Here is a 55,635-nt window from a genome sequence, read left to right on the forward strand (position 1 = left end):
TCTCCGCCCCGCTGCCCCCGCCCCGCGCCCCGCAGCGCCCGGCCGCCGCCCCCGCCGGCGTGCCGACGGCCGCGCCGGTCGAGACCACCGCGCGGCTGCGGCCCGTGCGGGTGCCCGCGTACGGCACGGACGAGACGCCCGTCGAGACGACCACCCGGCTGCGGCCCATACGGGAGCGGCGGCGGGGGAGGGCCCTGGCCGTCGGCGCCTGTGTCGTGCTCGGGATCGGACTCATCGGCGGCGCCCTCGCCGGGGTGTGGCTCGCCGCCTCCGGCGACGGGAAGCCCGCCGAGCCGGCCGGGTACGCCGTCGCCAAGGAGCTCTGGCACAACGCGCCCGTCGACACCCTCTTCCCCCGCACCCTCACCGCCCCCCAGGCCGGCCCCGGCCCCTCCGCCCGCACCTGGACCCGGATCGTCGTCGCCCCCGACGCGCCCTGCGCCCCCGCCTCCGTCGCCCCCAGGCTGCTCGCCGCGCTGCGCCCCCTGGACTGCCGGCGCGTGCTGCGCGCCACGTACACCGACGCCACCGCCAGCAGCGTCCTCACCGTCGGCCTCGTCTTCACCCGGGCCGACGTCACCGCCCAGCGCGCCCTCGACGGCCGCAGGCTCGCCGCCCGCCTCGGCCAGGACGTGCCGCCCGCGCTGCCGGGCCCCGGCACCGTCGCCGCCGGCTTCGGCCCCGCCCAGCGCGCCGGCTGGTGGGTGACCGCCCCCGCCGACCTGCCCGTCGTCGTCACCGCCGTCTCCGGCTTCGCCGACGGCCGGGCCGTCGAGCGCGCGGTCCCCGCCGACCAGGCCATGAGGAAGGGCCGCACGGACGCCGTGGCCCAGTCCGGCCTCGGCCACGAGGCCCTCGGCATCGCCGAGCGGCTGGAGAAGCAGCTCCGCACCACCGCCCAGAACGCGGCGAAGGAAGAGGAACAGCGGTGACCCGGCCCCGTACCCGCGTCCGCGCGGCGGTCACCGCGCCCGCCGCCGTCCTGCTCGCCGCCGCCTGCGCCGTGCTGCCCGCCGCCGCGCCCGCGCACGCCGACGCCATCCGCGACCGCCAGTGGGGCCACGAGACCCTGCGCGTCGACGAGGCGTGGCGCACCACCAAGGGCGAGGGGATCACCGTCGCCGTCCTCGACACCGGCGTGGACGCCGACCACCCCGACCTCTCCGGCTCCGTCCTGCCCGGCAAGGACTTCATCGGCTTCGGCGCCGCCGAGGGCGACGCCACCTGGGCCCGGCACGGCACCGCCATGGCCGGCATCATCGCCGGTCACGGCCACGGCTGGGCCGACGACAGCGGTGTCCTCGGCATCGCCCCCGGCGCCCGGATCCTGCCCGTCCGGGTCATCCTCGAAGGCAAGGACAAGGCCCGCGACAAGGCCCGCAAGACCCGCGGCACCGCCCTCGCCCAGGGCATCCGCTGGGCCGCGGACCACGGCGCCGACGTCATCAACCTCTCCCTCGGCGACGACTCCGAGTCCGCCCACCCGGACCCCGGCGAGGACGCCGCCGTCCAGTACGCCCTCGGCAAGGGCGTCTCCGTCGTCGCCTCCGCCGGCAACGGCGGCGAGAAGGGCGACCACATCTCCTACCCGGCCGCCTATCCCGGCGTCATCGCCGTCACCGCCGTCGACCGGTACGGCACCCGCGCCTCCTTCTCCACCCGCCGCTGGTACGCCACCGTCAGCGCCCCCGGCGTCGACATCGTGATCGCCGACCCCGACCGCAGGTACTACGAGGGGTGGGGCACCAGCGCCGCCGCCGCGTTCGTCTCCGGCGCCGTCGCCCTGGTCCGCTCCGCCCACCCGGACCTGACCCCGGCCCAGGTCAAGAAGCTGCTCGTCGACACCGCCCGCGACCGCCCCGACGGCGGCCGCAGCGACGCCAAGGGGTACGGCACGGTGGACCCGGCCGCCGCCATCGAGGCCGGCGCGGCGCTGAAGGGCGGCGACCCGAAGAACGCCACCGCCGGCCACCGCGGCCAGTACTTCGGCCCCGGGCCGCTCCCGGCCGCCGAGGAGAGCACCGGCCCCGGCCTCCTCGCGCCCCTCGCCGGCGGTCTCGGCGCGCTCCTCCTGCTGGCCGCCGTCCTCCTCCACCGGGCCGGCCGCACCCGCTGACGGCCCGGCGGCCGGAGCCCGGGGACCGGCCGGTTAGGCTCGGGGGGTGGAGCTCAAGAACATCCCGGACCCCGGTTTCTCCGACGACGACGGCACCGCCGACCCGGCGCTCGCCGCGGCCCTCGCGGCCTGGGCGGAGGACCGGACCGCCCACGGGCCCGTCCTCGACGCGCTGCGCGGCGCCCGGCTCCTCGTCCCCGTCGTCGCCATGCTCGGCGAGGTGGAGACCGACCCGGAGACCGGGCTGAAGCGCGAGAAGACCAGCGACATGGCGGTGCCGACGCTGACCGCCGGCGACCGGCGCGGCCTGCCGGCCTTCACCTCGATCGCCTCGCTCGCCCTGTGGGACCCGGCCGCCCGGCCCGTCGCCGTCCCGCTCCGGCAGGCGCTCGCCGCCCTCGTCCACGAGAAGGCCGACACCCTCGTCCTCGACATGGCCGGCCCGGTGCCCTACCAGGTGAGCGGCTCCGCCCTGCTCGCCCTGGCCGAGGGCCGCACCAGCACCGACCCGCTGGACGACCCGGCGGTACGCGACGCGGTCCGCGCCGCGGTCGCCGCCGAGCCCGCCGTCCTCCGCGCCCACCTCGGCCCCGGCACCGCCGACGGCACCCTCGCCCTGGTCCTCGCCGACGACGCGGCCCCCGCCGAGGTCGCCCAGCGGGTGGCCCGGGCCCTGGCCGCCGACGAGACACTGAGGGCCCGCCTGGTGCGGGGCCTCGACCTGGCACTGCTGCCGGCCGCGGCCACCCCTCCGGGCGAGCCCTTCTACGTGAAGAACCAGTCCTAGCCGTACACGGGCCCGTGGCCGCGGTCTTCCGGGGGGGGGCGACGCCCGCACCCCCGCGGCCCTTCGGGCCGGCGCACGGTCCGGCCGGCTTCCTAGCCGTACACGGGCCCGTGGCCGCGGTCTTCCGGGGGGGGCGACCCCCGTACCCCCGCGGCCCTTCGGGCCGGCGCACGGTCCGGCCGGCTCCCTAGCCGTACACCGCGCCCGTGTACTTCTCGCCCGGGCCCTGGCCCGGCTCGTCCGGGACGATCGACGCCTCGCGGAAGGCGAGCTGGAGGGACTTCAGGCCGTCGCGCAGCGGGGCCGCGTGGAAGGACGAGATCTCCGTCGTGCTCGCGTCCAGCAGGCCCGCGAGCGCGTGGATCAGCTTGCGCGCCTCGTCGAGGTCCTTGTGCGCGTCGCCCTCCTCGGTGAGGCCGAGCTTGACCGCGGCGGCGCTCATCAGGTTGACGGCGACGGTCACGATCACCTCGACCGCCGGGACCTCGGCGATGTCGCGGGCCATGGCCTCGAAGTCGGGGTCGTCACCGGCCTGGTCGGGGGCGGTCGTGGACTCGTTCTGGGGGGTCTCGCTCATGCCCCACACGATAAGCGGGCCGACGGTTCGCGCCGACCGCCGGGTCCTGCTAACCTTGTGTAACGACCGGCCGGACACCTGTGTGCCCGGCCCACAAGTGGAGGCTCCGATCTCCCACCTGACCGCCCTCGCGGGCGGCGGGTCACCGGTCAGGTGGCGCCCATCGTTCCGTACGGACGATGGAGCCGCCCGATGTGCGCCCCGCGGTTGACCGCGACGGTGCTCCGGTTTCTTTGGAGCCCCGTTTGTGTCCCGTCCGGGGCATTTTTTGTGCACTCGCTCGGTTGGTCACATCGATTTGGATTGACGTGTCCGTCCGCCAAGGCGGTCGCGTGGTGCTACCGAGGAGGATCCATCAGCGCCGAGCCCCGCATCAACGAGCGGATTCGCGTTCCCGAGGTGCGTCTTGTCGGCCCCAGCGGCGAGCAGGTGGGCATCGTCCCCCTTGCCAAGGCCCTGGAGCTCGCGCAGGAGTACGACCTCGATCTTGTCGAGGTCGCGGCGAACGCCCGTCCGCCCGTGTGCAAGCTCATGGACTACGGGAAGTTCAAGTACGAGTCGGCCATGAAGGCCCGTGAGGCGCGCAAGAACCAGGCGCACACGGTCATCAAGGAGATGAAGCTCCGGCCGAAGATCGACCCGCACGACTACGACACCAAGAAGGGCCACGTCGTCCGCTTCCTGAAGCAGGGCGACAAGGTCAAGATCACGATCATGTTCCGTGGTCGTGAGCAGTCCCGGCCCGAGCTTGGTTACCGCCTCCTGCAGCGCCTCGCCGAGGACGTCCAGGAGCTGGGCTTCATCGAGTCCAACCCGAAGCAGGACGGCCGGAACATGATCATGGTTCTGGGTCCGCACAAGAAGAAGACCGAGGCCATGGCCGAGGCGCGTGAGGCCCAGGCCGCCCGCAAGGCGGAGCGCCAGGGCACCGCCCCCGCGGCCGACGCCGAGGAGGCTTCGGCCGACACGTCGGCCGAGAACGCCGAGGCGTGATCCGACGGGGCTGCCCCAGCGGCAGCCCCCGGGTCCCGCCCGGTACGACCACACGAAGAATTGACGTTCCCGGTTGTCCGGTGCCCGCACCGGGGGAGCGCCACTGACGAGGAGATAACGGCGCCATGCCGAAGAACAAGACGCACTCCGGTGCCAAGAAGCGCTTCAAGGTCACCGGCTCCGGCAAGATCATGCGGGAGCGCGCCGGCAAGCGCCACCTGCTCGAGCACAAGTCGTCCAAGCTGACGCGTCGCCTCACCGGCAACGCCGAGATGGCCCCGGGTGACGCCGCCAAGATCAAGAAGATGCTGGGCATCTGAGCTTGATCTCCCGCCCTCGGTCGTCGAGGGCATCCGGCCAAGACCGGGACCCATCCGTTTTCCGGGTCGTGTGAACACACCACGGCCCCGCTACAAGGAGTAAGAAGTGGCACGCGTCAAGCGGGCAGTCAACGCCCACAAGAAGCGCCGGGCGATCCTCGAGCAGGCCTCCGGCTACCGCGGTCAGCGTTCGCGCCTGTACCGCAAGGCCAAGGAGCAGGTCACCCACTCGCTGGTCTACAACTACAACGACCGGAAGAAGCGCAAGGGCGACTTCCGTCAGCTGTGGATCCAGCGCATCAACGCCGCTGCCCGCCAGAACGGCATGACGTACAACCGCCTCATCCAGGGTCTGAAGGCCGCCAACATCGAGGTGGACCGCAAGATCCTCGCCGAGCTGGCCGTCAACGACATCAACGCGTTCGCCGCGCTGGTCGAGGTCGCGCAGAAGGCCCTCCCGGCCGACGTCAACGCCCCGAAGGCCGCCGCCTGATCTTCCAGGCCGCAGTGCTTCCGACCGGACCCGCAGGCCCCGCGCCTGCGGGTCCGGCGCGTTGACCGCCCCTTTCCGCCGCACCCGACGAGACCCCGACGAGACAGAGAGCCCCAGGCACATGTCCACCCCCGAGCTGATCTCCCCGCGTTCCCCGCGCGTCGTCGCCGCCCGACGGCTCGCCAAGCGCAACTTCCGGGGCAAGGACCGCCTCTTCCTCGCCGAGGGACCCCAGGCCGTCCGCGAGGCCGTCGCGCACCGGGGCCCGGACGGCGCCCCCACCCTCGTCGAGCTCTTCACCACCGTCGAGGCCGCCGAGCGGTACGCGTCCATCGTCGACGCCGCCCGCGCCTCCGGCGCCCGCGTCCACCACGCCTCCGGCGCCGTCCTCGCCGAGGTCTCCCAGACCGTCACCCCGCAGGGCCTCGTCGGCGTCTGCCGCTTCCTCGACTCGCCGTTCGAGGAGATCCTCGCCGCGCGGCCCAAGCTCGTCGCCGTCCTCGCGCACGTCCGCGACCCCGGGAACGCCGGCACCGTGCTCCGCTGCGCCGACGCCGCCGGCGCCGACGCGGTGATCCTCACCGACGCCTCCGTCGACCTGTACAACCCGAAGTCGGTCCGCGCCTCCGTCGGCTCCCTCTTCCACCTCCCCGTCGCCGTCGGCGTCCCCGTCGAGCAGGCCGTCGCCGGGCTCCAGGGCGCGGGCGTCCGGATCCTCGCCGCCGACGGCGCCGGCCAGGACGACCTCGACGACGAGCTCGACGCCGGCACCATGGGCGGCCCCACCGCCTGGATCTTCGGCAACGAGGCGTGGGGGCTCCCCGAGGAGACCCGGGCCCTCGCCGACGCCGTCGTCCGCGTCCCCATCCACGGCAAGGCGGAGAGCCTCAATCTGGCCACCGCCGCCGCGGTCTGCCTGTACGCCTCCGCCCGCGCCCAGCGCCCCCGCCGCACCGTCTGACCACCCCGGCCGCCGTACTTCACCGCTGTGATTCGGCCACCCGGTGTGCTCTTCCGGCTCCCGTTGGTCACCCTCGCCCAGTAGAGTGACGCACTCGGGGCCCACTGCAGCACACGGAGGGGTGGGAGCAGGGGATGACGGCCGGCACGGAGAGTCCCGCGCGGACCGCGCAGCGACGAGCCGACGGGGCGCGCGCGCCCGAGCCGTGGCCCGGGATCGACCCGGACGACCTGCCCGACGGGCTCGTCGTCGCCGACGAGCGGGGCCGCGTGGTCTGCTTCAACGCCGCCGCCAGCCGCATCACCGCAGTCCCCGCCCCCGAGGCGCTCGGCCTCCCGCTCGACCAGGCGCTGCCCCTGGAGGACCTCAAGGGGCACCGCTGGTGGCCCCTCACCGACCCGTACGGCGGCCTCGCCACCCGGCGCGGCCAGCCCGAGCGGAACCTGCTGCTGCCCGGCGGCCGCGAGGTCCTCGTCTCCGCCCGGTACGTCCGCGAGCACCCCACCGGCCCCGTCCGCCGGGTCGTCGTCTCGCTGCGCGGCACCGAGGCCCGCCGCCGCTCCGAGCGCAGCCACGCCGAGCTCATCGCCACCGTCGCCCACGAGCTGCGCTCCCCGCTCACCTCCGTGAAGGGCTTCACCGCCACCCTGCTCAGCAAGTGGGAGCGGTTCACCGACGAGCAGAAGCGGCTGATGCTGGAGACCGTCGACGCCGACGCCGGCCGCATCAAACGGCTCATCGCCGAACTCCTCGACATCTCCCGGATCGACTCCGGCCGGCTGGAGGTCCGCCGCCAGCCCGTCGACATCGCCGCCGCCATCGGCCGGCACGTCCAGGTGCACACCACCGGCGGCCAGGCCCCCGACCGCTTCTTCGTCCGGACCCGGCCCGGACTGCCCGTGCTCTGGGCCGATCCCGACAAGATCGACCAGATCCTCGGCAACCTCCTGGAAAACGCGGTGCGCCACGGCGCCGGAACCGTCACCATCGAGGTGGCGCCCCGCACCGCGGGCACCGACGGCACCGGCGAGGAGGGGACGGAGGTCACCGTGAGCGACGAGGGCCCGGGCATCCCCGAGGAGTCCATGAACCGCGTCTTCACCCGCTTCTGGCGCGGCAGCAAGCGCGGCGGCACCGGACTCGGCCTCTACATCGTCAAGGGCCTCGTCGAGGCCCACGGCGGCTCCATCACCGTCGGACGCGGCCCGCGCGGCGGCGCCGAGTTCCGATTTATCCTGCCCGTCGGCGCCCCGGCTCATCTCGTCTGACGTCTCACCCACCGAGACCTGACGGGATCCACAGCCACCGGGGCCCCCACGGGCTCATCAGCGTGTCCCCACCCCGTTAGACTCGACCTTTGGCACGTTTGCGCCCTTGTCGTCTGTCGTCGAACCGGGGTCGCCCCAGCCAAGCCCAACGGAAGCACGGGAAGAGATGTCGGCACCCAATAAGTCGTACGACCCGGTCGAGGTCGAAGCCTTGAAACCGGAAGAGATCGAGCGCATGCGGGACGAGGCGGTCGCCGCCTTCGCCGCCGCCGGCGACCTCGACGCGCTCGCGCACGCCAAGACGGCGCACACCGGCGGCACCTCGCCGCTCGCCCTCGCCAACCGCGAGATCGGCGCGCTGCCCCCGCAGGCCAAGGCCGCGGCCGGCAAGCTCGTCGGCCAGGCCCGCGGCGTCGTCTCCAAGGCGCTCGCCGCCCGCCAGGCCGAGCTGGAGGCCGAGCGCGACGCGCGCGTCCTCGTCGAGGAGGCCGTCGACGTCACCCTGCCGTACGACCGGATCCCGGCCGGCGCCCGCCACCCCCTGACCACCCTGATGGAGCGCGTCGCCGACGTCTTCGTCTCGATGGGCTACGAGGTCGCCGAGGGCCCCGAGGTCGAGGCCGAGTGGTTCAACTTCGACGCCCTGAACTTCGTGCCGGACCACCCGGCCCGGCAGATGCAGGACACGTTCTTCGTGCAGGGCCCGGAGGGCACCACGGGCGACGAGTCCGGTGTCGTGCTCCGCACCCACACCTCGCCGGTCCAGGCCCGCACCCTCATCGACCGGGAGCCCCCGGTCTACGTGGTGTGCCCCGGCCGCGTCTACCGCACCGACGAGCTCGACGCCACGCACACCCCGGTCTTCCACCAGATCGAGCTGCTCGCCGTCGACGAGGGCCTCACCATGGCCGACCTCAAGGGCACCCTCGACCACATGGTCCAGGCGCTCTTCGGCGCGGACATGAAGACCCGGCTCCGTCCGAACTTCTTCCCGTTCACCGAGCCGTCCGCCGAGATGGACATGCTCTGCTACGTCTGCCGCGGCGAGTCCGTCGGCAACCCGGACCGACCCTGCCGCACCTGCGGCAGCGAGGGCTGGATCGAGCTCGGCGGCTGCGGCATGGTCAACCCGAAGGTGCTCGTCGCCTGCGGCGTGGACCCGGAGAAGTACAGCGGCTTCGCCTTCGGCTTCGGCATCGAGCGGATGCTGATGTTCCGGCACAACGTGGAAGACATGCGAGACATGGTCGAGGGTGACGTCCGGTTCACCCGGCCGTTCGGGATGGAGATCTGATGCGGGTCCCGCTTTCTTGGCTGCGGGAGTACGTCGACCTGCCGGCGACGGAGACCGGCCGCGACGTCCAGGCCAAGCTCATCACCGCCGGCCTCGAGGTCGAGACCGTCGAGCAGCTCGGCGCCGGCCTCACCGGCCCGCTGGTGGTCGGCAAGGTCCTCACCATCGAGGAGCTGACGGAGTTCAAGAAGCCCATCCGCTTCTGCACCGTCGACGTCGGCCAGGCCAACGGCACCGGCGAGCCCCAGGAGATCATCTGCGGCGCCCGGAACTTCGCCGTCGGCGACAAGGTCGTCGTGGCCCTGCCCGGCGCCGTCCTCCCCGGCGACTTCCGGATCGCCGAGCGCAAGACGTACGGCAGGGTCTCGCGCGGCATGATCTGCTCCAGCGAGGAGCTGGGCATGGGCGAGGACCCGAACCACGGGATCATCGTCCTGCCGCCGGAGCACGAGGTCGGCCTCGACGCCACCGCCCTCCTGGAGCTGTACGACGAGGTCCTCGACATCGCCGTCACCCCGGACCGCGGCTACTGCCTGTCGATGCGCGGCGTCGCCCGCGAGGCCGCCATCGCGTACGGGCTGCCGCTGCGCGACCCGGCGCTCCTCGACGTGCCCGCGCCGAACTCGTACGGCTACCCGGTCCAGGTCACCGACCCGATCGGCTGCGACCGCTTCACGGCCCGCACGGTCGTCGGCCTCGACCCCGAGGCCCGGTCGCCGATCTGGCTGCAGCGCCGCCTCCAGAAGGCCGGCATGCGCACGGTCTCGCTCGCCGTCGACATCACCAACTACGTGATGCTGGAGCTCGGCCAGCCGCTGCACGCCTACGACCGCACCCGACTCGACGGCCCCATCGGGGTCCGCCGCGCCGAGGCCGGCGAGAAGATCACCACCCTCGACGGCACCGCGCGCGTCCTCGACGCCGCGGACCTCGTCATCACCGACAACCGCGGCCCCATCGGCATCGCGGGCGTCATGGGCGGCGCCCACACGGAGATCGCCGACCCGGTGACCGACCCCGAGACCGGTGCCGTCACCGGCTCCACCGAGGTCGTCATCGAGGCCGCGCACTTCGACGCCATCTCGATCGCCCGCACGGCCCGCCGCCACAAGCTGTCCTCCGAGGCGTCCAAGCGCTTCGAGCGCGGCGTGGACCCGCAGGCCGCCGCCGCTGCCGCCCAGCGCACGGTGGACCTGCTGGTGCTGCTCGCCGGCGGCACCGCCGAGGCCGGCGTCACCGAGATCGCCGCCCCGTCGGCGCCCCGCACCATCACCATGCCGGCGAACCACCCCGACAAGGTCGCGGGTGTGGCGTACGGCCGCGAGACCGTCGTCCGCCGCCTCCAGGAGGTCGGCTGCGACGTCTACGGTCAGGACGAGCTCGTCGTCACCGTGCCCTCGTGGCGCCCCGACCTGAACGAGCCGAACGACCTCGCCGAGGAGGTCATCCGGCTGGAGGGCTACGAGAACCTGCCCTCCACGCTGCCGAAGCCCCCGGCCGGCCGCGGCCTCACCGAGCGCCAGCGCGTCCACCGCCGGGTCGGCCGCGCCCTCGCCGGCGCCGGCTACGTCGAGGCCCTGAACTACCCCTTCATGGGGCAGCAGGCCCTCGACCAGCTCGGCCTCGACGCGGACGACGCCCGCCGCAAGGTCGTCACCCTCGTCAACCCGCTCTCCGACGAGGAGCCCGCGCTCCGCACCACGCTGCTCCCCGGCCTGCTCGCCGCGCTGCGCCGGAACGACAGCCGCGGCAGCCACGACCTGGCCCTCTTCGAGACCGGTCTGGTCTTCCGCCCGGAGGGCGAGCCGAAGGTCGCCGTCCGTCTCCCGGTGGACCGCCGTCCCACCGACGAGGAGATCGCCGGCGTCAACGCCGCGCTGCCCGCGCAGCCGCGCCGCGCCGCCGTCGTCCTCGCCGGCGCCCGCGAGCAGTCCGGCTGGTGGGGCAAGGGCCGCCCGGCCGACTGGGCCGACGCGATCGAGGCCGCCCGCACCGTCGCCGCCGAGGCCGGCGCGGAGCTGCTGATCGAGGCCGACCAGCACGCCCCGTGGCACCCGGGCCGCTGCGCCGCGTTCCACGTGGTCGTCGACGGGGTCAAGACCCTCGCCGGCCACGGCGGCGAGCTCCACCCGCGCGTCGTCAAGGCGCTGGGCCTGCCGGCCCGCTCCTGCGCGATGGAGCTGGACCTGGACGTCCTGGAGAAGGCGAGCGCCGGCCCGGTGAAGGCCCCGCGCATCTCCGCCTTCCCGGTCGCCACCCAGGACGTCGCCCTGGTCGTCGACCAGGCCGTCGCCTCCTCCGAGGTCGAGCGGCACCTGACCGAGGGCGCGGGTGAACTCCTGGAGTCCATCCGGCTGTTCGACGTCTACACCGGCGACCAGGTCGGCGAGGGCAAGAAGTCCCTGGCGTACGCGCTGAAGTTCCGCGCCGAGGACCGCACCCTCACCGTCGAGGAGGCCACCGCCGCCCGCGACGCCGCGGTCGCCCGGGCCGCCGAGCACACGGGCGCCGTCCTGCGCGGCGCCTGACGCCACCGCAGCACCCACGGAGGGCCGCCCCGGGACCAGCTCCCGGGGCGGCCCTCCGCCGTGTTCCGGCCCCGCCCCGCCCGTACGGGCCCTCGACCGGCGGCCGCCTGTGCGGGTGGCGCGCCCCTGGCGTGGGGCGGCGCGCGGAGGGTGCTCACTCCTTCGGGTGAGATCGCCGGGGGGTGTTCCCCCGTGGTCCGTACGGTCGGCAGAATCGACGCGGCCACAGGGGCGGACCTGTGTGCCGCGGGGCCTTCGGGCGCTGTCGGGGCTCGGGAAGGGCCGTACATGATCCGTACCAGCCGTGACGACCGCCGCCGTACCAGGACCCTCAGCGCCGTCGTCGGCTCCCGGCTCCGCAGGTCGGCGCCGATCGCGCTCCCCGTCGGCTGGGGCGCGGTGGCGGTGGCGTGGAAGTTCGGCTGTCCGCTGGCCCGGCAGCCCGGGCTGCCGATGCGGATCGCGACCAGCATCGTCTTCCTGACCGTCGGCACGGGGCTCGTCCTCGGGGTGCGGTGGCAGTTGCGGCGCGAGCTGGCCCGGGTGCGGGCCGTCGCCGAGGCGACCCAGCAGGTGCTGCTGCGCCCGCCGCCCGCCCGGCTCGACGGACTCGCCCTCGCCGCCGGGCAGTTGTCGGCCACCCGCGGCGCCTCGGTGGGCGGTGACCTGTACGAGGCGGTGGCGACGCCGTACGGGGTGCGGATCGTCGTCGGGGACGTGCGGGGTCACGGTCTGGCCGCCCTCGGCGCGGTCGTCGCCGTGCTGGGGAGCTTCCGGGAGGCCGCCCACGACGAGGCCGAACTCGGGGGAGTGCTGCGGCGGTTGGAGCGGGCGCTCCAGCGCCATCTGCGGGAGCGGGCCCGGGACGAGCACCCGGCGGCCGGCGGGGGAGAGCCCGAGCATCCGGTGGCCGAGGAGTTCGTGACGCTGCTGCTCCTGGAGGTCCGGCCGGACGGGCGGCTCGCCGTCCTCGACTGCGGCCACCCCGCCCCGTACCGGCTCGGCGCCCGGGTGGAGCGGCTGTCGGTGGGCGAACCGCTGCCGCCGCTCGGCGTCCTGCCGCTGCCGGCCGCGCTCGTCCCGTACACCGCCGCCCGGCTGCTGCCCGGCGAGACGCTGGTGCTGCACACCGACGGGGCGGAGGAGGCGCGGGACGACCGCGGCCGGTTCTTCGGCCTCGAAGCGGCGCTCGCCCGGAGCGCGGGACGGCCGCCCGGGACCGTCGTCCGGCAGACCCACGAGGCGCTGCTGCGGCACACCGGCGGCCGCCTCGACGACGACGTGGCCTTGCTCGTCGTCCGCAACGACCGCGTCCGCGTGCCGGCGCAGCCCGCCGAACCCGGGCTGCGCCGTCCCCGGCCCGCTCCCTCCACCCACTGCTGAGCGAAGGGTCCGGGGATACGGGCGCCGCCCGCCCCGCCACGGAGTGTCGGGCAGATCAGCGGGGCGGGCGGCGCGGACCGGGCGGCCGCACTGTACGAGGGGGAGCCGGCGGCCCGGTCGTTCTCGCCTGGCTGGCGAGAAGCCCAGTCAAGCGGTACCGCTCCGCCGGCGGGAGCGCGCACGGACCGGAAGAACGGGTACTTCATTCACACCCCGTGCGAAATCGCACCGGGCGAATTCAGCCACCGCTACGCTGAGTTCACCGAGCGACCGGAGTGGCCATGCAGCCCAACACCCTGCTCGACGCCCTCCTGGACGAGGCGGGCGTCTCCAACGCCGGGCTCGCCGACCGTGTGAACCGGGCCGGACGGGCCAGGGGCCTTGCCCTGCGTTACGAACACACCGCCGTGGCGCGGTGGTTGAAGGGCCAGCGGCCGCGCGGCCAGGTGCCCGACCTGATCTGCGAGGTGCTCGCGGCCCGGCTGGGCCGGCCGGTCACCCTCGACGACATCGGGCTCGGCGTGCCCGGCGGCGGGCCGCCCGCGCCCGGTACCCCGCTCTCCGGCTTCGTCGACCGGGCCACCGCCCTGTGGCGCTCGGACGAGCAGCAGCGCCCGTATCTGGTCTCCGCCCCGGCGGTGACCGGCACCCCGGCGGTGATGCCGGTGTGGGAGTGGGAGAACCCGCCGGAGGACGCCGACGTCTCCCGTACCGGGCTGACCCGGGTGGAGCCCGCCGACATCGCCCTGCTCAGCGCCGCCCGCGCGCACTACGAGCAGATGTACCGGAAGGCCGGCGGCATCGCGACCCGCGCCCGGATCGTCGGCTTCCTGACCACCGAGGCCGCGCCCCGGCTGCGCGGCTCCTACAGCGACGCCCTGGGGCGCTCCCTGCACCGGGCCACCGGGGGACTGGTGGCGGTGGCCGGGATCTGCGCGTACGACGCCGACGCGCACGGTCTCGCGCAGCGCTACTTCCAGCAGGCGCTGCGGCTCGCGAAGGCCAGCGGGGACCGGGCGTTCGGGGCGTACGTGATCGCGCTGATGGTCAACCAGTCGCTGCTCCTGGGGGAGTTCCGGCAGGCGGTGGCCTTCGCGGAGGCGGCGCTGCGGGCGGCCGACGGGACCATCACCCCGGCGCTGGCCGCCGATCTGACGGCGATGCAGGCGAAGGCGTACGCCCGGCTCGGCGACGGGCGGGCGGCGCTGGACTGCATCCGGCGGGCCGAGGCGGCGGCGGAGCGGATCGCGCCGGCGGCGGAGCCGGCCGAGACGGGGTACGTCCAGCCGGGACTCGTCAACGTGCAGGTCGCGGAGGCGCTCCTCAGTCTGGGTGATCTCGCGGGGGCGTACGAGCAGGCGGCCACGGCGGCGGGGGCGCCCTCGCACGACCGGGGCCGGGTGCACCGGCTCGCGCTGCTCTGCCAGGTCGAACTGCGGCAGGGCGAGGCGGACTCGGCGGCGCGGACGGCGGTCGAGATGACCGAACGGGCGCGCGGGATGGAGTCCCGGCGGCTGCGGGACCGGCTGCGACAGGCCCGGGAGCACCTGCTCGCCAGCGACGCGGGGGACGCGCGGGAGGCGGCGGAGTTGATCGACGGGGCGTTGCGCGTTCCCCTCTGACCGTCGAACTGATGCGATATTGCCACCGAACACGCGCCTACCAGTCGGAAGGTGGCAAGAACGTGCAGTGGACGAAACTGAGTGAACGCTCCGTCTATGAAAACCGTTGGTTCCGAGTGAACCTCGCGGACGTCGAACTCCCGGACGGCCGCCACCTCGACCACTATCTGATCCGACTCCGCCCCGTCGCCGTCGCGACCGTCGTCAACGACGCCGACGAGGTCCTCATGCTCTGGCGCCACCGTTTCATCACCGACAGCTGGGGCTGGGAGCTGGCCGCCGGCGTCGTCGAGGACGGCGAGACCCCCGAGGCCGCCGCCGCCCGCGAGATGGAGGAGGAGACCGGCTGGCGGCCGGGGCCGCTGCGCCACCTCCTCACCGTCGAGCCCTCCAACGGGCTCAGCGACGCCCGGCACCACCTCTACTGGACGGACCAGGCCACCTGGACCGGCCCGCCGGCCGACGGCTTCGAGTCCTCGCGGCGGGCCTGGGTGCCGCTGAAGGAGGTCCCGGGGCTGATCGCCCGGGGCGAGATCCCGGCCGCGAACATGGCGGCGGGGCTGCTCATGCTCCGCCATCTGCGGCACGGCTGACGTCCGGCCGGCGACGGGGAAAGGTGAACGGCCCGTACCTGTGCGGGGGTACGGGCCGTTCCGGTCGCGGAGAGCGACATCCGTGGGACGCCGGAGGCGTCAGGGTGGGGTCAGGCGTAGACGTAGAAGCCGGAGCCCGTCTTGCGGCCCAGCCGGCCCGCGTCCACCATCCGCTGGAGCAGCGGGGGAGCGGCGTACAGCGGCTCCTTGAACTCGGAGTACATCGAGTCGGCGATCGAGGCGATCGTGTCGAGGCCGATGAGGTCCGAGAGCTTCAGGGGGCCCATGGGGTGGGCGCAGCCGAACTCCATGCCGTTGTCGATGTCCTCGCGGCTCGCGATGCCGGACTCGAACATCCGGATCGCCGAGAGCAGGTAGGGCACGAGCAGGGCGTTCACGACGAAGCCGGAGCGGTCCTGGGCGCGGATCGCGTGCTTGCCGAGCACCTTCTCGGCGAACGCCTGCGCCCGGCTGATCGTGCCCTCGGAGGTGGTGAGGGCGGGGATCAGCTCGACCAGCTTCTGCACGGGGGCCGGGTTGAAGAAGTGGATCCCGATGACGTGGTCGGGGCGGGAGGTCGCCACGGCCAGCTTCACCAGCGGGATGGAGGAGGTGTTCGAGGCCAGGATGGCGTCGGGCCGGGTCAGCACCTGGTCGAGGACCTGGAAGATCTCGGTCTTGACCTGCTCGTTCTCGACGACCGCCTCAATGACGAGGTCGCGGTCGGCGAACTCGCCCAGGTCGGTGGTGAAGCTCAGGTTGGCCAGCGCCGCGTCCCGCTCCTCCTCGCTGATCTTGCCGCGTTCGGCGGCCTTGGTCAGCGAGTTCAGCAGCCGGGTGCGGCCGATCTCCAGGGCCTCACCGGTGGTCTCGGCCACCTTCACCTCGAGGCCGCTCCGGGCACACACCTCTGCGATGCCCGCGCCCATCTGGCCGCAGCCCACCACTCCGACGCGCTCAATGTCGGCCATGGAGTCCGTCACCTCGTGCCTTTCGCTCTGCTCTGGCGGCGGGCCCCCGTGTGATTCCGGTGCGCACGCCTCGACCCCATGACGTTACTCCGATTCGCGCGATGATCGATCGGCCGGGGAAGGGCATGCTGTCCCTGGGGGTGTGACGTATCCGACAGCTGAGGGGTACAAGTGCGGCCTATCGGGAGAAGAGGGTTTGTGACGACCGCAACGGGAGCGGCATTCGCCGTCGCGGGTCCGGGTGCCTCCGGCGCCTCCGCCCGGCGCCCCTCGATACGGGAACGGGAGCGGGGCCAAGAGCCCTCGCGGGCCGCTCGTTCCGGCGGTTTCCGGGGCATGTGGGTGGCGACGGTCGCCAACCGGGACTGGCCGTCCCGCGCCGGTCTCACCGCCGCCGAGCAGCGGGCCGAGCTCCTCGCCCACCTGGACAAGGCGGTGGAGCGGCGGCTCAACGCGGTCGTCCTCCAGGTGCGGCCCACCGCCGACGCGCTGTGGCCTTCGCCTCACGAGCCCTGGGCGCAGTGCCTCACCGGCACCCAGGGCCGCGACCCCGGCTGGGACCCGCTGGGCACGGCCGTCACGGAGGCGCACGCGCGCGGTCTGGAGCTGCACGCCTGGTTCAACCCGTACCGGGTGGCGAACCACACGGACCCGGCCCGGCTCGCCGCCTCCCACCCGGCCCGGCTGCACCCGGAGTGGACCGTGGCGTACGGCGGCAAGCTGTACTACAACCCCGGCCTGCCCGAGGTGCGCCGCTTCGTCCAGGACGCCGTGCTCGACGCGGTGCGCCGCTACGCGGTGGACGCCGTCCACTGGGACGACTACTTCTACCCGTACCCGGTGGAGGGGGAGAGCTTCGCGGACGACGAGGCGTACGCCCGGCACGGCGCGGACTTCCCCGACCGCGCGGACTGGCGGCGGCGCAACACCGACCTGCTGGTCTCGGAGACGTCCGCCCGGATCAAGGAGGTCAGGCCGGGGACGGCCTTCGGGATCAGCCCCTTCGGGGTGTGGCGGAACATCGCCGACGACCCCGCGGGCTCGGACACCCGGGCCGGCGTGGCCACCTACGACGACCTGTACGCGGACACCCGCAAGTGGATCCGGGAGGGCTGGATCGACCACGTGGTGCCGCAGCTGTACTGGCACATCGGCCACCCCTCCACCGACTACACCACGCTGCTCGACTGGTGGCACGCGACGGTACGGGGGACGGGCGTCGGGCTCTACGTCGGCGAGGCGCTGTACAAGGCGGGCGACCCCGGCCAGCCCGAAGCGTGGCAGGACCCGAAGGAGCTGTCACGGCACCTCGCGCTGGCCGCGGAACGGCCGGGCGTCGGCGGGCACTGCTTCTTCGCGGCGAAGGAGGTCACGGAGGACCGCAACGGCGCTCTCGCCACCGCCGTGGCCGACCACTACCCGAGCCGGGTCCGGCCGCCCCGGACCGCCTAGCGCTGCTGTCCGGGGTGGCGGACGACGGTGTCGGGGCCCGGCGACATCAGGGCCTCGTGACCGTCGTCGTCGAACTTCACCTTGTACGGGGGAGCGCCGTTCTCCCCCCTCACCTCGAGGACCTGGGCCGTACGGTCGTGCTGGCCCACGGTCCGGCCGTGCACCAGCAGTTTGTCGCCCACACTCGCCTGCATCACGGACCTCCTCGCGCGCGAAACGACCTCTGCCCTGCCATTGTGACGCAGGTCACGTCCGGGCGCCGCCTCCGGGCTCAGCTCTTCGCGCGCTGGGTCGCCGCGATGCAGACCAGTACGCCGGCCGCCGCGACCGGGGCGGCCAGCGGCAGCGACTCGCCGAGCAGGAAGACCGACCAGAACAGCGTCATCAGCGGCTGGGCGAGCTGGAGCTGGCTGGCGCGCGGGATGCCGATGGCGGCCATGCCCCGGTACCAGACGTACAGGCCGAAGAAGGTGGAGCCGGCGGCCACCCAGACCAGGCCGATCACGCCGTGGGCGGTGAGGTGCACCGGTTCGAGGGCGAGCGCCACCGCCGAGGCGGGGGCCATCAGGGGCAGGCAGAGCACCAGCGCCCAGCCGATCACCTGCCAGCCCGGCATCAGCCGGGCGAGCCGGCCGCCCTCCGTGTAGCCGGCGGCGCAGACCAGCAGCGCGCCGAAGAGGTAGAGGTCGCCCGCGGAGAGCGCGCCGCCGCTCTGCTGGACGGTGAAGGCGATCACGACGGCGGCGCCGGAGACGGCCGCGAGCCAGAAGGTGCGGGACGGGCGGCGGCCGGTCCGCACGGCGGCGAAGGCGGCCGTGGTGAGCGGCAGCAGGCCCACCACGACGGCGGCGTGGGAGGTCGTCGAGGTCTGCAGGGCGAGCGTGGTCAGCAGCGGGAAGCCCACCACCACGCCGCCCGCGACCACCGCGAGCCCGGCCCGGTGGCGGCGCTCCGGCAGCGCCACCCGGCCGGCGAGCAGGAAGGCTCCGGCGATCAGCGCGGCGAGGGTGGAGCGGACGGCCACCAGCGACCACGGGCCGAAGCTCTCCAGGCCCCACACCGTCGACGGGAAGGTCAGCGAGAAGGAGACCACGCCGAGCAGGGCGAGCAGGGTGCCCTGGAGCGGGGCGGCCCCGGCGGCCGTCACCGTCGCCGTCGCGGGAGCGCTTCCGGCCGTCGCGTCGACCGCTATCGTCATCGGGGTAGTAGCGCTATTCTGTGCTCTCATGCATGAGCGTAGCAGCGTGGCCGAACTGGCGAAATCCCTGAGGGCGGAGCTCGACCGCTACTCTCCAGGTGGAAAGCTGCCGTCGAGTCGGGCTCTGGTCGAGCGCTACCGGGTCTCCCCGGTGACCGTCACCCGCGCCCTCGCCCAGCTCGCCGCCGAAGGGCTCGTCGTCACCCGCCCCGGCGCCGGCGCCTTCCGGGCCGAGACCCGCGCCCCCGCCACCGCCGGCGACACCTCCTGGCAGGAGGTGACCCTCAGCGCCGACGCCGCCTCCGAACTCGTCCCGCGCGCCGTCGACGCCTCCGGCGTCCTCGTCACCCTCGCCGCGCCCCCGCCCGGCGTCATCGAGTTCAACGGCGGCTACCTCCACCCGTCCCTCCAGCCCGAGGGCGCCCTCTCCGCCGCCCTCGCCCGGGCCGGCCGCCGCCCCGGCGCCTGGGGCCGGCCGCCCACCGACGGCCTCACCGAGCTCCGCGAGTGGTTCGCCCGCGAGATCGGCGGCGGCGTCACCGGCGCCGAGATCCTCATCACCGCCGGCGGCCAGTCCGCCCTCACCACCGCCCTGCGCGCGCTCACCGCGCCCGGCACGCCCGTCCTCGTCGAGTCGCCCACCTACCCCGGCATGCTCGCCGTCGCCCGCGCCTCCGGCCTGCGCCCGGTGCCCGTCCCCACCGACGCCGACGGCATCCGCCCCGACCACCTCGAAGCCGCCTTCCGCGCCACCGGCGCCCGGGTCCTGGTCTGCCAGCCGCTCTTCCAGAACCCCACCGGCGCCCTCCTCCCGCCGGACCGGCGCCGCGAGGTCGTCCGCATCGCCCGCGCCGCCGGCGCCTTCGTCGTCGAGGACGACTTCGCCCGCCGGCTCGTCCACGAGGACGCCGGACCCGTCCCGCCGCCGCTCGCCGCCGACGACCCCGACGGCGTCGTCGTCCACGTCTGCTCCCTCACCAAGATCACCTCGGCGAGCCTCCGCGTCGGCGCCCTCGCCGCCCGCGGCCCCGTCCTCGAACGGCTCCGCGCCATCCAGGTCGTCGACAGCTTCTTCGTCCCCCGCCCGCTCCAGGAGGCCGCCCTCGAACTCGTCGGCTCCCCGGCCTGGCCCCGCCACCTGCGGACCGTCTCCCAGGAGCTGAAGGCCCGCCGCGACGCCCTCACCGCCGCCGTCGCCGTCCGCCTCCCCGAACTCGCCCTGCCCCACGTGCCCTCCGGCGGCTACCACCTCTGGCTCCGCCTCCCCGACACCCTCCCCGAGTCCACCCTCCTCGCCGCCGCCCTCCGCGCCGGCGTCACCGCCGCCCCCGGCCGGCCCTACTTCTGCGCCGAACCCCCGGCCGGCCACATCCGGCTGAGTTTCGCGGGTGTCGCCGGGCCCACGGAGATCGCCGAGGGCGTCCGCAGGCTCAGGACGGCCATGGACGAACTCCTTCCGTGACCCCCGGCGGCCCGGGCCGGCGCGCGCGAACCCCGCGCCGGCCCGGAAAACCCGCCTGACACGTGCCCGGGGCTTTGGCATCCTCCGGCCATGAACGACACCACCGCCGCCCCCCTCCACGGGACGTACGAGATCTCGGCCGACCCCGCCCGGCTGGACGCCGCCCGCGTCCACCACTGGCTCTCCACCGACGCCTACTGGGCCCTCGGCCGCACCCGGGAGAAGCAGGACAGCGCCATCGCGGGCTCGCTCAACTTCGGCGCCTACCACCGCGACACCGGCGAGATCGCCGCCTACGCGCGCGTGGTCACCGATCACGCCACCTTCGCCTGGCTCTGCGACGTCTACGTCGACCGCCCGGCCCGCGGCACCGGCCTCGGCACCGCCCTCGTCACCGCCGTCCGCGACCACCTGCAGCCGTACGGGCTCCGCCGGATCATGCTCGCCACCGCCGACGCCCACGGCGTCTACGAGAAGGTCGGATTCACGCCACTGCGGAATCCGGACAAGTGGATGGCTCTCGGACAGGACTGAACCGGGGCCTCCCGGTCCCCCCGCCGCGCCCCTTGACCCGCGGCCCCACCGGCCTCACGATCGCGGCCATGGGTCTTCGGGTCACGCTGGTCGCGGCGGCGCGCAGCTCCTCCCTGCTCGCCGAACGCTTCGACGACGACCGGCCGCTCGACCAGGCCGGATGGTACGAGGTACAGCACGCCGCGCCCGCGCTCCTCCCGCTCGGCGCCGCCGAACTCCGCTACTGCTCACCGACGCTCCGCAGCCGCGCCACCGGCACCGCCCTCGGCTACGCCCCGCTCGCCCAGCCCGCCCTCCGCGACTGCGACATGGGCCGCTGGCGCGGCCTCACCCTCGCCGAGGTCGCCGCCCTCGAACCGGCCGCCGTCGACGCCTGGCTCGCCGACGCCCGCTCCGCCCCGCACGGCGGCGAACCCCTCCTCGCCTTCATCTCCCGCATCGGCGGCTGGCTCGACACCCGCCCCGACGGCGACCCCGCCGGCGGCGACGTCACCGTCGTCGCCGTCGCCGAGCCCTCCGTCGTCCGCGCCGCCCTCGTCTACGCCCTCCGGGCCGCCCCCGCCACCTACTGGAGCGTCGACGTCCGCCCCCTCTCCACCGTCACCCTCATCGGCCGCCCCGGCGCCTGGCACCTCCACCTGGACGCCCCCGCCCTCCGCTGAACCGCCGCACCCGAGGCGGGCGGCCCGGCCGGGACGGACCGGCTAGCCTGGGGGCACGATGAACCGTTTGACCACGTCATGGGGCGACGTCACGCTCACCCGCCACCCCGAGGACCCGCGCGATCCGCTGCGCGCCTGGGACGCGGCCGACGAGTACCTGCTGAACCACCTGGCCGAGACCGGTACCGGCCTCTCCGGCACCGTCGCCGTCCTCGGCGACCGCTGGGGCGCCCTCGTCACCGCGCTCCACGCCGCCGGGGCCGGGGAACTCGTCCAGATCTCCGACTCGTACCTCGGCCGCGAGGCCACCCGCGCCAACCTCGCCCGGGCCGGCGCCGCCCCGGACGCCGTCCGGCTCCTCACCACCCAGGACCCGCCGCCCGAACGGATCGACGTCCTCCTCGTCCGCGTCCCCAAGAGCCTCGCGCTCCTGGAGGACCAGCTGCACCGGCTCGCCCCCGCCGTCCACGCGGAGACGGTGATCGTCGGAACCGGCATGGTCAAGGAGATCCACACCTCCACCCTGACCCTCTTCGAGCGGATCCTCGGCCCCACCCGCACCTCGCTCGCGGTGAAGAAGGCCCGGCTGATCCACACCACCCCCGACCCGGCCGCCGCGCCCGGGCCGAACCCCTGGCCGTACCGGTACGCCCTCCCGGCCGACACCCCCGCGCCGGGGCTCGCCGGCCGCACGGTCGTCAACCAGGCGGGCGTCTTCTGCGCCGACCGCCTCGACATCGGCACCCGCTTCCTCCTCGGCCACCTGCCGCACGGCCTCGGCCACGCGCGCGTGGCGGACCTCGGCTGCGGCAACGGCGTCGTCGGTCTCGCGGTGGCCCTCGCCGAGCCCGACGCCGAACTGCTCTTCACCGACGAGTCGTACCAGGCCGTCGCCTCCGCCGAGGAGAACTTCCGCACCCACGCGGGCGAGGGCCGCAAGGCGGAGTTCGCCGTCGGCGACGGCCTCGCGGACGTCCCCGCCGGCTCCCTCGACCTCGTCCTCAACAACCCGCCCTTCCACAGCCACCAGGCCACCACCGACCGCACCGCCCGCCGGATGTTCGCCGACGCCCGGCGCGCGCTCCGGCCCGGCGGCGAACTGTGGGTCGTGGGCAACCGCCACCTCGGCTACCACGTCACCCTCCGCCGCATCTTCGGCAACAGCGAACTGGTCGCGAGCGACCCGAAGTTCGTGGTCCTGCGCGCGGTCAGTCGCTGACCGGACCGGCGGCGCCCCTCACGTGTCCGGGAAGACCAGGTCCAGGGTGCGGAGGCGGTCCGCGTCCGTCGTGATGTCGAGGCTGACGATCCGGTCGCGGCGGAAACCGAACGCCACCGCCGCGACCGGGCCTCCGGCCGCGAACGCCACCACCCCGACCGCGCCGTCGACCAGCGCGGGCCGGACCGCGTCACCCGGCCGGGCCGACAGGGCCGCCGAGGCCGCCAGGGCCACCGCCCCGGCCCCGTGCACCGGCCCCCGCTCCGCGTAGGCGACGGCCTCCGGGTCGAGCAGCCCGGCCAGCGCGACGGCGTCACGCGCGCGTGCCGCGGCCAGGAAGGCGTCCACCAGCGCCCGCCGCCGCCCCGGAGCACCCCCGTCCCCCGCCGGGCCGCCGCCCCGCAGCCGCTCCCGGGCCCGCCGCGCCCGCCGGGCGGCGTCGGCGGCGGACCCGCCCATGACCCGGGCGGTCTCCCCGGAGGCCAGCCCGAAGACGTCGTGCAGGAGATACGCGAGCCGCTGACGGGCGCCGAGCCGGTCCAGTACGGCGAGGAAGCCCATCAGCACGGTCTCGTCCAGGCCGTCCGGAACCGGTTCCGGGCCCGACCGGTGGTTCCCCGCCGCCCCGCGCACGTGCCCGCCCGTGTGCGCCTGCCCGCCCGCGTCGAGGCACGCGCGGGCGACGAGGGCCGTCAGGCAGAGCCGTGCCACCGCCGGGGCGTCCGCCCCGAGGCCGGCCCGGACCCGGCCGAGGACGGCCTCCGCCTCCCGTTCCGCCCCCGCGCCCAGGAGCCGCAGGGCCACGCCCCGCAGCCGCTCCTCGTCGGCGTCGAACCACGCGCCCAGCGCGGTCACCACAGCGTCGTCGTGCATGGGGCACTCACTTCCCGTCAGGTTCCGTCACCGGATTGACGGTCCGGCGGCGGCCGTTGTGACGCGGGGCTCGACGAGACGCCGGAGCCGGTCGTGCGCCTGGGTCACCCCCCCGGAGGACTTCCGGGCCGCGGGGCCCTGCCCGCCGTTCCCGGCTCCGCGAGGAGGAGACAGACGGCCGCCCGACGCGGTGGCCCACCACGTCCGCGGCGGCCGCCGGCTCGCCCGCCACCCGGCAGGGCCGGGGCGGAAAGGCGTCGGTGCCGCTGTCGTCCGTGACGAGCACGGCCGTCCCGACACCGAGCAGCCCCCAGCCGTACTCGGCGAGGGCCGCGACCGGCCGTCACTTCTCCGTCGCGCGCTCCAGCGCCGCCAGCTCCCGGTCCGCGCGCTCGGTGACGAGGGCGAGGACGCGGCCGGCGGCCGCCAGGTCGTCGGCCGGGATGTCGCTCCAGACGCGGGCGGAGAGGGGCGCCGCCTCGGCGGCGACGGTGGCGAGCAGGTCGCGGCCGGCGTCCGTGGGCAGGAGGTGGGGGCCGTCGGCGACGAGCAGGGCCTTGGCCCGCAGGGTGTCGAGGGCGGCGCGGGCGTCGGCCGGGTCGCCCTTGACGCTCGCGCGGATCCGGGCGACGAGCTCGTCCGGGGTCGGCGGGGTGTCGGCGGTGACCGCCGCGCGCAGCGCGATCTGCTGCAGGAACGTGACGCCGTGCCGGCCCAGGACGTGCTCCAGGACGCCGCGGGCCGCGTAGTGGGCCAGGCCGAGCATGCGGGCGTCGGCGGCGGGCGCGGTGGTGGGCGTGGTCGTGGTCATGGTGTTGCCCCCTGAGTGGTCTCGTCGGTGGTTGTGCCGGTCTGTTCTCGTACGGAGGGTGCGGAGGGATCGAGGGACACGTCGAGCAGGGCTGTCAGCTCCGCGGTGAACGCGCGGGTCCGCTCCGCGTCGAGGCCGCCCAGCGGTTCCAGGAGCCGCTGGAGCAGGTCCTGCACCACGGCGATCGCCCGCCGGGTGACGGTCCGCCCCTCCTCGGTGAGGGAGAGCTGCACGGCGCGCGGGTCGCGGGGGTCCCGTTCGCGCTCGATCAGCCCGGCCGCCTCCAGGGAGCGGGCGAGCTTGGAGACGTACAGCGCCTCCATCCCGGTGTGGTCGGCGAGCCGCCGCTGGCTGGGCCGCTCTCCGGCGCGCTGCATGCCGTGCAGCGACGCGACCAGCGAGTACTGCGCGTGGGTGAGGCCCAGCGGGGCCAGCGCGCGGTCGACCGCGACCCGCCACTTGTTGGCGAGCCGCCACACCAGAAAGCCGGGCGTGGGGCCCGGGGATCCCTTGCTCATGACGGATACGGTACATGGCTACTATGTCCATGGCTACTAAATTCCGGCACCGGTCGAGACGGTCTGCGGGTGCGACCCACCCCGCCCCCCGGCACCCTGGGGAGTGAACCCTTCGCCCACCCTCATACACCTCGTTGCATAAAACTACGGCGCCACGTATAGTCATGCCATCCATGAGGAGGGTTTCGATGACGGTACGAGCAGCAGTCGCAGGCGCGAGCGGATACGCGGGCGGGGAACTCCTGCGCCTGCTCCTCGCGCACCCCCACGTCGAGATCGGCACCCTGACCGGCCACTCCAACGCCGGACAGCGGCTCGGCGGCCTCCAGCCCCATCTGCTGCCGCTCGCCGACCGCGTCCTCGCGCCCACCACCGCCGAGGAGCTGGCCGGCCACGACGTCGTCTTCCTCGCCCTGCCGCACGGCCAGTCCGCCGCCGTCGCCGAGCAGCTCGGCCCGGACGTGCTCGTCGTCGACATGGGCGCCGACTTCCGGCTGAAGGACCCGGCCGACTGGGAGACGTACTACGGCTCCCCGCACGCCGGCACCTGGCCCTACGGCCTCCCCGAACTGCCGGGCGCCCGCGCCGCGCTGGAGGGGTCCAAGCGCATCGCGGTGCCCGGTTGCTACCCCACCGCCGTCTCGCTCGCCCTCTTCCCGGCGTACGCGGACGGGCTCGCCGCCCCCGAGGCCGTGATCGTCGCCGCGTCCGGCACCTCCGGCGCCGGCAAGGCCCTCAAGCCGCACCTGCTCGGCAGCGAGGTGATGGGCAGCATGACCCCGTACGGCGTCGGCGGCGGCCACCGGCACACCCCCGAGATGATCCAGAACCTCAGCGGCCCGGCCGGCGAGCGGGTCTCGGTCTCCTTCACCCCGACCCTGGCCCCGATGCCCCGCGGCATCCTCGCCACCTGCACCGCCGCCGCGAAGCCCGGCACGACCGCCGAGGCCGTCCGCGCCGCCTACGAGAAGGCGTACACGGACGAGCCCTTCGTCCACCTCCTCCCCGAGGGGCAGTGGCCCGCGACGGCGTCCGTCCTCGGTTCCAACGCCGTTCACGTCCAGGTCGCGTACGACGCGAACGCGCACCGGATCATCGCGATCAGCGCCATCGACAACCTCACCAAGGGCACCGCCGGCGGCGCGGTGCAGAGCATGAACATCGCCCTCGGCCTTTCCGAGGACACCGGACTCTCCACGATTGGAGTCGCTCCATGAGCGTCACCGCAGCGCAGGGATTCACGGCGGCGGGCATCGCCGCCGGGATCAAGCAGAACGGCAACCCGGACCTGGCCCTCGTGGTCAACACCGGGCCGCGCCGCGCCGCCGCGGGAGTCTTCACGTCCAACCGCGTCAAGGCCGCCCCGGTCGTCTGGTCCCAGCAGGTCCTCGCCGACGGCGAACTGACCGCCGTCGTCCTCAACTCGGGCGGCGCCAACGCCTGCACCGGCCCGAAGGGCTTCCAGGACACCCACGCCACCGCCGAGAAGGTCGCCGAGGTCCTCAGCGGGCAGGGCACCGAGGTCGGAGCCGGCGAGGTCGCCGTCGCCTCCACCGGCCTCATCGGCGTCCTCCTCCCCATGGACAAGCTGCTCCCCGGCGTCGAGAAGGCCGCCGCCGAACTCTCCGCGCACGGCGGCGAGAAGGCCGCCATCGCCATCAAGACCACCGACACCGTCCACAAGACCGCCGTGGCCACGCGCGACGGCTGGACGGTCGGCGGCATGGCCAAGGGCGCGGGCATGCTCGCCCCCGGCCTCGCCACCATGCTCGTCGTCCTCACCACCGACGCCGACGTGGACGCGAAGGGCCTCGACGCCGCCCTCCGGACCGCCACCCGGCTCACCTTCGACCGGGTCGACTCCGACGGCTGCATGTCCACCAACGACACCGTCCTGCTGCTCGCCTCCGGCGCCTCCGGCACCACCCCCGCCCAGGACGACTTCGCCGACGCCGTCCGGGAGGTCTGCGCCGACCTCGCCCGCCAGCTCATCGGCGACGCCGAGGGGGCCAGCAAGGACATCCGCATCGAGGTGATCAACGCGGCGACCGAGGACGACGCCGTCGAGGTCGGCCGCTCCATCGCCCGCAACAACCTCCTCAAGTGCGCCATCCACGGCGAGGACCCCAACTGGGGCCGCGTCCTCTCCGCCATCGGCACCACCTCCGCCGCCTTCGAGCCCGACGAGCTGAACGTCGCCATCAACGGCGTCTGGGTCTGCCGGAACGGCTCCGTCGGCGAGGACCGCGACCTCGTCGACATGCGCTACCGGGAGGTCGTCATCACCGCCGACCTCGCCGCCGGCTCCGAGTCCGCCGTGATCTGGGCCAACGACCTGACCGCCGACTACGTCCACGAGAACAGCGCGTACTCGTCATGACCAACGCCACGCGGAAGCACACCGCCCTCCCGAAGGCCCAGACGTTGATCGAGGCCCTGCCCTGGCTCACCCGCCACCACGGCAAGACCGTCGTCATCAAGTTCGGCGGCAACGCCATGATCGACGACGAGCTGAAGGCGGCCTTCGCCCAGGACGTCGTCTTCCTGCGCCACGCCGGCCTCAAGCCGGTCGTCGTGCACGGCGGCGGCCCGCAGATCAGCGCCGCCCTCGACCGGCACGGCATCGTCAGCGAGTTCAAGGCGGGCCTGCGGGTCACCACCGAGGACGCCATGGACGTCGTACGGATGGTGCTCGCCGGCCAGGTCCAGCGCGAGCTCGTCGGGCTGCTCAACCAGCACGGCCCGCTCGCCGTCGGCCTCACCGGCGAGGACGCCCACACCATCACCGCCACCAGGCACCTGCCGGAGATCGACGGCGAACGGATCGACATCGGCCGCGTCGGCGAGATCACCGCCATCGACACCGGCGCCATCCAGGCGCTCCTGGAGGACGGCCGCATCCCGGTCGTCTCCTCCATCGCACGCTCCCAGGACGACGGACATGTCTACAACGTCAATGCTGATACGGCGGCTGCGGCACTCGCTGCGGCGCTGGGCGCCGAGACCCTGATGGTCCTGACCGACGTCGAGGGCCTCTACGAGGACTGGCCGAACAGCGACGAGGTCATCAGCCGGCTCACCGCGAGCCAGCTGGAGAAGCTGCTGCCCGAGCTCTCCAGCGGCATGGTCCCCAAGATGGAGGGCTGCCTGCACGCCGTCCGCAACGGCGTCACCACCGCCCGCGTCATCGACGGGCGCGTCCAGCACTCCATCCTGCTGGAGATCTTCACCGACGAGGGCATCGGCACGATGGTCGTGCCGGACGCAGAGGGGGAAGCATGAGCAACGACCGGCTGACCGAGCGGTGGCAGGGCTCGCTCATGGACAACTACGGCACCCCGCGCCTCCCCCTGGTCCGCGGCGAGGGCGCCAAGGTATGGGACGCCGACGGCACCGAGTACCTGGACCTCGTCGGCGGCATCGCGGTGAACGCCCTCGGCCACGCCCACCCGGCGGTCGTCGAGGCGGTCACCCGACAGATCCAGAGCCTCGGACATGTCTCCAACCTCTTCGTCGCCGAACCGCCCGTGGCCCTCGCCGAGCGGCTCCTCGGCCTCTTCGGCCGGCCGGGGAAGGTCTTCTTCTGCAACTCGGGCGCCGAGGCGAACGAGGCCGCGTTCAAGCTCGGCCGGCTCACCGGCCGCACCCACATGGTCGCCACCGAGGGCGGTTTCCACGGCCGCACCATGGGCTCCCTCGCCCTCACCGGCCAGCCCGGCAAGCAGGCCCCGTTCCTGCCGCTGCCCGGCGACGTCACCCACGTCCCGTACGGCGACGCGGAGGCGCTGAGGGCCGCCGTCACCGAGGAGACGGCCTTCGTCGTCATCGAGCCCATCCAGGGCGAGAACGGCGTCGTCGTGCCGCCGCCCGGCTATCTGAAGGCGGCCCGCGAGATCACCCGCGCCACCGGCACCCTCCTCGTCCTCGACGAGGTGCAGACCGGCATCGGCCGCTGCGGCCACTGGTTCGAGCACCAGGCCCACGAGGGCGTCGAGCCCGACGTCGTCACCCTGGCCAAGGGGCTCGGCGGCGGCCTGCCGCTCGGCGCCACCGTCGCCTTCGGCGCGGCCGCCGAGCTGTTCGCCCCCGGCCACCACGGCACCACCTTCGGCGGCAACCCGGTCGCCTGCGCCGCCGGCCTCGCCGTCCTCGACACCCTCGGCGCCGACGCGGCCCTCGACCACGTCAAGTCCGTCGGCGAGCGGCTGCGCTCCGGAATCGAGGCCCTCGGGCACCCGCTGGTCTCCCATGTCCGTGGTGCGGGGCTCCTGCTGGGTATCGTGCTCACCGAGCCCCTCGCGCCCCAGGTGCAGCAGGCGGCTCAGGACGCCGGCCTCCTGGTGAACGCGCCCGCCCCCGACGTCGTACGGATCATGCCTCCGCTGGTCCTCACCGACGCCGAGGCGGACACCTTCCTCCGGGCCCTGCCGGCCGTCCTCGACAAGGCGTACAAGGCGTACGAGGCGTAACAGGCGTACGAGGCGAACGGGCAAGGACGAACCGGAGAATGAGGCGACGATGACCGACGCGCAGGGGAACGAGCACGGAGGGCCGTCGGTCCCGCAGACCCGCACCGCACGCCACCGCAGGATCGTCGACATCCTCAACCGGCAGCCGGTGCGGTCGCAGAGCCAGCTCGCCAAGCTCCTCGCGGACGACGGGCTGAGCGTCACCCAGGCGACGCTCTCCCGCGACCTCGACGAGCTCGGCGCGGTGAAGATCCGCAACACCGGCGGCGAGCTGATCTACGCGGTCCCCAGCGAGGGCGGCTTCCGCACCCCGCAGGCCCCCCTCGGCGAGTCCGCCAAGGAGGAGCGGATGCGCCGGCTCTCCGGCGAACTCCTCATCTCCGCAGAGGCGTCCGCCAACCTGGTGGTGCTCAGGACCCCGCCGGGCGCCGCCCAGTTCCTCGCGTCCGCCATCGACCAGGCCGAACTCCACGCGATCCTCGGCACCATCGCGGGCGACGACACCCTGCTGCTCATCTCCCGCGACCCCACCGGCGGCCAGGCGCTCGCCGACCACCTGCTGCGCCTGGCGCAGAAGGGGAACTGAGCGCCGTTCAGTAGCGCGTGACCGCCGTCGGCCCCCGCCGGGTGCCGACGGCGATGTGCGGCCGCCGCGCCGGATCGGCCCAGGCGAGGATCGCCCGCATCGCGTCCGCCGGCACGGAGACGCAGCCGGCCGTCGCGCCCTTCCCGTTCACGTGCAGGAAGATCCCGGCGCCCCGCATCCGCACCGGGCGGGCGTAGTTGAAGCCGATGACGAGCGCGTGGGCGTACTGCGTGCCGTACGCGACGATGTGCTCGGCCTCGGCGGCGCGGCAGTCCGCCGGCAGCCCCTCGACCCAGCGGTTGTACGCGCGCGAGTCGTTGTCCTGGCACCACCACGAGTCGTCGGTCGCCCGCACGTACCGGTAGCGGGTCCCGGCCGGCGCGGCCCGGATCCCGAAGGCGTACGGCAGGTCGAAGAGCCCGGTCGGCGTGGTGTTCGTCCCCTGTCGCCGGGTGGCCCCCTCCGCCAGTCCCTTCGCCCCGAACCGGGCCGGCGCCGACCCCGCCCGCACCCACCGCCCGCCGCGCCGGTCCCACCAGGTGACGGTGCCGGTGGTGGCGGAGGTGTCCGCGGCCACGGCGGTGATCAGCTGGGAGCCGCCCCCGGTGTCCGCCATCCGCGCGGGCAGCGGGACCGTCCGGGGGGCCGGCGCGGAGGCGAGGGAGAGCAGCACGGCGCCGAGCGCGAGAAGGGTACGCATGGCGGCGAGGCTAGGCGGCCGGCCGGCCGCCGGCCACGCTACTGACCCGACCGGGGGAGCGGCGGCAGCGGCAGCGGAAGCGCGGGCAGCCCGTCGAGGCTGGTGGCGATGTGCTCCTTGCCCTCGCAGTAGGTGTTGAACTCGTCGTCCGTCTTGCGGTTGAAGAAGTCGGCGTGCAGCGACCGCTCCTCCCGGTACTCCATCAACGGCACCGCGAAGCCGCAGGAGTCGCTGATCCGCCGCGCGTGCACGAGGACGATCGCCCGCGCGCTGATCTGGTCCTTCACCGCCTCCTCGGGGAACCGCCCGAAGAGCTCCGGCCAGCGCGGGTCGTCCCGCAGCACCACCTCGCCGTCGCCGTGCACCCGCACCACCGTCGGAGGTCCGGAGAAGGCCGTCCACATGAGGGTGATCCGTCCGTTGCCGGGCTCCCGCAGATGTGCGAGCGTCTCGGCGGTGCTGCCGCCGAAGTCGACGTAGGCGAGGGTCCGTTCGTCGAGGACGACGAGGGTCCCCTTCCGTCCCTTGGGAGAGAGATTGACGTGCCCGTCACCGGACAGGGGAGCGGTGGCGGTGAAGTAGAGGGGCTGGTCCTCGATGAAGGCGCGCAGCCGCCCGTCGATACGTTCGTACGTTTTTCCCATGGCCGCATCATCTCTGGTGGAGGCCGCTCCCTGTCGGGCCGTCCCACGGAAGGGACCGGGTCAGGACCACAGCGCCCGCCGCGCCTCCCGTACGACGGCGGGCTCGGGGTCGTCGAGGAGCGCCCTCATCCGCCGGGGCTCCGCCGCGTCGAGCAGCCGCAGCCCGGCCACCGCCGAGGCCCGCACCCTGCCGCTCCGATGCTCCGTCAACTCCCTGAGCAGCGGCGCGTCCACGGACCGCGAGCCGCACTCGCCGAGCCCGAGCGGTGCCCGGTCCGGCACGTCGGGGCCGGCGCAGGCGGTCCGGTACACGGCCACCGGATCGCCGCCGCCCTGCCGCAGCACCCACCGGGCACACGCCCGGGTCCGTCCCGAACGGTCGTAGAGGTACGGCTCCGCCTCCGCGTGCCGGCCCGCCCCGCGCAGCGCGGTGACCCCGGCCGCCCGCACGCGCCCGAACCGGGCCCCCAGCAGGACGGGCACGGTCGCGTCCGGTTCGTCCGCGGCCACCGCGGCCGAGGCGGCCCGCTCCTGCACCAGGGGGTCGTGGTCCCCGGCGGCGACCAGGGCGAGGCCGAGGCCGTCGTACAGGCCGCGGTCGAGGACGACGGAGAGCGCGGCCCGCCGGGTCACGGCGTCGCGGCAGCCGAACAGCAGCCCGTTCACCCGGGCCGGGTCCCCGTCCCGCAGCAGTCCGTCGAGGAGTTCCGCCGCCGCACCGCCCCGCAGCCGGCGGTCGAGCCGCAGGATCACCGGCGCGGTGACCGCGAGTGTGCCGGCGGAGGCGCCGGGCAGCGCCTCCCGCAGCAGGTGCAGCGCACGCGCGCGTACCGGCGCCGCCCAGTCCGCCGCCCGCACCGCGACCAGCGGCAGCACCTCGGGCCGCCCGACCGTGTACGACAGGGCGGCCTGACGGATCCGTCCGTCCGGGTCGCACAGCGCGAGCGCGAGCCGCGCCTCGGTGGGTGCCTCCCGCACCAGGCCGACGGCCCGGTCCCGGAACCCCCGCCACCCGGGGCCGTGGACCCCCGTGAGCCATCCGTGGGAGGGCGCGAGGGCGCCGCGCCGGACCGCCTGCCGCACGTCCTCGTCAAGGTCCGTCCACGCCTTCGGCCGCGTCACGTCCAGCACCCGGTCCAGGGGGAGCCCCCGCCCCAGGCGCCGTACCGCCGCCGTCCGCGCTTCCGTCTCGTGTGCCATGCGGGGGAGGCTAGACGCCGCCGGCCGGCCGGCGCTCGCCCTTTTCCCGGGCGGCCTCGCGGGCTGCACGCGCCGCGCGGACGCGTCTCCTGTGGTCCGCCCACCAGTCGGCGATCCGCTGCACGTTCGCCTCGGCGAGGGTCCGGATCTCGTCGCCGTACGCGCCTTCGGCGACCTCGCGGTCCCACACCGCCTGCAGGGCCTGGTCGCGGGCGACCGCGCGCACCTCGGGCTGCGGGTCGTCCAGGAGCCGCAGGGCGTTGAGCAGGGCCTCGGGCGTGCACCGCTTCCTGAGCAGCGTCATGGCGAGCGCCCGCCGCGCCGGCGCCTCGCCCGGGGCCGTGAGGGCGATCAGCAGTTCGGCGGAGACCTCGCGAGCGGCGCGGCGGAGCGCCCGGCGGGCCACCCGGGCCACTTCCGGCGCCGCGTCCGTGAGATGCGGCAGCGTCTCGTCCCAGCCGAGCCGGTGGCGGTGCGCGAGGAGGACCAGTGCGTGGGCCCGTACGCGCGCGTGCCGGTGGCCGAGCAGCCCGCGCAGGGCCTCGGCGTCGTCCCGCAGGGCGCGCAGCACGACCGCGCCGACGCGCGGGTCGGGATCGTCGGCGTACGGCGGGAGCGCGTCGTCCGGCAGGGCGCGCAGCAGCCGCAGCCCGCCGACCGCGCGGGCCCGTACGGCGCCGTCGGCGTGCCGGGTGAGCTCCCGGAGCAGCGGGGCGTCCCCGGCGTGCCGCTGCTCCGCGAGGCCGGTGACCGCGGCGGGCGTGACGGCGGCCGGGTCGGCGCAGAGCGTGCGCAGGTGCGCGTGCGGGTCGCGGCCGGCCTCCCGCAGGCCGTGGCGGGCGAGGCCGCGCACCCAGGGGGAGGGGTCCGTCAGGTGCGGGACGAGGTCGTCGGCCCGCAGGCGCGCCACGGCCGTGCCCCGTACGACGGTGTCGGTCGCGTGCGTCAGGGTGCCGAGGGCGGTGGCGCCGTCGGGCCGTTCGGCGAGGAGCCGCGCGGCGAGGCGCCGGACGTGCCGGTCGCGGTGGCCGAGGGCGAGGCCGGCCAGGTCGTCGGCGGAGGGGAGCCCGGCCTCGGCGGCGTACCGGAGGGCCAGGACGCGCACCTCGGAGCCCTCGCACGCCTCCAGGAAGCCGAGGAACCGTTCCCGCGCGGCCGGGTTCCGCCGGGTCCTGAGCGCGCCTCGGAGCCCTTCGAGCCGCTCGCTCGCGTCACGGGCGGTCAGGGCGATGTCGTACAGCGCGTCCTCGTCGAGGATCCCCGCCTCCGCTCCGGCCCGTATGCCCGCCTTGCGGGCGTCCCACCGGTCCGGGTCCGTGCTCGCCCGCAGTTCCCGCACCGCGACCTCCGGGACGGACCCGGTCCGGGCGAGCACCGCGGCGCGCCCCCAGCGGCCCTCCCGCCGCATGCCGACGCGCAGCGCGAGCGCGACGAGGGCCCGCGCGGTGGCGTCGTCGGCGGTGGCGAGGGCCCGGGCGAAGACGGCCCGGGCGCGCTCCCGTACGCCCGCGTCGCCGTCCGCGCAGCGGAGCAGCAGCAGCGGAAGCGGCGCCTCCGGCCCGGCCGCGTCCAGGGCCGCCGCCCGGACCCTCGGGTCGGCGTGGCACAGGCCCAGGGCCAGCTCGGAGGGGGTGGGCGGCCGCCCCCAGGACACCGCGCCGGCCTCCTCGTCCCAGTACGGGGCGGTGTCCCAGTCGGCGACCTCGCGGGCGTCGAACCAGTGGGCGCCGAGCAGGAACGTCGACGTTCCTCTCCGCCACCCGGCGACGCGGCGCAGGGTGCCGGAGAAGACGTCGTCGTCGAGCCCCACCCAGTCCTCCGCCCGCCCGGCGCCCACGGCCGAGGCCGTGTCCTTGCCGTGCAGAAGCCGTTCTCCCCCGCGAAGGTAGTGCGTGGGGCCCAGCAGCCGTTCGCTCGTCATGCGGCGGACCGTATCCCGGTACCCGCCTTCCCGACCTGGGGTTTTCCTCCCGGCCGGCGCTTGATTGACGAATCATGCGGAGTTCTGCATACTCATGCATCAAGGGTTTCGGATGATCGAGGCGAGGAGCAACCAGAAGTGAGCAGCAACAACGGTGACGTCCGGCTCTGGGGCGGCCGCTTCGCCGACGGTCCGGCCGAGGCCCTCGCGAAGCTCTCCGCCTCGGTCCACTTCGACTGGCGCCTCGCGCCGTACGACATCGCCGGTTCCCGCGCCCACGCGCGCGTGCTCCACCAGGCGGGGCTGCTCACCGAGGACGAGCTGACCCGGATGCTGGACGGACTCGACCGGCTGGAGGCGGACGTCGCCGACGGCTCCTTCGTCGGCACCATCGCCGACGAGGACGTCCACACCGCCCTGGAGCGGGGCCTCCTGGAGCGGCTCGGCGCCGAGCTCGGCGGCAAGCTGCGGGCCGGCCGGTCCCGGAACGACCAGGTCGCCACCCTGTTCCGGATGTACCTCCGGGACCACGCCCGGATCATCGGCGGGCTCATCGCCGACCTCCAGGACGCGCTCGTCGGCCTCGCCGAGGCGCACCCGGACGTCGCCATGCCCGGCCGCACCCACCTCCAGCACGCCCAGCCGGTGCTCTTCGCCCACCACGTCCTGGCCCACGTCCAGTCCCTCTCCCGGGACGCCGAGCGGCTGCGCCAGTGGGACACCCGGACCGCGGTCTCCCCGTACGGCTCCGGCGCCCTCGCCGGCTCCTCCCTCGGGCTCGACCCGGAGGCGGTCGCCAAGGACCTCGGCTTCGAGCGCGGCTCGGCCGGCAACTCGATCGACGGCACGGCCTCCCGCGACTTCGTCGCCGAGTTCGCCTTCATCACCGCGATGATCGGCGTCAACCTCTCGCGGATCGCCGAGGAGATCATCATCTGGAACACGAAGGAGTTCTCCTTCGTGACCCTCCACGACGCCTTCTCCACCGGCTCCTCGATCATGCCGCAGAAGAAGAACCCGGACATCGCGGAGCTGGCCCGGGGCAAGTCCGGCCGGCTCATCGGCAACCTCTCCGGCCTGATGGCCACCCTCAAGGCCCTGCCGCTCGCCTACAACCGCGACCTCCAGGAGGACAAGGAGCCGGTCTTCGACTCCTGCGACCAGCTGGAGGTCCTGCTCCCCGCCTTCACCGGCATGATGGCCACCCTCACCGTCAACCGCGAGCGCATGGAGGAACTGGCCCCGGCCGGCTTCTCCCTCGCCACCGACATCGCCGAGTGGCTGGTCAAGCAGGGCGTGCCGTTCCGGGTCGCCCACGAGGTGGCCGGCGAGTGCGTCAAGGTCGCCGAGTCCGAGGGCAAGGAGCTGGACGAGCTGACGGACGAGCAGTTCGCCAAGATCTCCGAGCACCTCACCCCCGAGGTCCGCACCGTCCTCAACGTCCCCGGCGCCCTCGCCTCCCGCGACGGCCGGGGCGGCACCGCCCCCTCGGCGGTCGCCGCCCAGCTGATCGAGGTCAAGGCCGACCTCGTCATCCAGCACGCCTGGGCCACCGCCAAGAACTGAATCCGCTCCTACAGCGCCGCCGCCCAGTCCGCGAGCGCGTCGAAGTCCGGCCGGAGCAGTCCGAGCCGCGGGTCGACGTGCAGCAGCAGGGCGGCGGCGTCGTGCCGTCCCTCCACGTACGCGTGGTCGTGCGGCGTGATGTCGTCGTCCACCCACGCGAACGGCCGCCCCCGCGCGTACTCCAGGACGTACCGGGTCTTCCAGAACGTGCCGTGCGGGGCGGCCCCGTGCATGCTCGGCCAGTCGATGAACGGCAGCTCGGGCAGCCCCAGATGCGGGCCTATCCACTCGTTGGCCTCGCCCTTCCAGGTCGTCGCCCAGACCAGCTCGTACGCCTCCGAGAGCGCGAGCAGCTCCGGTCCGTGGTCCGGGTTCAGCCACACCCGCAGCGGCTTGGTCTCGCACCAGCCGCCCGGCCGCATCCGGTGCGTCCGGTACCCCTCGGGGCGGCGCTCGCGCTGCGCCGCGTAGGGGTTGAGCGGTCCGTCCACGTCGATCAGCAGCAGCGGCTTCGTCATGCCCCCAGCATCCCGTCCGGCCCCTCGGTGAGGCATCGGAATTTCGAATGAGACAAAGATGTCTCACCCGGTGTATGGTCGTCTCATGTCAGTCGACCGCACCCAGGTGCTCCGTACCGCCGCCGCCCTGCTCTCCCGCAAGGCGACCGCCACCATGGACGAGGTCGCCCGGGCCGCCGGCATCGGGCGGGCCACGCTGCACCGGCACTTCGCCGGGCGGGACGCGCTCGTGCGGGCGCTGGAGCAGATGTGCATCGAGGAGGCCGAGGCCGCGCTCGACGCGGCCCGGATCGAGGAGGGGCCCGCCGACGAGGCGGTCCGCCGGCTCGTCGCCGCCTCGCAGCCCGCCGCCCCGCTGCTCTCCTTCCTCGTCACCGAGAACCAGCTGTTCGAGGGGGACGGGCAGAACGAGGGCTGGGCCCGGCTCGACGCCCGGCTCGCCGCCCTCTTCCGGCGCGGCCAGGAGGAGGGCACCTTCCGGATCGACCTGAGCCCCGTCTGGCTCTGCGAAGCCTTCTACGGGCTGATCAGCTCGGGCGCCTGGGCCGTCGCCGACGGGCGGGTCGCCGCCAACGACTTTTCTTACATGATCGCCGAGCTGCTGCTCGGCGGAGCGCGCAGGAGCGTGGAGAAGTGACCACCGAAACCGTCCGCTACGACAAGGGCAACGAGGAGAGCCATACCGGGGGCGTGCGCCGTCCCGGCCGGTGGCTCGCCCTCGCCGCGCTCGTCCTGGCCGTGCTGCTGGTGGCCGTGGACGCCACCGTGCTCGGCCTGGCGACCCCGTTCCTCTCCGAGGACCTGAAGCCGACCGGCACCCAGCTGCTCTGGATCGGCGACGTCTACTCCTTCGTCATCGCCGGCCTGCTGGTCTCCATGGGCAGCCTCGGCGACCGCATCGGCCGCAAGAGGCTGCTCCTCGTCGGCGCCGCCGCCTTCGGTGCCGTCTCGGTCCTGAACGCCTACGCCTCCAGCCCCGAGATGATGATCGCCGCCCGCGCCCTCCTCGGCGTCGCCGGCGCGACCCTGATGCCGTCCACCCTCGCCCTCATCCGGAACCTCTTCCACGACCCGCGCGAGCGCAGCCTCGCCATCGGCGTCTGGGGCGCCATGGCCGCGGCCGGCGCCGCCGTCGGCCCGGTCGTCGGAGGCTTCCTCCTGGAGCACTTCTGGTGGGGCTCGGTCTTCCTCATCAACCTGCCCGTCATGGCCGTCCTGGTCGTCGTCGGCATCCGGCTGATCCCCGAGTCGAAGAACCCGGACCCGGGCCCGTGGGACCTCCCCAGCGTCGCCCTCTCCCTCGTCGGCATGATCGGCGTCGTCTACGCGATCAAGGAACTGGCCTCGCACGGCCTCACCCTCGACGTGGCCGTCGCCGCGCTCGCCGGCGCCGGCGGCCTCACCTGGTTCGTCCGCCGCCAGCTCACCCTGCCGGCCCCGCTCCTGGACATGCGCCTGTTCCGCAACCGCGGCTTCTCCGGCGCCGTCCTCGCCGACCTGCTGACCATTCTCGGCCTCGCCGGCCTGGTGTTCTTCCTGTCCCAGTTCTTCCAGCTGGTCCAGGGCCGCTCGCCGCTGGAGGCCGGCCTCGCCGAGCTGCCCGCCGCCATCGGCTCGGTGACCGCCGGCCTGCTCGCCGGCCGGGTCGCCCGCCGGTACTCGGTCCGCTCCGTCGTCGCCGGCGGCCTCGCCGCCATCGGTCTCGCCCTCGCGGTCCTCACCGTCATCGGCCGGTCCACCGGCTACCCGTTCCTCGGCGCGACCCTGCTCGTCGTCGGCGTCGGCGCGGGCCTCGCCTTCACCGTCACCGCCGACGTGATCCTCTCCAGCGTCCCCAAGGACCAGGCCGGATCCGCCTCCGCCGTCTCCGAGACGGCGTACGAGCTCGGCGCCGCCCTCGGCATCGCCGTCCTCGGCTCCATCGTGACCGGCGTCTACCGCGGCTTCACCACCCCGGCCGGCGTCCCGTCCGACGTCGCCGCGGCCGCCCACGACTCGCTCGGCGGCGCCGTCGAGGCGTCCGCGGCGCTCGACCCGGCCTCCGCCGGCGCCCTCGTCACGGCCGCCCAGGACGCCTTCGTCGACGGCCTGCGGATCGCCGCCGGCGTCGGCGCGGCCGTCCTCCTCGCCACCGCCGCGGCCGCCTGGTTCCTCCTCAGGGACCAGAAGCTCGCGGACGGCGCCGAGCACTGACGCACCCGCCCCACGCACGAGGGCGCCCCCGGACGGATCCGGGGGCGCCCTCACGCGTACCTGGCTCGCCGACTACGCGGCTTCCTTCGCCTTCGTGGCGTACATGTCCACGTACTCCTGGCCCGACAGCCGCATGACCTCCGCCATCACCGAGTCCGTCACCGCCCGCAGCACGTACCGGTCGCGGTCCATGCCCTCGTACCGGGAGAACTCCAGCGGCTCGCCGAAGCGGACCGTCACCTGCACCGGGCGCGGGAAGCCCGCACCGCCCGGCTGCGCCTTGTCCGTGCCGATCACCGCGAACGGCACCACCGGCGCGCCGGTCATCAGCGTCAGCCGCGCCACGCCCGTACGGCCCCGGTACAGCCGGCCGTCGGGGGAGCGGGTGCCCTCCGGGTAGATCGAGAAGATCTTGCCCTCCTCCAGCACCCGACGGCCCGTCATCAGCGCCGCGACACCGCCGCGGCCGCCGTCCCGGTCCACCGGGATCATGCCGACGCTGGTGAAGAACCAGGCCATCAGCCGGCCCTTGATCCCCTTGCCCGTCACGTACTCGTCCTTGCCGATGAAGAAGACCTGGCGGTCCAGGCAGATCGGCATGATCATCGAGTCGATGAAGGTGAGGTGGTTGCCCGCGAGGATCACCGGACCGGTCCCGGGGACGTTCTCGGCGCCCTCGACACGGGGGCGGAACATCAGACGCAGGATCGGACCGAGGGTGGCCTTGACGATCGCGTGACGGGACAACGGTTCCTCCGGTGTCGGGCGGGCGGCTCCGGGAGCCGACGGTGCAGCACGCGACGATACTCGCGGGTCACCGCCCCGCGCACATCGGGTTCACCGAACGGATACACGGTGTTGACGCGTGTTTGCGCCATGTTCCGCCCAGGTCCGCCGCCCGTAGGGGATCACTGCCTACCGTCGGGTCCACCCATCGACAGGTGCGGGACATCACACAGGAGGACCCCCATGACCCAGGGCGCACCCAGGACCCCCGCCCGCCGGGCGCTGCTCGGCGCGGCCGGCGCCGCCGCGATCGGCGTCACCGCCGGCCTCACCGCCGGCCAGGGCACCGCGCGGGCCGCCGAGACCGGCCGCCCGCACGGCCAGGGCCACGGGCGCGGCTACCGCTCGCTCCCCGTCCCCACCGTCATCGCCCACCGCGGCGCCAGCGGCTACCGCCCCGAGCACACCCTCGGCTCGTACGCGCACGCGCTGGACCTCGGCGCCCACGTCATCGAGCAGGACCTCGTCCCCACCAGGGACGGCCACCTGGTCTGCCGCCACGAGAACGACATCACCGGCACCACCGACGTCGCCGACCACCCCGAGTTCGCCTCCCGCAGGACCACCAAGACGGTCGACGGCGTCTCGTACACCGGCTGGTTCACCGAGGACTTCACCCTCGCCGAGCTGAAGACCCTGCGCGCCAAGGAGCGGATCCCCGGCATCCGCCAGGAGAACACCCTCTACGACGGCCGCTGGACCGTCCCCACCTTCGAGGAGGTGCTGCGCTGGGCCGACGAGGAGGGCCGCCGCCGGGGCCGCGAGATCTGGCTCCACGTCGAGACCAAGCACCCCTCGTACTTCCGCTCGATCGGCCTCGGCCTGGAGGAGCGGCTGGCGAAGCTGCTCCGCCGCCACGGCCGCCACCGCGCGAACTCCGCCGTCTTCCTCCAGTCCTTCGAGCCCAGCAGCATCCAGCGCCTGTCGAAGCTGGTGGACTCCCCGCTGGTGGTCCTGCTCTCCGGCGCGGCCACCCGCCCCTGGGACTTCGTCGAGGCCGGCGACCCGCGGACCGTCGCCGACCTCGTCACCCCGGCCGGACTGCGCTGGATCGCCTCGTACGCGCAGGGCATCGGCCCCACCCTCGACCTGGTCATCCCCAAGGACGCCACGGGCCGGCTCGGCACCCCCACCACCCTGGTGCGGGACGCGCACGCGGAGGGCCTGATCCTCCACCCGTACACCCAGCGCAACGAGAACGCCTTCCTGCCGGCCGACTTCCGCCGCGGCACCGACCCGGCCGCCTACGGCGACGCCTTCGGCGCCCTGAAGCGGTACCTCGAGACCGGCATCGACGGCGTCTTCTCCGACAACCCCGACACCGCCCTGCTGGCCGCCGCGGACCTCGACGCCCGCTGACCCGGGCCACCCGGCCGGCGGCGTACGCCGACCGGGTGGTTCCCCGCCCGGGGCGCAACCGCGCCGCCGCGCCGCCGCATCGTGCCGGTCATGACCTCCCCGGAAACCCTCCTCGCCACCCTCACCCCGCTGCTCGCCGCCGAGTCGCGCGCGGAGGCCGCGGCCGCCGGGATCGAGCCCGGCGACCTCGAACAGGCCGTCTGGCTCCGGCTCCTGGAACGGCTCAGCGCCGACGGCGCCCCCGAGCGCCCCGCCGACTGGCTCCGCCGCGCCGTCCGCGCCGAGGCCCGCCGGGCCCGCCGCACCACCGGCCGCGAACGCCCGTACCACGACGGGGAGACCCGCCCCGAGGCGTACGGCTCCGGTCCCGAGGGCTCCGCCCTCACCGCCGAACGCCGCCGCACCCTCCGCGCCGCCGTCACCCGGACGCCCGGCCGCTGCCCCCGCCTGCTGAACGCGATGCTCGACCCGGCGGACCCCACCTACCGGGAAATCGCAGGAACGTTGGGTATCTCACAAGGCAGTCTGGGGCCGATGCGTTCCCGCTGCCTGGGATGCCTGCGCAGAATGCTCGCGGCAGAGGTTCCCGCATCCGGCCGACGGGGAAGGGTGCGGGGTACCGATCGGTGACCAGATGAGCGGGAGGCATGCACACATGGGCCTGAGTGTGACCATCTCGGCGGCGGACGCGCGCGACGCGGAGCAGATCCTGAAGCTGCAGTACCTCTGCTACCAGAGCGAGGCCGAGCTGTACGGGGACTGGTCCATCGAGCCGCTCACCCAGTCGCTCGACGCGGTCCGCGCCGAGCTGGCGGAGGGGTACGGCCTGGTGGCCCGGCTCGGCGACGAGGTGATCGCCTCCGTACGCGCCCGGACCGACGAGGACGGCACCGCGCACATCGCCAAGCTCATCGTCCACCCGCGCATGCGCCGCCACGGCATCGGCGGCCGGCTGCTCGACGCCATCGAGCGCCACTCCGCCGGGACGGACGCGGCCCCCAAGCGCTTCCAGCTCTTCACCGGCCACCGCAGCGAGGGCAACCTCCGCCTCTACCGCGCCAAGGGCTACGCCCAGGTCGACGCCCGCGAGGTCGGCCCCCGGCTCACCCTCGTCACCCTGGAGAAGGCCGCCTGACGCCCGCCGCGCACGGCCCTCAGGCCGTGCGGGACCGGCGCAGCCACCAGACGCCGCTCAGCGGCAGCAGCACCGGGATGAAGACGTAGCCGTAGCCGAACTCGGACCACACCGTGGAGTCGGGGAAGGCCGACGGCTCCAGCAGCGTCCACGTCCCCACGACCAGCACGCCCGCGAGCTCGGCGGCGCAGCACACCAGCGCCGCCCTGCGGGCCGTCTCCCCGCCCCGGACGAGGGTGTACGTGATGAACACGTAGACGACCGCCGCGACCGCCGAGAGCGTGTACGCCAGCGGCGCCTCGTCGAACTTGGCGCTGATCTCGTAGACCGAGCGCGAGGCCGCGCCCACCGACATCACGCCGTACAGCCACACCAGCAGCATGCCGGGGCCGGTGACGAGCCGGGTCCGTGCCTGGGTCTCCGCCATGGTCAGCCCACCGTCCAGATGTCGAAGAGGCGCACCTCGAGCACGGCGAGCACGACCGCGCCCGCCGCCACCGTCGCCGAACCCCAGCGGGTCCGCTCGGCCAGCGACATGAAGCCGGCGATCGGCACCGCGCACAGCGCGCCCAGCAGATAGGAGACGAAGATGACCGTCCCCTCCTCGGCCTGCTCGCCGCGGGCCAGCTGCACGATGCCGACGATCAGCTGGACCAGGACCAGGAAGGTCACCACGGCCATGCCGATGAAGTGCCAGTCCTTGGTGGGCTGGTCCCGGTAGGCGGCGAAGCCGCACCAGGCGGCGAGGGCGAGCGCGGCCACCGAGACCGCGATCGTGAGGGCGTCAAGCATGCGCCCGAGGGTATTACGGCCCGAATGCCCCGATGCCCCCGCCCCCACCGCCCAGCCCCCGGCGCGGGCCTCGGGCCCCTATGCCCCGCCTCCACCGCACGGCCCTCGCCGCGGGCTCCGGGCCCCGATGCCCCGCCTCCACCGCCCGGCCCTCGCCGCGGGCTCCGGGCCCCGCGGCGCCGGCCTTCCGCCGCGCCTGCCCCGCCGCCCGCCTGCCGGAACACGCCCTCCGGACCGTGGTCTTGGCCACATCGACCGCCGCCCGCCGCCCTTCCCACACCCCCGCACCCCCCTCTCCGCCGCAGGCGGCGCAGGGGCCGGGGCGCCGGCCGGCCTGTCCGTTCCATGTCTCAGTGGCGTCCGGAATGCGGACAGCGGACTTTCGTTCGCGACTGCGCATGCTTTACTTGCAGCCATGACCACGACGAGCAGCCGCATCCTTGCGACCGAGGCGAACACGACGCCCGGTGCTCGTTGTATGTGTCGAATGTGCGCCTTCTGAGGGCCCCCGCCTGAGCCTCGCGCCCCGAAGCGAGACCCCGACGGCCGAGCCGATCCGTCCGCCCCACCGGCGCCGGACCGTGCCCGCCCCGCGCACACCGCCACCCCGGCCGACCGCCGGAGCGGCTCCCCGTGCGCCTGACTGTCCGAATGACGAATGCCCCGTGCACGGCGGACCCACGCGTCGCGCACTCGACAGTGACGGAAACCCCTGTGATCACCACTTCGGGCCTGACCAAGGTCTACGAGTCACGTGGCCGCCAGGTCACCGCCCTGGACGGCGTCGACCTCCACGTCCGCGAGGGCGAGGTCTTCGGCGTGATCGGCCAGAGCGGCGCCGGCAAGTCCTCCCTGATCCGCTGCGTCAACCTCCTGGAGCGCCCCACCTCCGGCACGGTGACCGTCGACGGCGTCGACCTCACCGCCCTCGCCGGCAGGGGCCGCCGCGCCGGCAAGGACCTGCGCCGGGCACGCAGCAGCATCGGCATGGTCTTCCAGCACTTCAACCTGCTGTCCTCCCGCACCGTGAAGGACAACATCGAGCTCCCGCTGGAGATCCTCGGCGTCCCCGCCGCGGAGCGCTCCCGCCGCGCCCTCGAACTCCTCGACCTCGTCGGCCTCGCCGACAAGGCGAAGAACTACCCCGGCCAGCTCTCCGGCGGCCAGAAGCAGCGCGTCGGCATCGCCCGCGCCCTCGCCGGCGAGCCCAAGGTCCTCCTCTCCGACGAGGCCACCAGCGCCCTCGACCCGGAGACCACCCGCTCGATCCTCCAGCTCCTGCGCGACCTCAACCGGCAGCTCGGCCTCACCGTCCTGCTCATCACGCACGAGATGGACGTCGTCAAGACGATCTGCGACTCCGCAGCCCTCATGCAGAAGGGCCGGATCGTCGAGTCCGGCACGGTCGCCGAACTCCTCGCCACTCCCGGCTCCCAGCTGGCCGCCGAACTCTTCCCGGTCAGCGGCCACGCCACCGCCGCCGACCGCACCGTCGTCGACGTCACCTTCCACGGCGAGGCCGCCACCCAGCCGGTGATCTCGCAGCTCTCCCGCACGTACAACATCGACATCTCCATCCTCGGAGCCGCGATGGACACCGTCGGCGGGAAGCAGATCGGCCGCATGCGGATCGAACTGCCCGGACGGTACGAGGAGAACGTCGTCCCGATCGGCTTCCTGCGCGAGCGGGGCCTCCAGGTCGAGCCCGTCGACGAGCCCCGGGACGCCACGGACCCCGCCGCCCCCGCCGTCCCCGTACAGCAGCCGCACGTGCTCGTGAAGGAGAGTGCCAAGTGACCTGGGAAGAGATGCGCCCCCTGCTCGAACAGGGCACGGTCGACACCCTCTACATGGTCCTCTGGGCCACCGTCGTCACCATCGTCGGCGGCCTCCCGCTCGGCATCCTCCTCGTCCTCACCGACAAGGGCGGACTGCTCCAGAACCGGCCCGTGAACAAGGTCGTCGGTGCGATCGTGAACATCGGCCGCTCGCTGCCGTTCATCATCCTGCTGATCGCCCTGATCCCCTTCACGACCTTCGTCGTCGGCACCTTCATCGGCCCCACCGCCATGATCGTGCCGCTCGCCATCGGCGCCATCCCCTTCTTCGCGCGCCTCGTCGAGACCGCGATCCGCGAGGTCGACCACGGTCTCGTCGAAGCCGTCCAGTCCATGGGCGGCGGCATCCCGACCATCGTCCGCAAGGTGCTGCTCCCGCAGGCCCTGCCCTCGCTGGTCGCCGCCGTCACCACCACCGTCATCGTGCTCATCGGCTACTCCGCGATGGCCGGCGCGGTCGGCGGCGAGGGCCTCGGCTCCAAGGCCGTCACCTACGGATACCAGCGCTTCGACACCACCTTCATGCTCGTCACCGTCGTCGTCCTGGTCGCCATCGTCACGATCGTCCAGCTCCTCGGCGACGGCGTCGTACGGCTCCTCGCCCGCCGCGGCCGCACCGCCTGACGGCACCTCAGACCTCTTCGCCACGCGAAGACCACAGCCCGGACTTGTTGTCCAGGCGTCCACCGCTCCACATGAAAGAGGCACTCTTCGTGCGTAAGAACATCAAGCTCGCCGCCGGCTTCGCGTCCGTCACCGCCCTGGCCCTCGGCCTCACCGCCTGCGGCACCTCGTCGGACCCGTCCTCCGCCGAGGACGCCGCCGGCTCCGCCGACAAGGCGCTCGTCGTCGCCGCGTCCCCGACGCCGCACGCCGACATCCTGAAGTTCGTCAAGGACAACCTGGCCGAGAAGGCCGGACTCAAGCTGGAGGTGCGGGAGTTCACCGACTACGTCCTCCCGAACACCGCCACCCAGTCCGGCCAGGTCGACGCCAACTTCTTCCAGCACAAGCCGTACCTCGACGACTTCAACAAGAAGAACAAGACCACCATCGTCCCCGTGGTCAACGTCCACCTGGAGCCGCTCGGCCTCTACTCCAAGAGCCTGAAGTCGGTGAAGGACCTCAAGGCCGGCCAGACCGTCGCCGTCCCCAACGACACCACCAACGAGGGCCGCGCGCTCCACCTCCTCGCCGAGAACGGCCTCATCACCCTCAAGGAGGGCGTCGGCACCGACGCCAAGCTCTCCGACATCACCGACAAGAAGGGCCTGGAGTTCAAGGAGCTGGAGGCCGCCACCGTGCCCCGCGCCCTGAGCGACGTCGACGCCGCCGTCATCAACGGCAACTACGCGATCGAGGCCGACCTCTCCCCGGCGAAGGACGCCCTGGTCCTGGAGAAGGCCGAGGGCAACCCGTACGCCAACTTCCTCGCCGTCAAGGAGGGCGACGAGAAGGACGCCCGCGTGCAGAAGCTCGCCGAGCTCCTCAACTCGCCCGAGACGAAGAAGTACATCGAGGACACCTACAAGGGCTCCGTCATCCCCGCCTTCGGCGCCGCCAAGTAAGGCCACCGGTACAGTCCTTGAACGGAAGGCCCCGCCCGCCCCGTCCGGCGCGCGGGGTCTTCCGCGCGTCACCCCCATGTCCGACCCGGCCATGCGCACGCCGCGTCCCATGCTGCATGCTGTGCGTTCACGGTCTCAACGGACGGTCTTCGGTACGGAGCTGCGCATGACTACCACCTTTCCGGACATCTCCATCAGCACGGACCGGCTGGTGCTGCGCCCGTACGAAGAGGCCGACATCCCCGCCTTCGTCGAGATGATGAACGACGAACTCGTCACCGCCTGGACCTCCGTTCCCCACCCCTACGCGCGTGCGCACGCGGAGGACTGGGTGCGCAGGATCGCTCCTGCCGAACGGACCGAGGGCCGCGGCATCGTCTTCGCCGTCACCGAGTTCCTGACCCAGCGTCTGGTCGGCACCGTCCACCTGTACGACACCGACTGGCGCGTCCGCGCCACCGAGGTCGCCTACGTCACCGCCCCCTGGGCCCGCGGCGAGGGATACGCCACCGAGTCCGTCCTCGCCGTCGCCCAGTGGCTCTTCCGCGACCGCGGCTTCGAACGCCTCCAGCTGCGCACCGCCGCCGACAACACCGCCTCCCAGCAGGTCGCCCAGAAGATCGGCTGCATCAGCGAGGGCGTCCTGCGGAACGCCTGGATAGCGCGCAGCCTCACCGAGGGCGGCGAGTGGACCGACATCCGCACCGACCTCATCGTCTGGAGCCTCCTCCCCGAGGACCTCGACGGCGTCGCCGACCAGATGGCCGAGGCCGGATACTCCTCGTACACCGACTGGAGCTGAGCCTCCCGGGGGCCGACCCGGGGTACGCTCGACCCGCCCCGACCTGCGACGACACCACAGGAGACAGACGCGATGGCCGACCGGGTCACGGTGATCGGCTGGGACGGCTCGCCCCTCACCGCGGCGGCCCGGTCCGCGCTCTCGGCCGCCACCCTGGTGGCCGGCGCCGCCCACCACCTCGCGCTCCCCGAAGTGCCCCCCGGCGCCGAACGCGTCCGGCTCGGCAGCGTCGGCCTCGCCGCCCGCCGGATCGCCGGCCACCGCGGCACCGCCGTCGTCCTCGCCGACGGCGACCCCGGCTTCTTCGGCGTCGTCCGCACCCTCCGCGCCCCCGAGCACGGCCTGGAGGTCGAGGTCGTCCCCGCCGTCTCCTCGGTCGCCGCCGCCTTCGCCCGGGCCGGCATGCCCTGGGACGACGCCCGCGTCGTCGTCGCCCACCAGCGCACCCTGCGCCGGGCCGTCAACGTCTGCCGCGCCCACCCCAAGGTCGCCGTCCTCACCTCCCCGGGCGCCGGCCCCGCCGAACTCGCCCTCCTCCTCGACGGCGTCCACCGCACCTTCGTCGTCTGCGAGGAGCTCGGCACCGACCGCGAACAGGTCTCCGTCCTCACCTCCGACAAGGCCGCCGACCACACCTGGCGCGACCCCAACGTCGTCCTCGTCATCGGCGGCGCCGGCGGCACCGGAGCCTCCGCCGCCCCCTGGCTGATGGGCCACGACCCGGCGGCCGGAACCGTCCGCGGCTGGGCCGGACCGACGGAGGAGCACGCCTCCGAGGGACGCCCCGGCGTCGGCCAGGACCCCACCCTGCGCGCCGTCCAGCTCGCCCGCCTCGGCCCCCGCACCGGCGACCTCGTCTGGGACGTCGGCTGCGGCGGCGGCACCTTCGCCGTCGAGGCCGCCCGCTTCGGCGCCGCCGTCATCGCCGTCGACGCCGACCCGGCCGCCCGCACCCGCACCGAGGCCGCCGCCCGCCGCGACGGCGTCCTCCTCCAGACCGTCACCGGCCGCGCCCCGCACGTCCTGGAGAGCCTGCCCGAGCCCGACGTCGTACGGATCGGGGCCGGCGGCGTCCCCGTGGTCACCGCCTGCGCCGACCGCCGCCCCGAACGGATCGCCGCCCACGCCACCACCCGCGACGAGGCCGAGGCGATCGGCTCCGCCCTCACCGACGGCGGCTACGCCGTCGAGACCCTGCTCCTCCAGACCGTCGGCCTCGACCCCGCCGACTGGAGCGAGCGGGAACGCTCCGTCGTCTTCCTGCTCGCGGGCCGCCGGACCACCGGCGCCCCGTGATCCGGGTGTCCGCCCGGGCAGGTAGGCTGGCCGATTGTTGTACCGCACGGGGACGTTCGGCGTGTTGTTCGTCAATGTCCCGAAACGGCGACCGTCTTGACCCGTTCTCGACGGTCACCGGTGTGCGGGACACCGGGGGGACCGCGCGACGTGGCGCAGTCCACAGCGCACCGTGGCGGAACCGCCTGCCACGATGGGCGCGGGCCGCGACAATGCATGGGTGTCGGCGTGCCTCCGTGCCGCGCGGCGCACGCGCTCGTTCTCGTTGACGGGCGCAGCTCTGAAGGAAACACAACGATGGGCGAGGGGTACGCATGACGGACACCGGCCAGGTCCCGGGCGAGGGGCTGCCGGAGAACGCAGGCATGGTCGAGCAGCCGGGCATCCCCGCTCCGGGCGCGTACACCTTCCTGGACCCCTCCGGCCCGCTCCCCGAGGACGACGACATGCTGCTGATGCCGGGCACCCAGGGCGCCTGGAGCGAGCAGGCCCCGGGCGCCGTGCCGGCCCCGCCGATCGCCGTCCCCGCCCCGCCCGTGGTCCCGCCGCAGGGCGGCCCCGAGGGCACGGACCCCGGCGTGGTGCCGCCGCAGGCCGCCGCCCCGCTGGGCGACCCGCTCACGGACCCGCTGCCGGACCCCCTCACCGGCCCGCTCCCGGACGGCCTCGTCCTCGCCGACCAGCTGACCGCCCCGGTCACCCCGGCGCACGGCGTCCAGGTGCCCGGCGCCACCCCGCCGCAGGGCGTGCCGCTCGCCCCGCAGCCCCCGCTCGGCACCCCGGCGCACGGCGTCCCCGTCGCCCCGCAGGAGCCCGTCGCCACCGCCCACGGCTACGAGCCCGGCATCCTCGACACCGGCGCCCACGAGGCCGCCGGCCGTGACTCCGGCTCCGTCGACCTCGGCGGCGTCCGCGTCCCGCCGCCGGCCACCCCGTCCCGGCGCCCGCTCCACATGGGCCCGCCGGTCCCGGAGACCGCCACCGGCGGCGTCGTGCGCTCGCTCGCCGACCGCGGCCCGGCGGCGCCCGTGCCGGCCGCGCCGCAGGTCCCCGCGCCGGCCCCCGAGCCCCTGGTGGCCACCGGCCCCGCGCCCGTCCCCGTACGGACCCCCGGCCCGCCCACCACCGGCCCCGAGTACTTCGAGATCGCGCAGGACCAGCAGACGGCCCCGCAGGGCGCCGAGCCGTGGGCCGCGCAGCCGCAGGAGCCCCTGGCGCCCGCCGAGGCCCCCGCAGAAACGGTCGTCCCGCAGAGCGGGCTCTTCGTGCCGGTCGAGGGCTCGGTCCCGACCGCCGAGCAGCCGGCCCCGACGCCGACCCCGGCGGCCGGGACCCCGATCCCCGGGCCGGAGGCCGTGACGCCGGAGACCCCGGCTCCGGACGCCGTCGCGCCCGAGGCCGTGGCGCCCGAGGCCGCCGAGGCCCCGGCCCCGGAGGCCATCGTCCCCGCCCCGCGCGAGGGCGAGCCCGTCGCCGAGGCGGCGCCGGTGGCGGCCCCGGAGGCCGTGGCGCCGGAGGCCGTCGAGCCCGCCGAGGTGCCCGAGCCCGTGGCCGAGCAGCCGGCGGAGGCCCAGGAGCCCGTGGCCGAGGCCGTCGTCGCCGAGGCCGTGCAGCCCGCCGCGCCCGCCGACGTACCGGCGCAGCCCGAGCCGGAGGCCGAGCCCGAGCCGGAGGCCCCGGCCGCGGAGAGCCCGGCGGCCGAGCCCGCCCCCGAGGCCCCGGCCGCCGAGGCCGAGGCCGAGACCGAGACGCCGGCCGAAGCCCCGGTCGAGGCCGAGGTCCCCGCCGCCGAGCAGCCGGCCGAGCCGGTCCCGGCCGAGGAGCCGGCGGCCGCCGAGGAGACCCCGGCCGAGGAGGCCGTCGCGGCGGCCCCCGCCGAGGCCGTCACGCCCGAGGCCGTCACCGCCGAGCCGGCGCCCGCCGAGTCGGCGTCCGCCGAGCCGGTCGAGGCCGAGCCCGTCGCCGCCGAGGCCGTCCCGGCGGTCGCCGAGCCGGTCGCCGAGCCCGTCGCCGCCGAGACCTTCGCCGACGCCGCCGAGGCGCCCGCCGAGGCCGCCGTCATGGCCGTGGCCGAGGAGATCCCGGTCGTCGCCGACGACACCCCCGAGGACCGGGACGAGCCCCGCCCGGCCGCCCCCGGCTACGACGACGCCGAGCGCGAGGCCGTGCTCCGCGTGATGCGCGAGCGCCGCGACATCCGCAACGGCTTCCGCTCCGACCCGATCCCGCACGAGGTGCTGCTCCGCGTCCTGGAGGCCGCCCACACGGCCCCCAGCGTCGGCCACTCGCAGCCCTGGGACTTCGTCGTCATCCGCTCCGCCGAGACCCGGCAGACCATGCACGAGCTGGCCCAGCGCCAGCGCGAGGCGTACGCCAAGTCGCTGCCGAAGGCCCGCGCGAAGCAGTTCAAGGAACTGAAGATCGAGGCCATCCTCGACACCCCGGTCAACATCGTGGTGACCGCCGACCCGACCCGCGGCGGCCGGCACACCCTCGGCCGCTACACGCAGCCGCAGATGGCCCCGTACTCCTCGGCCCTCGCCGTCGAGAACCTCTGGCTCGCCGCCCGCGCCGAGGGCCTCGGCGTCGGCTGGGTCAGCTTCTTCGACGAGCGCGAGATGGTCCGCGAGCTCGGCCTCCCCGAGCACCTGGAGGTCGTCGCCTACCTCTGCGTCGGCTACGTCGACGAGTTCCCGGACGAGCCCGAGCTGATGCAGGCCGGCTGGGCCAAGCGCCGCCCGCTCTCCTGGGTCGTCCACGAGGAGACGTACGGCCGCCGCGCCCTGCCCGGCGAGGAGCCGCACGACCTGCTCCAGGAGACCGTCGCCGCCATCCGCCCGCTGGACGCCAAGGCGCTCGGCGAGGCGTGGGAGCGGCAGAAGCGGATGACCAAGCCGGCCGGCGCGCTCGGCATGCTGGAGATCATCTCCGCGCAGCTCTGCGGCCTCTCCCGGGTCTGCCCGCCGCCGATCCCCGAGCCCGCCGCCGTCGCGATCTTCGCCGGCGACCACGGCGTGCACGCCCAGGGCGTCACCCCCTGGCCGCAGGAGGTCACCGGCCAGATGGTCGCCAACTTCCTCGGCGGGGGAGCGGTCTGCAACGCCTTCGCCAACCAGGTCGGCGCCGAGGTCTGCGTCATCGACGTCGGCGTCGCCGGCGAGCTGCCCGCCACCCCCGGCCTGCTGCCCCGCAAGGTCCGGGCCGGCTCCGGCGACTTCACCACCGGCCTCGCGATGACCCGCGAGGAGACGATCGCCGCGATCGAGGTCGGCATCGAGACCGCCCGCGACCTGGTCGCGGCCGGCAACAAGGCGCTCCTCACCGGCGAGATGGGCATCGCGAACACCACCGCGTCCGCCGCCCTCATCTCGGTCTTCACCGGCGTCGACCCGGCCGAGGTCACCGGCCGCGGCACGGGCATCAACGACGAGACCCACGCCCGCAAGGTCGACGTGGTCCGCCGCGCCCTCGACCTGCACAAGCCGGACCCGCAGGACCCGATCGGCGTCCTGTCGCAGATCGGCGGCCTGGAGCACGCCGCCCTCGTCGGCTTCATCCTGGGCGCCGCCTCGCTGCGCACCCCGGTGATCCTCGACGGCGTCTCCACCGGCGCGGCCGCCCTGGTCGCCCGCGCCATCGCCCCCGAGTCGCTGGCCGCCTGCATCGCGGGCCACCGCAGCGCCGAGCCCGGCCACGTCGCCGCGCTCAACAAGCTGGGCCTGCGCCCGCTGGTCGACCTGGACCTCCGCCTCGGCGAGGGCACCGGCGCCCTGTTGGCCCTCCCGCTGGTGCAGAGCGCGGCCCGCGCCATGCACGAGGTCGCGACCTTCGACTCCGCGGGCGTCACCGAGAAGTAGCCCGTACGGCCCCGGCGCCGCCGCCCTCCACCGGGAGGCGGCGGCACCGGGGCCGCCGCACGTCCGCGACCAGGGTCACAGGGTGTCCGCGCCAGGTCACCGATATCGTGGTCACCGGGCCTCCCGCCCGCCCCACCAGCCGCTTCACCGCCGCAGCGGCCCCCCAAGCCCCTTCTGAGGAGCCGCCCGCACATGGCCGAGCACGTCGAGCACCCCGCCTACCCCGTCGGTCTCCGCCTCGCCGGCCGGCGCGTCGTCGTCCTCGGCGGCGGCACGGTCGCCCAGCGCCGTCTGCCCGCCCTCATCGCCGCCGGTGCCGACATCACCCTGATCTCCCCGTCCGCCACCCCCTCCGTGGAGGCCATGGCCGAGACCGGCGAGATCACCTGGGTCCGCCGCCGCTACGAGGACGGCGACCTCGCCGACGCCTGGTACGCGCTCGTCGCCACCACCGACCCGGCCGCCAACGCCGCCGCCTCCGCCGAGGCCGAGCGCGCCCGCGTCTGGTGCGTCCGCTCCGACGACGCCGAGGCCGCCACCGCCTGGACGCCGGCCACCGGCCGCGCCGACGGCGTCACCGTCGCCGTCCTCACCGGCCACGACCCGCGCCGCTCGGCCGCCGTCCGCGACGCGATCCTGGAGGGCCTGCGGGACGGCTCCCTCGCCGCGCCCGCGCAGCGCGCGCGTACGCCCTTCGTCGCCCTCGTCGGCGGCGGCCCCGGCGACCCCGACCTCATCACCGTCCGCGGCCGCCGGCTGCTCGCCGAGGCCGACGTCGTCATCGCCGACCGGCTCGGCCCCCGCGACCTGCTGGACGAACTGCCGCCGCACGTCGAGGTGATCGACGCGGCGAAGATCCCGTACGGCCGCTTCATGGCCCAGGAGGCCATCAACAACGCGCTGATCGAGCACGCCAAGGCCGGGAAGTCCGTCGTCCGCCTCAAGGGCGGCGACCCGTTCGTCTTCGGCCGGGGCATGGAGGAGGCGCAGGCGCTCGCCGCCGAGGGCATCGCCTGCACCGTCGTGCCCGGCATCTCCAGCTCCATCTCGGTCCCCGGCGCCGCCGGCATCCCGGTCACCCACCGCGGTGTCGCCCACGAGTTCACCGTGGTCAGCGGCCACGTCGCCCCCGACGACCCGCGCTCGCTCGTCGACTGGGCCTCGCTCGCCAAGCTCACCGGCACCCTGGTGATCCTCATGGGCGTCGACAAGATAGGGAAGATCGCCGAGGCGCTCGTCGCCCACGGCAAGGCCCCCGACACCCCCCTCGCCCTCGTCCAGGAGGGCACCACCGCGACCCAGCGCCGGGTGGACGCCACCCTCGCCACCGTCGCCGACGTGGTGAAGGCGGAGGAGGTCCGTCCGCCGGCCGTCATCGTGATCGGCCCGGTGGTCGCGGAGGGCCCCGGCAAGCTCACCCGCTGACACCCACCGAAGGAGCGCGCTGACGGGCGGCGGCGACCGCCGCCCGTCCCGCGCATTGGCACCACACCCCGGACAAGGCAGTATCACCCCGTGGCCGAACTCATCACGATCACCGACCCCGACGACCCCCGCCTGCGCGACTACACCGGCCTGACCGACGTCGAGCTCCGCCGCCGGCGCGAACCCGCCGAGGGCCTCTTCATCGCCGAGGGCGAGAAGGTCATCCGCCGCGCCAGGCAGGCCGGTTACGAGATGCGGTCGATGCTGCTCTCCGCCAAGTGGGTCGACGTCATGCGCGACGTCATCGACGAGGTCCCCGCCCCGGTGTACGCGATCCAGCCCGACCTCGCCGAGCGCGTCACCGGCTACCACGTCCACCGCGGCGCCCTCGCCTCCATGCAGCGCAAGCCGCTCCCGGAGGCCGGCGAACTCCTCGCCGGTGCCCGCCGGGTGGCGGTCATGGAGTCGGTCAACGACCACACCAACATCGGCGCCATCTTCCGCAGCGCCGCCGCCCTCGGCATGGACGCCGTCCTGCTCTCCCCGGACTGCGCGGACCCGCTCTACCGCCGCTCGGTGAAGGTCTCCATGGGCGCCGTCTTCTCCGTCCCGTACGCCCGCCTGGACACCTGGCCGCGCGGTCTGGAGGCGGTACGGGAGGCGGGCTTCAAGCTCCTCGCCCTCACCCCGGCCGAGAAGGCCACCGCCATGGACGAGGCCGCCCCGCACCGACTGGACCGGGTCGCCCTGATGCTCGGCGCGGAGGGCGACGGCCTCTCCGCGCAGGCGCTGCGCGCCGCCGACGAGTGGGTCCGCATCCCGATGGCCCACGGCGTCGACTCGCTCAACGTGGGCGCGGCCGCGGCCGTCGCCTTCTACGCGGTGACGGCGGGCCGCCCCGAGGCGTAGCCCGCCCCCGGATCAGCCCTGGAGGGCCTGGGCGGCGGCGATGCCCAGGGCCACCAGCAGCGTCACCACCACGAAGACGACCAGCCGCTGGCGCAGCAGCCGCGGGTTGGCCGGGCGGCGGCCGGTGGACGTCGTCCGGTTCCCCGGACGGGACCCGGACCGCGACTGCGCCACACGGGAGCCGCCGCCGGTGCGGGCGGGCGCCGAGGGCCGCGAGGACGCCGCGGGCCCGCGCCCCCGGGCGGCGGCCCGCTCCGGCTCCCGGCCCCGGGTGTCCCGCTCCGTGTACCGCTCGGTCGGCCGCAGCGTGCCGCGCTCCTCCACCCGCTCGCGCGGCGCCGGCGGCCGGGCGGCCGGCAGCCCCTGAGCCTCGCGGGCGGCGATCTCCTTGAGCCGCATCGACAGCTGGAGCGTGCTGGGCCGGTCCTCCGGGTCCTTCGCCAGGCAGGCCCGGATCAGCGGCGCCAGCGCGTCGGGCACCCCCTGGAGCTGCGCCTCCTCGTGCACCACGCGGTAGAGCATGACCTCGGAACTGCCGTGTCCGAAGGGGGAGTCGCCCATCGAGGCGTACGCGAGGGTGGCGCCGAGCGAGAAGACGTCCGTCGCCGGCGTCACGGCGGCGCCCCGCACCTGCTCGGGCGCGAGGAAGCCGGGGGAGCCGACCGCGGTGCCGACGTGGGTGAGGGTGCTGGCCCCGGTGGCCCAGGCGATCCCGAAGTCGATGATGCGGGGGCCCTTGGGGGAGAGCAGGATGTTCGACGGCTTCAGGTCGCGGTGGACGACCCCGGCCTCGTGGACGGCGACCAGGCCCTCGGAGAGCGCGGCACCGATCGACGCCACGTCGGCGGCCCGCAGCGGACCCTCCTCGGCGACCCGGTCGTGCAGCGAGGGGCCGGGCACGTACTGGGTGGCGAACCAGGGCCGTTCGGCGTCCAGGTCGGCGGCGACCAGCCGGGCGGTGCAGCCGCCCCGGATCCGCCGGGCCGCCGACACCTCACGGGCGAACCGCGACCGGAACTCCTGGTCCTCGGCCAGATCGGGCCGGATCACCTTCAGGGCGACCCGCTGACCGCGCCGGTCGGAGCCGAGGTACACGACCCCCATCCCTCCGGCGCCCAGCCTGCGGTGGAGCCGGAACGCCCCGACGATCCGCGGGTCCTCGCGCCGGAGCCGCATCATCGCCATGTCCGTCCCCTCGTCCGTTCGACGTGGCACAGCTTACGTAGTGCCGCCCCCGCGCGCTCATAGGCCGCGCCCTCCCACCGGCATCGATTGTCAGTACTGAGGGGGAAGGACGCCCCGGCCCCCACCGAACCTCCCCGTCAACACCCCTTCCCGCACAACCCACTTGACCGGGCCCTCCGACAACTCCCGTCGCCCCGCCCGCGCCACCGCGTCCGCCCCGCACCCCCTGCCCTGACCCGCCCCGACCGCCC

The 55,635-nt window shown here is 74.4% G+C and carries 53 protein-coding genes; 37 read left to right on the forward strand and 16 right to left on the reverse strand.

What is annotated here, in order from left to right; all coding sequences use genetic code 11:
- The 3 genes from IF73_RS0124865 to IF73_RS0124875 all read left to right on the forward strand — a co-directional run.
- On the forward strand, positions 1–932 hold a 932-nt coding region (locus IF73_RS0124865), incomplete at its 5' end, for a hypothetical protein (protein ID WP_078868242.1).
- Complete coding sequence (gene mycP, locus IF73_RS0124870) at positions 929–2,116, forward strand: type VII secretion-associated serine protease mycosin (RefSeq protein ID WP_031011814.1); 1,188 nt, start codon at positions 929–931, stop codon at positions 2,114–2,116. The genes IF73_RS0124865 and mycP, both read left to right, overlap by 4 nt.
- 46 nt (positions 2,117–2,162) lie before the next feature.
- Positions 2,163–2,903: an SseB family protein gene (locus tag IF73_RS0124875; RefSeq protein WP_031011816.1), complete on the forward strand. Its 741-nt coding sequence runs from the start codon at positions 2,163–2,165 to the stop codon at positions 2,901–2,903.
- A gap of 187 nt (positions 2,904–3,090) precedes the next feature.
- On the opposite strand, the gene IF73_RS0124880 is transcribed toward IF73_RS0124875, so the two are convergent.
- Positions 3,091–3,480: a DUF1844 domain-containing protein gene (locus IF73_RS0124880; RefSeq protein ID WP_031011818.1), complete on the reverse strand. Its 390-nt coding sequence runs from the start codon at positions 3,478–3,480 to the stop codon at positions 3,091–3,093.
- A gap of 303 nt (positions 3,481–3,783) precedes the next feature.
- Between IF73_RS0124880 and infC the strand changes: the two genes are divergently transcribed.
- The 10 genes from infC (at position 3,784) to IF73_RS0124930 (ending at position 14,935) form a co-directional block, all read left to right on the forward strand.
- Positions 3,784–4,473, forward strand: coding sequence for a translation initiation factor IF-3 (gene infC, locus IF73_RS0124885; RefSeq protein ID WP_078868243.1), 690 nt, complete (start codon positions 3,784–3,786; stop codon positions 4,471–4,473).
- Positions 4,474–4,598: 125 nt separating this feature from the next.
- A complete protein-coding gene (rpmI, locus tag IF73_RS0124890) occupies positions 4,599–4,793 on the forward strand; it encodes a 50S ribosomal protein L35 (RefSeq protein WP_030204697.1) in 195 nt (64 codons plus the stop codon).
- Between the two features lie 106 nt (positions 4,794–4,899).
- On the forward strand, positions 4,900–5,286 hold the full coding sequence (gene rplT, locus IF73_RS0124895; RefSeq protein ID WP_030493496.1) for a 50S ribosomal protein L20: 387 nt from the start codon (positions 4,900–4,902) through the stop codon (positions 5,284–5,286).
- Positions 5,287–5,407: 121 nt separating this feature from the next.
- Entirely contained in the window at positions 5,408–6,247 is an 840-nt protein-coding gene (locus IF73_RS0124900) for a TrmH family RNA methyltransferase (protein ID WP_031011821.1), read from the forward strand.
- Positions 6,248–6,381: 134 nt separating this feature from the next.
- Entirely contained in the window at positions 6,382–7,515 is a 1,134-nt protein-coding gene (locus tag IF73_RS0124905; protein WP_031011823.1) for a sensor histidine kinase, read from the forward strand.
- Between the two features lie 166 nt (positions 7,516–7,681).
- Positions 7,682–8,809 (forward strand): phenylalanine--tRNA ligase subunit alpha, encoded by a 1,128-nt coding sequence (pheS, locus tag IF73_RS0124910; RefSeq protein WP_031011826.1) that lies wholly within the window; start codon positions 7,682–7,684, stop codon positions 8,807–8,809.
- Positions 8,809–11,337, forward strand: coding sequence for a phenylalanine--tRNA ligase subunit beta (pheT, locus tag IF73_RS0124915; protein WP_031011828.1), 2,529 nt, complete (start codon positions 8,809–8,811; stop codon positions 11,335–11,337). Before pheS ends, pheT begins: the two co-directional genes overlap by 1 nt.
- Before the next feature lie 288 nt (positions 11,338–11,625).
- Positions 11,626–12,720, forward strand: coding sequence for a PP2C family protein-serine/threonine phosphatase (locus IF73_RS0124920; RefSeq protein WP_078868244.1), 1,095 nt, complete (start codon positions 11,626–11,628; stop codon positions 12,718–12,720).
- A 281-nt stretch (positions 12,721–13,001) separates the two neighbouring features.
- The gene (locus tag IF73_RS0124925; protein ID WP_031011831.1) at positions 13,002–14,342 is read left to right on the forward strand and encodes a hypothetical protein; all 1,341 of its coding nucleotides are present in this window, start codon (positions 13,002–13,004) and stop codon (positions 14,340–14,342) included.
- Between the two features lie 62 nt (positions 14,343–14,404).
- On the forward strand, positions 14,405–14,935 hold the full coding sequence (locus IF73_RS0124930) for an NUDIX hydrolase (protein ID WP_031011832.1): 531 nt from the start codon (positions 14,405–14,407) through the stop codon (positions 14,933–14,935).
- 110 nt (positions 14,936–15,045) lie between these two features.
- On the opposite strand, the gene IF73_RS0124935 is transcribed toward IF73_RS0124930, so the two are convergent.
- Positions 15,046–15,906 carry a 3-hydroxybutyryl-CoA dehydrogenase gene (locus IF73_RS0124935; protein ID WP_031011833.1) on the reverse strand — a complete coding sequence of 287 codons (861 nt, stop codon included), beginning with the start codon at positions 15,904–15,906 and terminating at the stop codon, positions 15,046–15,048.
- 171 nt (positions 15,907–16,077) lie between these two features.
- Between IF73_RS0124935 and IF73_RS0124940 the strand changes: the two genes are divergently transcribed.
- Entirely contained in the window at positions 16,078–17,358 is a 1,281-nt protein-coding gene (locus tag IF73_RS0124940; RefSeq protein ID WP_037880398.1) for a family 10 glycosylhydrolase, read from the forward strand.
- On the opposite strand, the gene IF73_RS0124945 is transcribed toward IF73_RS0124940, so the two are convergent.
- Together IF73_RS0124945 and IF73_RS0124950 are read right to left on the reverse strand one after the other, a co-directional pair.
- Positions 17,355–17,552: a DUF1918 domain-containing protein gene (locus IF73_RS0124945; protein ID WP_031011836.1), complete on the reverse strand. Its 198-nt coding sequence runs from the start codon at positions 17,550–17,552 to the stop codon at positions 17,355–17,357. The two genes, IF73_RS0124940 and IF73_RS0124945, sit on opposite strands and share 4 nt — an antisense overlap.
- 77 nt (positions 17,553–17,629) lie before the next feature.
- Positions 17,630–18,586 carry a DMT family transporter gene (locus IF73_RS0124950; protein ID WP_031011838.1) on the reverse strand — a complete coding sequence of 319 codons (957 nt, stop codon included), beginning with the start codon at positions 18,584–18,586 and terminating at the stop codon, positions 17,630–17,632.
- Here IF73_RS0124950 and IF73_RS0124955 point away from each other — a divergent pair.
- From IF73_RS0124955 to IF73_RS0124970, 4 genes are all read left to right on the forward strand, one after another.
- Positions 18,585–20,018, forward strand: a complete 1,434-nt coding sequence (locus tag IF73_RS0124955; protein ID WP_031011840.1) for a PLP-dependent aminotransferase family protein — start codon at positions 18,585–18,587, stop codon at positions 20,016–20,018. The two genes, IF73_RS0124950 and IF73_RS0124955, sit on opposite strands and share 2 nt — an antisense overlap.
- A 90-nt stretch (positions 20,019–20,108) precedes the next feature.
- The gene (locus IF73_RS0124960) at positions 20,109–20,552 is read left to right on the forward strand and encodes a GNAT family N-acetyltransferase (RefSeq protein WP_031011842.1); all 444 of its coding nucleotides are present in this window, start codon (positions 20,109–20,111) and stop codon (positions 20,550–20,552) included.
- A 68-nt stretch (positions 20,553–20,620) separates the two neighbouring features.
- The gene (locus IF73_RS0124965) at positions 20,621–21,214 is read left to right on the forward strand and encodes a histidine phosphatase family protein (RefSeq protein ID WP_031011843.1); all 594 of its coding nucleotides are present in this window, start codon (positions 20,621–20,623) and stop codon (positions 21,212–21,214) included.
- A gap of 67 nt (positions 21,215–21,281) precedes the next feature.
- Entirely contained in the window at positions 21,282–22,433 is a 1,152-nt protein-coding gene (locus tag IF73_RS0124970; protein ID WP_037880401.1) for a methyltransferase, read from the forward strand.
- An 18-nt stretch (positions 22,434–22,451) separates the two neighbouring features.
- Here IF73_RS0124970 and IF73_RS42620 read toward each other — a convergent pair whose 3' ends face one another.
- From IF73_RS42620 to IF73_RS0124985, 3 genes are all read right to left on the reverse strand, one after another.
- A complete protein-coding gene (locus IF73_RS42620) occupies positions 22,452–23,306 on the reverse strand; it encodes a sigma factor-like helix-turn-helix DNA-binding protein (protein ID WP_031011847.1) in 855 nt (284 codons plus the stop codon).
- A 343-nt stretch (positions 23,307–23,649) separates the two neighbouring features.
- Entirely contained in the window at positions 23,650–24,117 is a 468-nt protein-coding gene (locus tag IF73_RS0124980; RefSeq protein WP_031011849.1) for a hypothetical protein, read from the reverse strand.
- A complete protein-coding gene (locus IF73_RS0124985; protein ID WP_031011852.1) occupies positions 24,114–24,635 on the reverse strand; it encodes a MarR family winged helix-turn-helix transcriptional regulator in 522 nt (173 codons plus the stop codon). Before IF73_RS0124985 ends, IF73_RS0124980 begins: the two co-directional genes overlap by 4 nt.
- Before the next feature lie 188 nt (positions 24,636–24,823).
- On the opposite strand from IF73_RS0124985, the gene argC reads away from it, so the two are divergent.
- The 5 genes from argC to IF73_RS0125010 are packed head-to-tail and all read left to right on the forward strand — an operon-like array spanning position 24,824 to position 29,690.
- On the forward strand, positions 24,824–25,852 hold the full coding sequence (gene argC, locus IF73_RS0124990; RefSeq protein ID WP_031011854.1) for an N-acetyl-gamma-glutamyl-phosphate reductase: 1,029 nt from the start codon (positions 24,824–24,826) through the stop codon (positions 25,850–25,852).
- Positions 25,849–27,015 (forward strand): bifunctional glutamate N-acetyltransferase/amino-acid acetyltransferase ArgJ, encoded by a 1,167-nt coding sequence (gene argJ / locus IF73_RS0124995; RefSeq protein WP_031011857.1) that lies wholly within the window; start codon positions 25,849–25,851, stop codon positions 27,013–27,015. Before argC ends, argJ begins: the two co-directional genes overlap by 4 nt.
- Complete coding sequence (gene argB / locus IF73_RS0125000; RefSeq protein ID WP_031011859.1) at positions 27,012–27,917, forward strand: acetylglutamate kinase; 906 nt, start codon at positions 27,012–27,014, stop codon at positions 27,915–27,917. The genes argJ and argB overlap by 4 nt, the downstream gene beginning before the upstream one ends.
- Positions 27,914–29,104: an acetylornithine transaminase gene (locus IF73_RS0125005; RefSeq protein ID WP_031011861.1), complete on the forward strand. Its 1,191-nt coding sequence runs from the start codon at positions 27,914–27,916 to the stop codon at positions 29,102–29,104. The genes argB and IF73_RS0125005 overlap by 4 nt, the downstream gene beginning before the upstream one ends.
- 49 nt (positions 29,105–29,153) lie before the next feature.
- Positions 29,154–29,690, forward strand: coding sequence for an arginine repressor (locus IF73_RS0125010; RefSeq protein ID WP_030756161.1), 537 nt, complete (start codon positions 29,154–29,156; stop codon positions 29,688–29,690).
- Positions 29,691–29,697: 7 nt separating this feature from the next.
- Here the strand turns inward: IF73_RS0125010 and IF73_RS0125015 are convergent, their stop codons facing one another.
- Genes IF73_RS0125015 through IF73_RS0125030 form a run of 4 tightly spaced genes read right to left on the reverse strand, consistent with a single transcriptional unit; the run spans position 29,698 to position 34,155 of the window.
- Positions 29,698–30,390: a L,D-transpeptidase family protein gene (locus IF73_RS0125015; protein ID WP_031011863.1), complete on the reverse strand. Its 693-nt coding sequence runs from the start codon at positions 30,388–30,390 to the stop codon at positions 29,698–29,700.
- Positions 30,391–30,428: 38 nt separating this feature from the next.
- Positions 30,429–31,034: a pyridoxamine 5'-phosphate oxidase family protein gene (locus IF73_RS0125020; protein WP_031011865.1), complete on the reverse strand. Its 606-nt coding sequence runs from the start codon at positions 31,032–31,034 to the stop codon at positions 30,429–30,431.
- Between the two features lie 60 nt (positions 31,035–31,094).
- A complete protein-coding gene (locus IF73_RS0125025; protein WP_051717285.1) occupies positions 31,095–32,234 on the reverse strand; it encodes a hypothetical protein in 1,140 nt (379 codons plus the stop codon).
- A 10-nt stretch (positions 32,235–32,244) separates the two neighbouring features.
- Positions 32,245–34,155 carry a hypothetical protein gene (locus IF73_RS0125030; RefSeq protein ID WP_031011869.1) on the reverse strand — a complete coding sequence of 637 codons (1,911 nt, stop codon included), beginning with the start codon at positions 34,153–34,155 and terminating at the stop codon, positions 32,245–32,247.
- A gap of 138 nt (positions 34,156–34,293) precedes the next feature.
- Here IF73_RS0125030 and argH point away from each other — a divergent pair, with 138 nt between their 5' ends.
- Positions 34,294–35,721, forward strand: a complete 1,428-nt coding sequence (gene argH, locus IF73_RS0125035; RefSeq protein WP_031011871.1) for an argininosuccinate lyase — start codon at positions 34,294–34,296, stop codon at positions 35,719–35,721.
- A gap of 8 nt (positions 35,722–35,729) precedes the next feature.
- Here argH and IF73_RS0125040 read toward each other — a convergent pair whose 3' ends face one another.
- The gene (locus IF73_RS0125040) at positions 35,730–36,239 is read right to left on the reverse strand and encodes an HAD domain-containing protein (RefSeq protein ID WP_031011874.1); all 510 of its coding nucleotides are present in this window, start codon (positions 36,237–36,239) and stop codon (positions 35,730–35,732) included.
- Between the two features lie 85 nt (positions 36,240–36,324).
- Between IF73_RS0125040 and IF73_RS0125045 the strand changes: the two genes are divergently transcribed.
- Positions 36,325–36,876: a TetR/AcrR family transcriptional regulator gene (locus IF73_RS0125045; RefSeq protein WP_031011875.1), complete on the forward strand. Its 552-nt coding sequence runs from the start codon at positions 36,325–36,327 to the stop codon at positions 36,874–36,876.
- Positions 36,873–38,432, forward strand: coding sequence for an MFS transporter (locus tag IF73_RS0125050; protein WP_031011877.1), 1,560 nt, complete (start codon positions 36,873–36,875; stop codon positions 38,430–38,432). The genes IF73_RS0125045 and IF73_RS0125050 overlap by 4 nt, the downstream gene beginning before the upstream one ends.
- Before the next feature lie 72 nt (positions 38,433–38,504).
- Here IF73_RS0125050 and IF73_RS0125055 read toward each other — a convergent pair whose 3' ends face one another.
- The gene (locus IF73_RS0125055; protein ID WP_402317961.1) at positions 38,505–39,128 is read right to left on the reverse strand and encodes a lysophospholipid acyltransferase family protein; all 624 of its coding nucleotides are present in this window, start codon (positions 39,126–39,128) and stop codon (positions 38,505–38,507) included.
- 273 nt (positions 39,129–39,401) lie between these two features.
- Here IF73_RS0125055 and IF73_RS0125060 point away from each other — a divergent pair, with 273 nt between their 5' ends.
- The 3 genes from IF73_RS0125060 (at position 39,402) to IF73_RS0125070 (ending at position 41,712) form a co-directional block, all read left to right on the forward strand.
- Positions 39,402–40,577, forward strand: coding sequence for a glycerophosphodiester phosphodiesterase (locus tag IF73_RS0125060; RefSeq protein ID WP_031011881.1), 1,176 nt, complete (start codon positions 39,402–39,404; stop codon positions 40,575–40,577).
- A 90-nt stretch (positions 40,578–40,667) separates the two neighbouring features.
- Positions 40,668–41,207, forward strand: a complete 540-nt coding sequence (locus tag IF73_RS0125065) for a sigma-70 family RNA polymerase sigma factor (RefSeq protein ID WP_037880404.1) — start codon at positions 40,668–40,670, stop codon at positions 41,205–41,207.
- A 25-nt stretch (positions 41,208–41,232) separates the two neighbouring features.
- Complete coding sequence (locus IF73_RS0125070; RefSeq protein ID WP_031011885.1) at positions 41,233–41,712, forward strand: GNAT family N-acetyltransferase; 480 nt, start codon at positions 41,233–41,235, stop codon at positions 41,710–41,712.
- 19 nt (positions 41,713–41,731) lie between these two features.
- On the opposite strand, the gene IF73_RS0125075 is transcribed toward IF73_RS0125070, so the two are convergent.
- Together IF73_RS0125075 and IF73_RS0125080 are read right to left on the reverse strand one after the other, a co-directional pair.
- Complete coding sequence (locus IF73_RS0125075) at positions 41,732–42,139, reverse strand: hypothetical protein (protein ID WP_031011887.1); 408 nt, start codon at positions 42,137–42,139, stop codon at positions 41,732–41,734.
- Between the two features lie 2 nt (positions 42,140–42,141).
- Entirely contained in the window at positions 42,142–42,504 is a 363-nt protein-coding gene (locus IF73_RS0125080) for a hypothetical protein (RefSeq protein WP_031011889.1), read from the reverse strand.
- Positions 42,505–43,218: 714 nt separating this feature from the next.
- Between IF73_RS0125080 and IF73_RS0125085 the strand changes: the two genes are divergently transcribed.
- The 8 genes from IF73_RS0125085 to IF73_RS0125120 all read left to right on the forward strand — a co-directional run bounded on the left by IF73_RS0125085 (position 43,219) and on the right by IF73_RS0125120 (position 54,199).
- Positions 43,219–44,301: a methionine ABC transporter ATP-binding protein gene (locus tag IF73_RS0125085; protein WP_031011891.1), complete on the forward strand. Its 1,083-nt coding sequence runs from the start codon at positions 43,219–43,221 to the stop codon at positions 44,299–44,301.
- The gene (locus IF73_RS0125090) at positions 44,298–44,966 is read left to right on the forward strand and encodes a methionine ABC transporter permease (RefSeq protein ID WP_031011893.1); all 669 of its coding nucleotides are present in this window, start codon (positions 44,298–44,300) and stop codon (positions 44,964–44,966) included. The genes IF73_RS0125085 and IF73_RS0125090 overlap by 4 nt, the downstream gene beginning before the upstream one ends.
- Before the next feature lie 89 nt (positions 44,967–45,055).
- Positions 45,056–45,910 carry a MetQ/NlpA family ABC transporter substrate-binding protein gene (locus IF73_RS0125095; protein WP_031011895.1) on the forward strand — a complete coding sequence of 285 codons (855 nt, stop codon included), beginning with the start codon at positions 45,056–45,058 and terminating at the stop codon, positions 45,908–45,910.
- 166 nt (positions 45,911–46,076) lie between these two features.
- On the forward strand, positions 46,077–46,712 hold the full coding sequence (locus IF73_RS0125100; RefSeq protein ID WP_031011897.1) for a GNAT family N-acetyltransferase: 636 nt from the start codon (positions 46,077–46,079) through the stop codon (positions 46,710–46,712).
- A gap of 72 nt (positions 46,713–46,784) precedes the next feature.
- Positions 46,785–48,008: a precorrin-6y C5,15-methyltransferase (decarboxylating) subunit CbiE gene (cbiE, locus tag IF73_RS0125105; RefSeq protein WP_031011899.1), complete on the forward strand. Its 1,224-nt coding sequence runs from the start codon at positions 46,785–46,787 to the stop codon at positions 48,006–48,008.
- A gap of 314 nt (positions 48,009–48,322) precedes the next feature.
- Positions 48,323–51,865 carry a nicotinate-nucleotide--dimethylbenzimidazole phosphoribosyltransferase gene (gene cobT, locus IF73_RS0125110; RefSeq protein WP_031011901.1) on the forward strand — a complete coding sequence of 1,181 codons (3,543 nt, stop codon included), beginning with the start codon at positions 48,323–48,325 and terminating at the stop codon, positions 51,863–51,865.
- A gap of 192 nt (positions 51,866–52,057) precedes the next feature.
- Positions 52,058–53,290, forward strand: coding sequence for a uroporphyrinogen-III C-methyltransferase (gene cobA, locus IF73_RS0125115; RefSeq protein WP_031011903.1), 1,233 nt, complete (start codon positions 52,058–52,060; stop codon positions 53,288–53,290).
- A gap of 90 nt (positions 53,291–53,380) precedes the next feature.
- Positions 53,381–54,199 (forward strand): TrmH family RNA methyltransferase, encoded by an 819-nt coding sequence (locus tag IF73_RS0125120; RefSeq protein ID WP_031011905.1) that lies wholly within the window; start codon positions 53,381–53,383, stop codon positions 54,197–54,199.
- A 12-nt stretch (positions 54,200–54,211) separates the two neighbouring features.
- Here IF73_RS0125120 and IF73_RS0125125 read toward each other — a convergent pair whose 3' ends face one another.
- Positions 54,212–55,384, reverse strand: coding sequence for a serine/threonine-protein kinase (locus tag IF73_RS0125125; protein WP_031011906.1), 1,173 nt, complete (start codon positions 55,382–55,384; stop codon positions 54,212–54,214).
- Between the last annotated feature and the right edge of the window lie 251 nt (positions 55,385–55,635).

The organism is Streptomyces sp. NRRL F-5727 (assembly GCF_000719555.1).
Lineage (GTDB): Bacteria > Actinomycetota > Actinomycetes > Streptomycetales > Streptomycetaceae > Streptomyces.

Excerpts from the sequence above, each read along its gene's own strand:
- IF73_RS0124880 (WP_031011818.1), bottom strand. The coding sequence starts at position 3,480 with ATGAGCGAGACCCCCCAGAACGAGTCCACGACCGCCCCCGACCAGGCC.
- rpmI (WP_030204697.1), top strand. The coding sequence starts at position 4,599 with ATGCCGAAGAACAAGACGCACTCCGGTGCCAAGAAGCGCTTCAAGGTC.
- IF73_RS0124900 (WP_031011821.1), top strand. The coding sequence starts at position 5,408 with ATGTCCACCCCCGAGCTGATCTCCCCGCGTTCCCCGCGCGTCGTCGCC.
- IF73_RS0124905 (WP_031011823.1), top strand. The coding sequence starts at position 6,382 with ATGACGGCCGGCACGGAGAGTCCCGCGCGGACCGCGCAGCGACGAGCC.
- pheS (WP_031011826.1), top strand. The coding sequence starts at position 7,682 with ATGTCGGCACCCAATAAGTCGTACGACCCGGTCGAGGTCGAAGCCTTG.
- pheT (WP_031011828.1), top strand. The coding sequence starts at position 8,809 with ATGCGGGTCCCGCTTTCTTGGCTGCGGGAGTACGTCGACCTGCCGGCG.
- IF73_RS0124920 (WP_078868244.1), top strand. The coding sequence starts at position 11,626 with ATGATCCGTACCAGCCGTGACGACCGCCGCCGTACCAGGACCCTCAGC.
- IF73_RS0124925 (WP_031011831.1), top strand. The coding sequence starts at position 13,002 with ATGCAGCCCAACACCCTGCTCGACGCCCTCCTGGACGAGGCGGGCGTC.
- IF73_RS0124935 (WP_031011833.1), bottom strand. The coding sequence starts at position 15,906 with ATGGCCGACATTGAGCGCGTCGGAGTGGTGGGCTGCGGCCAGATGGGC.
- IF73_RS0124945 (WP_031011836.1), bottom strand. The coding sequence starts at position 17,552 with ATGCAGGCGAGTGTGGGCGACAAACTGCTGGTGCACGGCCGGACCGTG.
- IF73_RS0124955 (WP_031011840.1), top strand. The coding sequence starts at position 18,585 with ATGCATGAGCGTAGCAGCGTGGCCGAACTGGCGAAATCCCTGAGGGCG.
- IF73_RS0124950 (WP_031011838.1), bottom strand. The coding sequence starts at position 18,586 with ATGAGAGCACAGAATAGCGCTACTACCCCGATGACGATAGCGGTCGAC.
- IF73_RS0124960 (WP_031011842.1), top strand. The coding sequence starts at position 20,109 with ATGAACGACACCACCGCCGCCCCCCTCCACGGGACGTACGAGATCTCG.
- IF73_RS0124965 (WP_031011843.1), top strand. The coding sequence starts at position 20,621 with ATGGGTCTTCGGGTCACGCTGGTCGCGGCGGCGCGCAGCTCCTCCCTG.
- IF73_RS42620 (WP_031011847.1), bottom strand. The coding sequence starts at position 23,306 with ATGCACGACGACGCTGTGGTGACCGCGCTGGGCGCGTGGTTCGACGCC.
- IF73_RS0124980 (WP_031011849.1), bottom strand. The coding sequence starts at position 24,117 with ATGACCACGACCACGCCCACCACCGCGCCCGCCGCCGACGCCCGCATG.
- IF73_RS0124985 (WP_031011852.1), bottom strand. The coding sequence starts at position 24,635 with ATGAGCAAGGGATCCCCGGGCCCCACGCCCGGCTTTCTGGTGTGGCGG.
- argC (WP_031011854.1), top strand. The coding sequence starts at position 24,824 with ATGACGGTACGAGCAGCAGTCGCAGGCGCGAGCGGATACGCGGGCGGG.
- argJ (WP_031011857.1), top strand. The coding sequence starts at position 25,849 with ATGAGCGTCACCGCAGCGCAGGGATTCACGGCGGCGGGCATCGCCGCC.
- argB (WP_031011859.1), top strand. The coding sequence starts at position 27,012 with ATGACCAACGCCACGCGGAAGCACACCGCCCTCCCGAAGGCCCAGACG.
- IF73_RS0125005 (WP_031011861.1), top strand. The coding sequence starts at position 27,914 with ATGAGCAACGACCGGCTGACCGAGCGGTGGCAGGGCTCGCTCATGGAC.
- IF73_RS0125010 (WP_030756161.1), top strand. The coding sequence starts at position 29,154 with ATGACCGACGCGCAGGGGAACGAGCACGGAGGGCCGTCGGTCCCGCAG.
- IF73_RS0125015 (WP_031011863.1), bottom strand. The coding sequence starts at position 30,390 with ATGCGTACCCTTCTCGCGCTCGGCGCCGTGCTGCTCTCCCTCGCCTCC.
- IF73_RS0125020 (WP_031011865.1), bottom strand. The coding sequence starts at position 31,034 with ATGGGAAAAACGTACGAACGTATCGACGGGCGGCTGCGCGCCTTCATC.
- IF73_RS0125025 (WP_051717285.1), bottom strand. The coding sequence starts at position 32,234 with ATGGCACACGAGACGGAAGCGCGGACGGCGGCGGTACGGCGCCTGGGG.
- IF73_RS0125030 (WP_031011869.1), bottom strand. The coding sequence starts at position 34,155 with ATGACGAGCGAACGGCTGCTGGGCCCCACGCACTACCTTCGCGGGGGA.
- IF73_RS0125040 (WP_031011874.1), bottom strand. The coding sequence starts at position 36,239 with ATGACGAAGCCGCTGCTGCTGATCGACGTGGACGGACCGCTCAACCCC.
- IF73_RS0125045 (WP_031011875.1), top strand. The coding sequence starts at position 36,325 with ATGTCAGTCGACCGCACCCAGGTGCTCCGTACCGCCGCCGCCCTGCTC.
- IF73_RS0125055 (WP_402317961.1), bottom strand. The coding sequence starts at position 39,128 with ATGTTCCGCCCCCGTGTCGAGGGCGCCGAGAACGTCCCCGGGACCGGT.
- IF73_RS0125060 (WP_031011881.1), top strand. The coding sequence starts at position 39,402 with ATGACCCAGGGCGCACCCAGGACCCCCGCCCGCCGGGCGCTGCTCGGC.
- IF73_RS0125065 (WP_037880404.1), top strand. The coding sequence starts at position 40,668 with ATGACCTCCCCGGAAACCCTCCTCGCCACCCTCACCCCGCTGCTCGCC.
- IF73_RS0125070 (WP_031011885.1), top strand. The coding sequence starts at position 41,233 with ATGGGCCTGAGTGTGACCATCTCGGCGGCGGACGCGCGCGACGCGGAG.
- IF73_RS0125075 (WP_031011887.1), bottom strand. The coding sequence starts at position 42,139 with ATGGCGGAGACCCAGGCACGGACCCGGCTCGTCACCGGCCCCGGCATG.
- IF73_RS0125080 (WP_031011889.1), bottom strand. The coding sequence starts at position 42,504 with ATGCTTGACGCCCTCACGATCGCGGTCTCGGTGGCCGCGCTCGCCCTC.
- IF73_RS0125100 (WP_031011897.1), top strand. The coding sequence starts at position 46,077 with ATGACTACCACCTTTCCGGACATCTCCATCAGCACGGACCGGCTGGTG.
- cbiE (WP_031011899.1), top strand. The coding sequence starts at position 46,785 with ATGGCCGACCGGGTCACGGTGATCGGCTGGGACGGCTCGCCCCTCACC.
- cobT (WP_031011901.1), top strand. The coding sequence starts at position 48,323 with ATGACGGACACCGGCCAGGTCCCGGGCGAGGGGCTGCCGGAGAACGCA.
- cobA (WP_031011903.1), top strand. The coding sequence starts at position 52,058 with ATGGCCGAGCACGTCGAGCACCCCGCCTACCCCGTCGGTCTCCGCCTC.
- IF73_RS0125125 (WP_031011906.1), bottom strand. The coding sequence starts at position 55,384 with ATGGCGATGATGCGGCTCCGGCGCGAGGACCCGCGGATCGTCGGGGCG.